At 46.5% G+C, this 42,283-nt stretch carries 34 protein-coding genes and 2 pseudogenes; 16 read left to right on the top strand and 20 right to left on the bottom strand.

Features of this window, described 5'->3' with window-relative positions; genetic code table 11:
* The 5 genes and pseudogenes from NE536_RS19225 to uvrD all read right to left on the bottom strand — a co-directional run.
* Window positions 1-222 (bottom strand): annotated as a pseudogene (locus NE536_RS19225) (hypothetical protein); the annotation flags it as partial.
* A gap of 132 nt (window positions 223-354) precedes the next feature.
* The gene (locus NE536_RS19220; RefSeq protein ID WP_261273700.1) at window positions 355-1,404 is read right to left on the bottom strand and encodes an NAD(P)H-dependent flavin oxidoreductase; all 1,050 of its coding nucleotides are present in this window, start codon (window positions 1,402-1,404) and stop codon (window positions 355-357) included.
* A gap of 34 nt (window positions 1,405-1,438) precedes the next feature.
* The gene (locus tag NE536_RS19215) at window positions 1,439-1,834 is read right to left on the bottom strand and encodes a VOC family protein (protein WP_261273699.1); all 396 of its coding nucleotides are present in this window, start codon (window positions 1,832-1,834) and stop codon (window positions 1,439-1,441) included.
* A gap of 240 nt (window positions 1,835-2,074) precedes the next feature.
* A complete protein-coding gene (gene ubiA, locus NE536_RS19210; protein WP_012197690.1) occupies window positions 2,075-2,935 on the bottom strand; it encodes a 4-hydroxybenzoate octaprenyltransferase in 861 nt (286 codons plus the stop codon).
* A 138-nt stretch (window positions 2,936-3,073) separates the two neighbouring features.
* The gene (uvrD, locus tag NE536_RS19205; RefSeq protein ID WP_006084318.1) at window positions 3,074-5,242 is read right to left on the bottom strand and encodes a DNA helicase II; all 2,169 of its coding nucleotides are present in this window, start codon (window positions 5,240-5,242) and stop codon (window positions 3,074-3,076) included.
* Window positions 5,243-5,813: 571 nt separating this feature from the next.
* Between uvrD and NE536_RS19200 the strand changes: the two genes are divergently transcribed.
* The 4 genes from NE536_RS19200 to NE536_RS19185 all read left to right on the top strand — a co-directional run bounded on the left by NE536_RS19200 (window position 5,814) and on the right by NE536_RS19185 (window position 12,574).
* Window positions 5,814-7,076, top strand: coding sequence for a DUF6161 domain-containing protein (locus tag NE536_RS19200; protein WP_261273698.1), 1,263 nt, complete (start codon window positions 5,814-5,816; stop codon window positions 7,074-7,076).
* A gap of 776 nt (window positions 7,077-7,852) precedes the next feature.
* Complete coding sequence (locus NE536_RS19195; RefSeq protein WP_261273697.1) at window positions 7,853-8,803, top strand: response regulator; 951 nt, start codon at window positions 7,853-7,855, stop codon at window positions 8,801-8,803.
* 254 nt (window positions 8,804-9,057) lie between these two features.
* Entirely contained in the window at window positions 9,058-11,034 is a 1,977-nt protein-coding gene (locus NE536_RS19190; protein ID WP_261273696.1) for a hypothetical protein, read from the top strand.
* Between the two features lie 340 nt (window positions 11,035-11,374).
* Entirely contained in the window at window positions 11,375-12,574 is a 1,200-nt protein-coding gene (locus NE536_RS19185) for a class I SAM-dependent methyltransferase (protein WP_261273695.1), read from the top strand.
* Between the two features lie 25 nt (window positions 12,575-12,599).
* Here NE536_RS19185 and NE536_RS19180 read toward each other — a convergent pair whose 3' ends face one another.
* The 4 genes from NE536_RS19180 to NE536_RS19165 all read right to left on the bottom strand — a co-directional run bounded on the left by NE536_RS19180 (window position 12,600) and on the right by NE536_RS19165 (window position 14,780).
* The gene (locus tag NE536_RS19180) at window positions 12,600-13,046 is read right to left on the bottom strand and encodes an NUDIX hydrolase (protein WP_261273694.1); all 447 of its coding nucleotides are present in this window, start codon (window positions 13,044-13,046) and stop codon (window positions 12,600-12,602) included.
* Window positions 13,047-13,097: 51 nt separating this feature from the next.
* Complete coding sequence (gene ypfJ, locus NE536_RS19175; RefSeq protein ID WP_261273693.1) at window positions 13,098-13,976, bottom strand: KPN_02809 family neutral zinc metallopeptidase; 879 nt, start codon at window positions 13,974-13,976, stop codon at window positions 13,098-13,100.
* Window positions 13,977-14,106: 130 nt separating this feature from the next.
* Window positions 14,107-14,532, bottom strand: coding sequence for a hypothetical protein (locus NE536_RS19170; RefSeq protein ID WP_261273692.1), 426 nt, complete (start codon window positions 14,530-14,532; stop codon window positions 14,107-14,109).
* 11 nt (window positions 14,533-14,543) lie between these two features.
* Window positions 14,544-14,780 (bottom strand): hypothetical protein, encoded by a 237-nt coding sequence (locus NE536_RS19165; protein ID WP_261273691.1) that lies wholly within the window; start codon window positions 14,778-14,780, stop codon window positions 14,544-14,546.
* Between the two features lie 217 nt (window positions 14,781-14,997).
* Here NE536_RS19165 and NE536_RS19160 point away from each other — a divergent pair, with 217 nt between their 5' ends.
* The 5 genes from NE536_RS19160 to NE536_RS19140 all read left to right on the top strand — a co-directional run bounded on the left by NE536_RS19160 (window position 14,998) and on the right by NE536_RS19140 (window position 20,952).
* Window positions 14,998-16,506, top strand: coding sequence for a helicase HerA-like domain-containing protein (locus tag NE536_RS19160; RefSeq protein ID WP_261273690.1), 1,509 nt, complete (start codon window positions 14,998-15,000; stop codon window positions 16,504-16,506).
* Window positions 16,507-16,884: 378 nt separating this feature from the next.
* Window positions 16,885-17,007 (top strand): hypothetical protein, encoded by a 123-nt coding sequence (locus NE536_RS19155; protein WP_006079924.1) that lies wholly within the window; start codon window positions 16,885-16,887, stop codon window positions 17,005-17,007.
* A gap of 280 nt (window positions 17,008-17,287) precedes the next feature.
* Window positions 17,288-18,244 carry a TAXI family TRAP transporter solute-binding subunit gene (locus tag NE536_RS19150; RefSeq protein WP_106648291.1) on the top strand — a complete coding sequence of 319 codons (957 nt, stop codon included), beginning with the start codon at window positions 17,288-17,290 and terminating at the stop codon, window positions 18,242-18,244.
* A 203-nt stretch (window positions 18,245-18,447) separates the two neighbouring features.
* Complete coding sequence (locus tag NE536_RS19145; RefSeq protein ID WP_261273689.1) at window positions 18,448-20,481, top strand: TRAP transporter permease; 2,034 nt, start codon at window positions 18,448-18,450, stop codon at window positions 20,479-20,481.
* A 45-nt stretch (window positions 20,482-20,526) separates the two neighbouring features.
* The gene (locus NE536_RS19140; protein ID WP_261273688.1) at window positions 20,527-20,952 is read left to right on the top strand and encodes a DUF1850 domain-containing protein; all 426 of its coding nucleotides are present in this window, start codon (window positions 20,527-20,529) and stop codon (window positions 20,950-20,952) included.
* Between the two features lie 27 nt (window positions 20,953-20,979).
* Here NE536_RS19140 and NE536_RS19135 read toward each other — a convergent pair whose 3' ends face one another.
* Together NE536_RS19135 and NE536_RS19130 are read right to left on the bottom strand one after the other, a co-directional pair.
* Complete coding sequence (locus NE536_RS19135; RefSeq protein ID WP_261273687.1) at window positions 20,980-21,930, bottom strand: diguanylate cyclase domain-containing protein; 951 nt, start codon at window positions 21,928-21,930, stop codon at window positions 20,980-20,982.
* A 19-nt stretch (window positions 21,931-21,949) separates the two neighbouring features.
* On the bottom strand, window positions 21,950-22,285 hold the full coding sequence (locus tag NE536_RS19130; RefSeq protein ID WP_011845636.1) for an FKBP-type peptidyl-prolyl cis-trans isomerase: 336 nt from the start codon (window positions 22,283-22,285) through the stop codon (window positions 21,950-21,952).
* Window positions 22,286-22,516: 231 nt separating this feature from the next.
* Here NE536_RS19130 and trxC point away from each other — a divergent pair, with 231 nt between their 5' ends.
* Window positions 22,517-22,939, top strand: coding sequence for a thioredoxin TrxC (trxC, locus tag NE536_RS19125; protein WP_261273686.1), 423 nt, complete (start codon window positions 22,517-22,519; stop codon window positions 22,937-22,939).
* Window positions 22,940-23,019: 80 nt separating this feature from the next.
* On the opposite strand, the gene NE536_RS19120 is transcribed toward trxC, so the two are convergent.
* A complete protein-coding gene (locus tag NE536_RS19120; RefSeq protein ID WP_261273685.1) occupies window positions 23,020-24,420 on the bottom strand; it encodes a DASS family sodium-coupled anion symporter in 1,401 nt (466 codons plus the stop codon).
* A gap of 931 nt (window positions 24,421-25,351) precedes the next feature.
* Between NE536_RS19120 and NE536_RS19115 the strand changes: the two genes are divergently transcribed.
* A complete protein-coding gene (locus tag NE536_RS19115; RefSeq protein WP_261273684.1) occupies window positions 25,352-26,515 on the top strand; it encodes an MFS transporter in 1,164 nt (387 codons plus the stop codon).
* 72 nt (window positions 26,516-26,587) lie between these two features.
* Here NE536_RS19115 and NE536_RS19110 read toward each other — a convergent pair whose 3' ends face one another.
* From NE536_RS19110 to NE536_RS19100, 3 genes are read right to left on the bottom strand one after another with little or no spacing between them, the layout of a single operon-like run.
* Window positions 26,588-28,207 carry a PepSY-associated TM helix domain-containing protein gene (locus NE536_RS19110; RefSeq protein WP_261273683.1) on the bottom strand — a complete coding sequence of 540 codons (1,620 nt, stop codon included), beginning with the start codon at window positions 28,205-28,207 and terminating at the stop codon, window positions 26,588-26,590.
* A 5-nt stretch (window positions 28,208-28,212) separates the two neighbouring features.
* Window positions 28,213-28,503 carry a hypothetical protein gene (locus tag NE536_RS19105; RefSeq protein ID WP_047535138.1) on the bottom strand — a complete coding sequence of 97 codons (291 nt, stop codon included), beginning with the start codon at window positions 28,501-28,503 and terminating at the stop codon, window positions 28,213-28,215.
* Window positions 28,504-28,506: 3 nt separating this feature from the next.
* On the bottom strand, window positions 28,507-28,761 hold the full coding sequence (locus NE536_RS19100) for a hypothetical protein (protein ID WP_106648299.1): 255 nt from the start codon (window positions 28,759-28,761) through the stop codon (window positions 28,507-28,509).
* Between the two features lie 322 nt (window positions 28,762-29,083).
* Here NE536_RS19100 and NE536_RS19095 point away from each other — a divergent pair, with 322 nt between their 5' ends.
* Window positions 29,084-29,971, top strand: coding sequence for a prohibitin family protein (locus tag NE536_RS19095; RefSeq protein WP_063884205.1), 888 nt, complete (start codon window positions 29,084-29,086; stop codon window positions 29,969-29,971).
* 115 nt (window positions 29,972-30,086) lie between these two features.
* Here NE536_RS19095 and NE536_RS19090 read toward each other — a convergent pair whose 3' ends face one another.
* Complete coding sequence (locus tag NE536_RS19090; RefSeq protein ID WP_261273682.1) at window positions 30,087-31,583, bottom strand: SO_0444 family Cu/Zn efflux transporter; 1,497 nt, start codon at window positions 31,581-31,583, stop codon at window positions 30,087-30,089.
* Between the two features lie 2 nt (window positions 31,584-31,585).
* Window positions 31,586-32,116: a Zn(2+)-responsive transcriptional regulator gene (gene zntR / locus NE536_RS19085; RefSeq protein ID WP_261273681.1), complete on the bottom strand. Its 531-nt coding sequence runs from the start codon at window positions 32,114-32,116 to the stop codon at window positions 31,586-31,588.
* A gap of 352 nt (window positions 32,117-32,468) precedes the next feature.
* On the opposite strand from zntR, the gene purH reads away from it, so the two are divergent.
* The 3 genes and pseudogenes from purH (at window position 32,469) to NE536_RS19070 (ending at window position 36,011) form a co-directional block, all read left to right on the top strand.
* Window positions 32,469-34,100: a bifunctional phosphoribosylaminoimidazolecarboxamide formyltransferase/IMP cyclohydrolase gene (gene purH / locus NE536_RS19080; RefSeq protein WP_261273680.1), complete on the top strand. Its 1,632-nt coding sequence runs from the start codon at window positions 32,469-32,471 to the stop codon at window positions 34,098-34,100.
* A gap of 130 nt (window positions 34,101-34,230) precedes the next feature.
* On the top strand, window positions 34,231-35,529 hold the full coding sequence (gene purD, locus NE536_RS19075; RefSeq protein ID WP_261273679.1) for a phosphoribosylamine--glycine ligase: 1,299 nt from the start codon (window positions 34,231-34,233) through the stop codon (window positions 35,527-35,529).
* Between the two features lie 254 nt (window positions 35,530-35,783).
* Window positions 35,784-36,011: pseudogene (locus NE536_RS19070) on the top strand (hypothetical protein).
* Between the two features lie 18 nt (window positions 36,012-36,029).
* Here the strand turns inward: NE536_RS19070 and NE536_RS19065 are convergent.
* From NE536_RS19065 to hemE, 3 genes are all read right to left on the bottom strand, one after another.
* Window positions 36,030-36,833 (bottom strand): SDR family oxidoreductase, encoded by an 804-nt coding sequence (locus NE536_RS19065; protein ID WP_220591272.1) that lies wholly within the window; start codon window positions 36,831-36,833, stop codon window positions 36,030-36,032.
* Between the two features lie 75 nt (window positions 36,834-36,908).
* Window positions 36,909-39,488, bottom strand: a complete 2,580-nt coding sequence (locus NE536_RS19060) for a putative bifunctional diguanylate cyclase/phosphodiesterase (RefSeq protein ID WP_261273678.1) — start codon at window positions 39,486-39,488, stop codon at window positions 36,909-36,911.
* A gap of 417 nt (window positions 39,489-39,905) precedes the next feature.
* Complete coding sequence (gene hemE / locus NE536_RS19055; protein WP_261273677.1) at window positions 39,906-40,970, bottom strand: uroporphyrinogen decarboxylase; 1,065 nt, start codon at window positions 40,968-40,970, stop codon at window positions 39,906-39,908.
* A 457-nt stretch (window positions 40,971-41,427) separates the two neighbouring features.
* On the opposite strand from hemE, the gene rsd reads away from it, so the two are divergent.
* Window positions 41,428-41,907: a sigma D regulator gene (gene rsd / locus NE536_RS19050; RefSeq protein ID WP_106648308.1), complete on the top strand. Its 480-nt coding sequence runs from the start codon at window positions 41,428-41,430 to the stop codon at window positions 41,905-41,907.
* Window positions 41,908-42,283 lie beyond the last annotated feature (376 nt).

Raw genomic sequence — 42,283 nt, 5'->3', positions numbered from 1 at the left:
TATTTTCCAGCTTTTTTGCGCACCAATTTTGATAATCCAATACCAATAAAGCAGAGGTAACAACACAAAATATAGTGCACTGACGACAGCCAAAGACAACTGCTCACTTGTTTGCGTTAACTGTTCTGGCAGTAAATTAAACCCAAGCCAATACACAATAATCATCAAAATGAGAAAATAAATTCGATATTTAGCTGGGCGTCTTAGTCGAATTTTTAGCATTTAACATCCTTGTCAGTTGATCTAGCCAAGCCTATGCGATAGTAAAAACCCAAAAAAGTAGCTTGGCTTATCAATAACATGATGGATAAAACCATGAATACAATGCTGGCTTAAAAACGCTCAAACTGATCATTAGACCATCAAACCTAACGCCAATTGCCTCGTCAGCTCTGCGGCGGGAATAGCCTGACAGCCTGTTACATTTTGGCCACACCAAAGTGGGCTAAAATCACCAAATCCTTGTCGCTCCGCCGCAGCTCTTAAGCCTGCAACTGCCGAGGATGCCAAGGGGAAATCTGGCACAGCCTCATTTATCGGCCCCATCTCGGCCATAAAACGGTTCACTATGCCACGGGCGGGGCGACCGGAAAATAAGTTAGTCAGAGCCGTATGTTGCGCCGCCTCACTCTGCAGGGCGGCACGGTGAATATCACTGGTGGTGCATTCAGGACAAAGTAAATAGGCCGTCCCCACTTGCACCGCCGAAGCGCCCATCGCCATAGCGGCACGCACGGTTTTGGCATCGACTATGCCACCCGCTGCAATAACAGGAATATCCACGGCGGCGATGATTTGCGGCAATAAACTAAAAGTGCCGAGCTGCTCGGTTAAATCATCGGATAAAAAATGTCCCCTATGGCCGCCCGCTTCTAAACCCTGCGCAATAATGGCATCTACGCCACGCGCTTCTAACCAGAGCGCTTCTTCCACTGTGGTCGCCGTCGAGATGATCTTAGATCCCCAAGACTTTATCTCCAGCAACAAGTCTTCATTGGGTAAACCAAAGTGAAAACTCACCACCTCAGGTTTGAATTTGGCTAACACTTCAGCCTGAGCACTCGTGTAAGGCGCGCGTTGTACTCCCGCAGCTTGGGTATCAGGATGGATACCCAGCTCAGCAAAATAAGGCACGAGTTGCTTGAGCCACATGGCTTGTTTCGCCGCTTGCGGTTCGGGCTCGTGATGACAAAAGAAGTTTACATTGATGGGCTTAGTCGTCTGGGCGCGGATCAGTGTCAACGCGGCATCTAATGCTTCAAGGGATAACATGGCGCAGGGCAAAGATCCCAACGCACCGGCTTGAGACACGGCTATCGTTAAGGCACTGCCCTGAACACCCGCCATAGGCGCTTGAATAATTGGCAATTCGATTCCAAATAATCGGGTTAACTGGCACGGCATACATCACCTCCTTTGGCTGGTTATCACTTGACGATCAATCCTGATATGGCCCTGCGGCTAAACGTTGGGAGATCCACCACAAATTGCCCACGGGATCCCGCACTCCACCTTGGCGATCGCCATAGGGTTTATCCGCCACTGCCATGATTAACTCGCCCGCAGCAGCAAGCGCCTGAGCCACCGATTTATCGGCATCTGCCACATACAAATAGTAGGATGCTGGCATTGACGGAAACGCTTCACTCGCCTCGCTTAACATAAATAGGCAGTCGCCGATTTGCATCTGCGCATTGGCTATTTTGCCATCCAATCGATGGGAAATATGTAGCGCTTTAGCATCAAAGGCTTTTTGCATAAAGGCTACTAAACTATCGGCATTGTTGATAATCATATACGGGCTAACCCGTGCAAATCCTGGCGGAATAAACATAACGACTCCTTGTTACTTAAGCATGATGTTAGTAATAGATGCCAATATAAACTTAACACTTAGGACTCAGCACTATAGGCTAAACACGGCAGCAAAAACCAGTAAGCTCTAGTCAATTATCGGACTTAAAATGTAAACCTACGTATTCAGGGGGATAGAGATTGGAGTCTATATGAAGGCCTCTCAGAGCGAGAGGCCAAAAAGCAAAGTCGATGTTCAAACTAACGGATCAATCCCCCCTTAAATCAAATAATCCGCGCCCAGCCCAACAAATAAGGCTAAACCTGCCCAGTTATTATTGAGGAAGGCTTTAAAACAAGGGGCTCGTTCACGATCAAAAATCAGCATTTGCTGGTAAGTACTAAAACCGACAAAAGTCAGTATGCCTAAACCATAAAGCAAACCACGATCGGCGCTCCAACCGGCGGCGATAAAACAAGCCAACGCGGCAAGCTGAAATAACCCTATGATTTGGCGATCATATTTACCAAACAAAATCGCAGTAGATTTAATACCCACTTTTAGATCATCGTCCCTATCGACCATGGCATACATAGTGTCGTAGGCGACAGTCCAACACCAATTGGCGGCAAATAACCACCAAGCCTCCATCGGCACTTCACCCGTTTGTGCGGCGTAAGCCATAGGGATAGACCAACTCCACACTATGCCTAAAAACATCTGCGGCATGTTGGTGATACGTTTAGTGAAGGGGTAAATAATCGTGAGGATAATGCCAACAACGGATAGTTTAACGACTAATCCATTGAGTAATAAGACTAAACCAAAAGCGGATAAACCTAAAATGACGAACAGTATCAGCGCTTCTTTGGTGCTGATTTCGCCACTGGCTAGCGGGCGTGATCGAGTGCGTTCAACAAAAGAATCGAGATCGCGATCGGCATAGTCGTTAATAATGCAGCCACAGGCACGCATGATCACTACGCCAATAATGAAGATAACCAAGACCTTAAGATCCGGCATGCCACCCGCAGCTAACATTAGCGCCATCAAACATGGCCACAGCAATAATAGCGTACCTATGGGGCGGTCGATTCGAGTAAGACGGGAATACACATCCCACTTTTGCTTTAAATTCATTAACTAGGTACTCCCAATACCCTCAAGTTTCCACTCGTTTTCAGGCTTAGCATCATATACCCATGCTTCTCCCGATGCGAATTCATCCCCTAAAAGCGTGTCACAAAAAGCTGACATTTATCGCGATGATGGCAGTAATCACAGCGCTTCTAAACGAGCGTAAGCCACGACTAACCACTTGCTGCCAAAGTCAGTAAAGCTGACTTGCACGCGCCCTTGGGCACCGCTGCCCTCAAAGTTGGTCACCTTGCCTTCACCAAATTTAGGGTGATTGACTCGTTGGCCGACGTTAAAACCGGTATCGTTTGTGGCAGCTGATTTTTGGGTGCTAAAACGATTATTCGCCATTGGGGTTGAAACCTGCGCCTTGAGGCGGATTTCATCCACATATTGCGGTGGGATCTCTTTGATAAAACGCGATGGCCGGGCATAATCTTCTCGGCCATAAATACGGCGCGATTCCGCATAGGTAATGTAGAGTTTTTCCATCGCGCGGGTCATGCCCACATAGCAGAGGCGGCGTTCTTCATCGAGTCTATCGCCCTCTTCGAGTGCCATTTTACTCGGGAAGATCCCTTCTTCGACCCCCGCCATGAACACCATAGTGAACTCTAGCCCTTTGGCAGAATGCAGCGTCATTAGCTGCACCGCATCGGTAAAGGCATCGGCTTGGCCTTCGCCTGCTTCGAGCGCCGCGTGGGAGAGAAAACCATTAAGTTCGCCCATGTCCTCCAGCTCTTCTGGCATTTCGAAGGTACGCGCCGCTGTAACTAATTCTTCTAAGTTTTCGATTCTAGCGTGGGCTTTTTCACCCTTTTCGGCTTCATACATGGCCTTAAGACCCGAAGCTTGGATCACTGTATCGGCCATGCGATACAGCACCATATCTTGGGTGTCTTCACGCATCGTCATGATTAAGTCCATGAAACCACGCACAGAATTCGCCGCGCGGCCCGCGAGCACTTTCTCGTCGAGCAAACGCACACTCGCCTGCCACAGGGTTAACTCATGCTGGCGCGCCGTGGAGCGCAAAATATCCAAAGTGCGATCGCCAATGCCACGGGGCGGCGTGTTCACCACACGCTCGAATGCCGCATCGTCGTCTTTGTTATTGATCAACCGCAGGTAACCCATGGCATCTTTAATTTCTTGGCGTTCGAAGAAGCGTAAACCGCCGTAGATTCGATAAGCTAAGCCTTTGTGTAATAAGGCTTCTTCCAATACTCGCGACTGAGCGTTAGAACGATATAAAATCGCACAATCACTGAGGTTGCCGCCCTTTTCGTGCCAATCATTTATCCGGCCGACAATAAAGCGCGCCTCGTCCATTTCATTAAAGGCGCAATAGAGCGAAATCGGATCGCCATCGGCTTCATCCGTCCACAACTCTTTGCCCATACGTTCTGGGTTATTGGCGATTAAGGCGTTGGACGCTTTAAGAATATTGCCCTTCGAGCGATAGTTTTGTTCGAGACGAATCGTGGTCGCCGTCGGGAAATCTTTTAAGAATCTATGTAGGTTTTCAACCTGAGCACCGCGCCAACCGTAAATCGATTGGTCGTCATCACCGACTATCATTACATTGGCAGTTTGACCGGCAAGCACGCGGATCCACGCGTATTGAATGGCGTTGGTATCTTGGAACTCGTCCACCAAAATATGCTTGAATCTGTCTTGATAATGGGCCAACAAGTGCGGCTTATTGAGCCATAACTCATGGGCACGTAATAGGATTTCGGCAAAATCGACTAAACCAGCGCGGTCGCAAGACTCTTGATAAACCTGATAGATTTTTAACAGATTTTGCTCAAGCGGAAAACCGCCCGCATCGATATGTTTAGGGCGTAATCCTTGGTCTTTTTTACCATTGATATAACCCTGAGCTTGGCGTGGAGGATATTGTTTTTCATCCAAATTCAGGCTTTTTAGAATACGTTTGATCAAGCGTACTTGGTCGTCAGAATCGAGGATTTGGAAGCTTTGCGGTAAACCCGCATCTTGGAAGTGAGTGCGCAACAAGCGATGCGCCAAGCCGTGGAACGTGCCAATCCACATGCGGCCCATATTGGTGCCAGCGACTTTTTCAACTCGCTCGCGCATCTCAGCAGCAGCTTTATTGGTAAACGTCACCGCAAGAATCGAGTAAGGACTCTGCTGTTCAACCTGCATCAACCACGCAATGCGGTGGGTCAACACCCGAGTTTTACCACTGCCCGCGCCCGCCAACACTAACATGCTAGATTGCGGTGCCGCGACAGCCTCGCGCTGCTTATCATTCAGGCCGTCTAGTAAAGAAGATACGTCCATTCTCGCCTCCAAAAAATCGAGGGGGCATTATAACAGAAGAAAACCCGCCTGCGCGCTTGATCCACAAGACAAGAGCCACGAGACGAGAGCCATAAGGTGAATGACAAGTTGCCACACCTTGGTTTGCGCTTATATCGTAATGACTAAATTGATTAAGCACTGTCATTCCAGCAATGCTTGTGAGCGGGAATCCAGCTTGTATTTGTTTTGGGTAGGAATTAAACAAAGACACAGCGGTGCTAATTACTCATAGAAACGGGGTTCATCATTCTGTTTCAACAATTAAGCACTGTCATTCCAGTGACACGCCATTAACTCATCCCTGAGGGCTCGACGACGGCATCCATGCCGTCAACGGTCACTTCCATGACAGTGCTTAATCTTGCCAACCTCTACAGTAATTTGCACAACTTTTTACAAGCATGCACTCTGTAAATTTAAAGATGGTGGCTCGTTAATTTAGGTGCAGCACTCTCATGCTTATCCGTATGATTTGTAGAAACTTATTGAACTATACTGAATAAAAGAACACAGTATAAACGGCATTTTGAATGAAATAGATAGAGGCGATATGAGTCTGAATAGAGCAATTATGCGGCTGCAATTTACCGATCGGATGGGAACTAATTTTGAGTTTAATAATTTAAAGCAGCTTAAGGAGTTTATTGATAGGGAAATGGCATATTGGCAGGAAGTCAAAGGATTAACAGAACAAAACAAAAAAATTAACATTGGGACAGGTAATCTTAGAAATATTCAAAATGTTGTTGCAGATGCTCTAGTAAATACATGGGAAGATAATGAACTGAATGAGCGTTTACGAGATATCTTTCAAAGTCAGAGACAATATTTAAGCGCGTATTGGCTATATAGTGGTCATGAATACGCAGACAAAGTGGTCACTATAATGCTTGAGAGAGGATATGGTGTAGCGGGAGCATTTTTAGAGTATTTGAATAATAAAGTACAACCTTTTAATTCAAAAGATGCCTTCGATGGCGCGCTGCTTGCCTACGAATATCAATACCAAAACAGTGATTTGGTTAAACGTCGAGGGTCAGAAAGAGCAACATTAACACGATTGAAAGAGCAGTTTGCCGCTAAAAGTGCCGAAATAACCAAAAAAATCGATGAAAATCAGCAGCAATATGATAAAAATCAAGAGCAATTTACTGAATGGTTTGACCAATCTGTTCATAACGTGGATGAACAGTTAGAACGAGCAAGGTTAAAATTTTTGGGCCGCAATGCTGCTTTTGGACGATTAGCTAAAAAAGAAAGCAAAAAATATCATATAGAAATGGATGAACATATCAGTAGTTGGCAAAATCGAATTAATGAGCTCGAACAAACGTATCAAGATAAGCTTCGATTAGCTAAACCTGCTGAGTACTGGAAGCAATCAGCTAATAAATATAGAGTGCAAGGTTTCGCTTTTGTCATTGCGATAGGCATACTCGTGCTGGTTGCGATAACGACAGGTCTTGACCTATTCCAAGCCTGGTTATTAGGTGGAGAAACGGCGCTTTCAGTGAAAACTGTACCTGGTATGGTTCTGTTTGGTTCGCTTGTTGCAGTGTTTGGTTTTGCACTACGAGCATTGAATAGATTAGCTTTTAGTACCTTCCATTTAATGCGTGATGCAGAAGAACGCGAGCAATTAACATACCTATATTTATCACTCAGTAACGAATCGGCAATCGATAAAGAATCCCGCGATATTATCCTACAGGCACTTTTCTGCCGCACTGAAACGGGATTACTCTCCCAGGATAGTGGCCCAACAATGCCCGGTTTCGGTGATGCCATAAAAGAAATGACAAAGGCTAAGTAATATATATGAAACTGTAATAACACTAACTTTTATTGAGGGCATAATCGGGTGAAACAGGACATCCACAACTTTTTAATGCTTTAAGTGACCAATCAGACAACTCAAAAATCGACGGAATACGCATCCCCTCGGAGTTGCCGCAGGGCGAATAGAGCTCTTGATTTAATAAAGAGCGCGTGAGTCTCGGCATGGTCGTTCTAGTGCATTCATGCACTTCACGACATTCAGGCATCCTGCCTATCAGATGCCGAGATAGCGTCAGTCGAATCAGGGACGAGCGTCTGACGCGATAGCATAAGAACGCTAATTGCCCAAGGGGCTTTCAACTCCGTTGGGGGCGTCATGGCTGAGTGGTTATAAATAGGAAGGAGGATAGGACGAGCAGTCCTCCTTGGTCGACACTTGATTAAAAAATCAGGGGGTAAAGCCCCACGACTTTGACTTTGCTTTTAAAAGCAATCAAACCAAGTAACAGCTCACGCTCGCTGACAAAGCATTAAAACTTCGCAATCATCACAACCCCAGTTTATCAAGACACCCACCGTTAAATTTTGCTACCTAAAGAACAAATGAGCTGCGGTTTCAGACCGTCAAAATGCGGTTGAGCTCGCGAAATTAAGCTGGGTAGCCAGATTTTTATTCGAGCTTTCCCCACCCCATGAGCACAAATCAAGTTGACTAAACAGCTAAGTTTCGCTTGAATTAGGATCTAACAAATAATTAACATTTAAAACAACTCTAAGCTGACTTAGACTTTGAAACGCAAAAGGACATGAATGCATTACACTTTTCGAACGTTTATGCTGGATGTTCAAAACCGCACTCTGCACTGCAATAGTGAACGCATTAACTGTGATGAACGCGTTATCCTACTGATTAGTCTCTTGATTGAAGCCTATCCGGCACATTGTGACCAAGCATTTTTACTCGAAAAAATTTGGCCTAACACAGTCGTGAGCAGTTGGTCAGTAGCTAGGCTAATTTCAGATACTCGTAAATTGTTCGCTTCAGCAGGATTAGAAATTCCGATAATCCAAACACTCCACGGAAGAGGTTACCGCTTATCCCATGATATTGCCGCCATCCTCAATTCACAGAACGATAATGCACAAACAACAACGCCCCTGAATACCTACACCCCGACAGTCAATCTCGACTCGAGTAAAACACCGCAATCCGATAGTGATCGGCAACAAAGCCCAAATCAAACCCAGCCAAGCTACAAACGAGTTAACTTGCGTTATCTGTGGCTATTTATCGCGTCTGTTGCGATAACACTTGCAGTAGCAAGCCACCAGCAAACTCAGCGTGCCAATCCCTTAGTGTTAGCAGAACCCAATAATGTCAAAGCAAGGATCCTTTGGGTGGATGACCATCCTGAGAATAATCAAACTGAACGGCAATACCTCGAAGAAAGGCAGATTGGGGTGTACACCACACAAACAACCCAAGATGCCCTCACGCTACTAGGTCTCTATCGCTACGATGCCATTATTACCGATATGGGACGGGAAGCCGATCCTTTGGCGGGCCTAAAAATGATACGGATGATCAGGGAACTTGGCATACCAACCCCCATTTACTTATATACCATTATGCCCTCTGAAGCGTTAAGGCAAAAAGCCCGCGATCATGGCGCTAATGACATTGCCGTCGAAGCAGAAGATTTATACCAACACCTGACCCCGCTTATTGATTCCTTTGATTTAGAGTCTTCCCCACACTAGCCCTGCACTCAGCAGATTAGCCATCATCTAAAGCTATCAAGTAACTAATTGATAAGTTTAGCATTCAAATTTAATCAATAGATTTCAAAGACAGATTTAAGATAGCCGTTATATACCTTTTCTATCGATAACTGTTCTATGCCTTCGGTATATCGATTGCTCAGCATAAACCGCAGTAAAGCAATGAAAGCGCCTGTGGATTTAGCTACGTAACTCAATACGTCTACCTAAGTTTCATAAAAGGAATTGATATAATGAAGCCGACCTACCTCCTTGCTATTCCGCTATTCGCAGGACTAATACTTACAGCCTGTGGTGGTGACGACAATGACGACGATGAAGTCACACCGCCCCCAACTCCAACACCCCAGCTCGCTATCAAAGGCAATGTGAAAGGACTTTCCGACACAATTAAACTCGAATTACAGAAAAATGGTCAAGCAGTAGAAACACTTTCAATTCAAAGTGATGGCACAGATAAAGCCTTTACATTTCCCACAATGCAAGACGAAGGCATTAACTTTGCGATTACTGTTAACACTCAACCTGCGGCACAAACTTGCAGCGTAACTAATGGCAGTGGCACCTTAAATGCGACGACAGCGGTCGCCACTTTAGTCACTTGCGAAGATAACCCCAATGCTGAGCTAACTGGAATACTGAGGGACAGCCCAGTCGCGGGCATTAACTACCAAACCGAGACCAAAGAATCAGGAATCACCAGTGATATCGGTGAATATCAATATCTTAAAGGTGAGCATGTCACCTTCTCCGTTGGCGCGATTATGTTTCCAGCAACGGCAGCGGCCAACTTGATCACACCCACCGAAATTGCAGCAGGTAACGAAATCACCAAAGTTAATATTCTGCAGCTATTGCAAACCTTAGATAAGGATTGTGATGTGGAAAATGGTATTCAAGTGAAGGCTACAAGCCACGAACTCTTAGCCGATACCGTACTCGATATCACCAGTGCCGATTTCGATGCCAACATCAATGCAGCCTTTACGACCAAGAACTCAGGCTTAACTTTAATTAGTGAAACTCAAGCATTAACACACTTTGACAGTTCAAATCGTAACTTACTTTTAGGCAGCTGGTTATTCACCGAAGGTGAAGAGCAACGGACTGTGCTGACATTTAAAGACCATTCTAGCTACATCATGATCCACGAGCATGAAAGTGATGGCGGTCAAAGCGCTGCATCAGTGGAATATGGCCATTACACTTGGGATTCACAAACAGGCAGTTTTAGTGTCAGCATAATTGCACAATCCGATGGTTCAGGAGGGTTTTATGACGAAGGAAGCACAGTCAATAACGCGACCGTGAATTTAGATAAACTGACGGTGAGTTTTATCGACAATTCTGAAGGAGACATTACACTCACACGTATCGAAGATAAAAAAGATCCGCTGATTGGTACTTGGCACGTACTTGATACTGAAGCTGATAATGACAGTTTTGTCACCTTCCTGCCCAATCAAAACTATGTGATTGCCCATACAGCGAATACAGATAGCTACGAAGGTAAATCACCACAGGCGCAGTCTGGCGAGTTTGGTCGTTATATCAAAGATGCTAGCGGCTATAAATTTACCGCCACAGTCGAATCTGATGGACCTAATGGACTCTACAGTACTGATTCACCAGATGACTATCTATTCTCATCAATCAAAATCACCGCTTGGGGAGAAATGATCGCCGTTCAAAATGGTGCAGAGGGCGGTACTTTCTCACTCGATTATATTGGTGGCTTTGTCTCAGAACTCGTTGATAAACCTAGCTCTGCTGCGGGTACGAGTCTTGGGAGAATTACCTCAGTACGAGATATTTCAGGCTTTATTAGCGCTGACATAGTCAATAAGCCACTGCAATTTGATTTGGAATACGCGAGCGACACAGATAACCGCTGTGTAACGAGTTTTGGTAATAATCGCTGCGGTGTTCGTTACACTATGCTGGTTCAAAATCTTACAGAGAACGATATTGGTGACACAATAGGTGATGTGAACTTAACTGAAGTGACTAGTAATACTCAAATCAACACGAGTTTCTCTGTGACGACCGCAGGCACAGCAGCTTTTAGTTATAACAATACCCAAACCATGACCATTAGCCCTCTGCTCGGCAAATCCTGTCAAGGAAATCAAAGGGCATTAATCGGTATCACTGACAACGCCAATAACCTTTCCCTATGGCAAGTAGAGCTCACACCAACTCAACCTTAACTAGATAAATCTTCCACTTTGTCGGACTGTGCTAGTGCATGCAGTCCGACGCTTTTTTTAGCTTTATCTCACCTATTGTTCAGTCGTTTATTTTCTTAAAACTGGCACTCGCTCAGCGGGCATCTTAGTTCAATATCCATAGCACCTTTATCCTTAGCGCCTTTATCCTTAGCGCCTTAGCGCCTTAGCATTCAGCTTGATAATTTGGGGCAAATGACATAGCCAAACATGGTAATGGTTAAGCCCCAAACCCCTTCTCGATGAGAATAACTTTAGGTAGCGGCAGATCGCGGTTAGAATACTCACCCTGTTTTTCTTGGTTACTTTTTCGGAAACAATAATGTCCCATTCAGCGCTTAATTCTTTTGATGATTTTTACCAGCTTTTGGCTGACAGCTTGGCGAAGAATAGTCTGATCAAACTATTGTTGAGTAAGTACCGAGGGGCAGATAAAAGCCTGCAGCGCATTACGATTCGGCCGATCAGTTTGCAGAATGAACCTATGCTGTCGTTTGTGTATCAACACCAGACGAATCACATCACTAAAAACCTGAGTTATGACGAAGGCTTAGCCAGCATAAAACTGTTACTCGGTAGCGATTTTAAGAGCGCCCACTTAGCCACGGCGCAGGCAGAAGTTCAGCTTGAGATCAGCAAAAAAGGCAAAGTCCAAATCAGCACACATAATGTTAAACAAACCGTCGCTGCGCCGTTAGAACATGACCGTGAGAAAAAGCGTTTTGTGGATATCGAACGTCCCTTCCTCACTCAGCTCGGTGTGACTGACAGCCAGCATAATCTTATCCCTGCGATGTCGCGTAAATGGAAGCAAATCAATAAATTTATTGAGGTTTTCAGCCAAGCGCTCGAAGCGTCGCCCCACAAGAATGACCAGCCAATCAATGTGGTCGATTTTGGTTCAGGCAAAGGCTATCTCACCTTTGCAATCCATGACTACCTGCGCCATAGCCTACACAATGATGCGCAGGTGACTGGGGTAGAATTGCGCCAAGCCTTGGCCGATTTATGTAATGAAACAGCGGCAACGCTAGATCATCAAGGCTTGTCGTTTGTCTGCGGCGATGTGAGAACCCATGCGCCTAAGCAAACCGATGTGATGATCGCGCTGCACGCCTGCGATATCGCCACTGACTATGCGATTCATTATGGCATTCGCGCCAATGCCGACATCATCATGTGTTCGCCTTGCTGCCATAAACAAATTCGGCCGCAGATGCACAGCCCCGAATTGTTTAAACCTATGCTGCAATATGGGGTGCACATGGGCCAACAGGCTGAAATGGTGACGGATTCATTACGTGCGCTATTTTTGGAAGCCAACGGTTATGCGACTAAGGTGTTTGAATTTATCAGCCTAGAACATACCAATAAAAATAAGATGATTTTGGCCGTTAAAAAGCCACAAAATAATCAGAAAGACAGCGCCGCAATCCTCGCGCAAATTGCTGACATTAAAGCCTATTACGGTATCAAGGAACACTGCTTAGAAACCTTGCTCGCGCAAACCCAAGCCGATTAACGGCCGGCGGGTTGCCAGTAAAGCATTAAAACTTTGCGCTCATGACAACCCCGTTGAAATTGAGGCAATCTTTAATTCTTTGCTGCTGAACCGCGCTGAGGGTATCGATATCGTGGAAGGCAAACTCTGAATGTTCGTGGCTTAAGTGGATCGGCAGTAGCTCACCTTCTGCCCCATTTTTTGCCACCTCAGGCCCCTCAGGCAACACCAGTTCACAACGAAAGATAAAGGCTTGGGATTGATAGGCGCTGTGATAATACACGCCGCTCAAATAGTTAACCTGCACACCTAAGCCTAATTCCTCTTGGCATTCGCGTACTAAGGCCTCGTGAATCGTCTCACCAGGCTCGAGTGCGCCGCCGGGCAAACCCCAAGCAAAGTTACCGTAATTGGCCTTAAGCAACAGCACTTGCCCCTGCGCATTAGTAATAACCGCGTGGCTGCTCAATCTAAAGGTATCGTTAAAGGCCACTCAGTTATCCTTGCATTTATGTTCGGTACGTATTTGAGATATCAAACAAAATCACTTCGCCGCAAAGGTATTACAACTGGCGAGATTACCCGAATCAAACCCTGTCTTAAACCATTTCACCCGCTGCGCCGAACTACCGTGGGTAAAGGCATCGGGCTGTACGGCGCGACCCGCCATCTGTTGCAAGCGATCGTCACCCACAGCACTGGCGGCGGCAATGCCTTCCGCTAAATCTCCCGCTTCAAGTAAGTTAAGTTGTTGATTGGCATAATGCCCCCAAATCCCCGCGTAACAATCTGCCTGTAATTCAAGTGCAACACTCAATTGATTAGCCTGTACTTTACTGCCAGATTGCTGGGCTTGGCGCACCTTAGTGCTAGTGCCCAGCAGGTTTTGCACATGGTGACCTACCTCGTGGGCAATCACATAGGCAAAGGCAAAATCACCGGGCGCACCTAAGGTTTTAAGCTCATCGAGAAAGCTAAGGTCGATATATACTTTGCTATCGGCGGGGCAATAGAAAGGCCCAGACTGCGCCTGTCCCATACCGCAGCCAGTGGAGGTCATATTGCGATAAAGCACTAACTTAGGCTCTCTATATTGCCCCTTGAGTAACTGGCCCCAAACGGTTTCTGTGGTGCCTAAAATGGCCGCCACAAACTGGGCATTTTCATCCTGTACCGCGGTCGTTGCGCTAGATTGGGATTGGCTAAGATTAGCTTGAGTGCTGGGGTCAAGTGACAGGCCACCAGTAAAATACTGAAAAGCGAAATAAATGCCGCCGATGAGCAACACCACGCGGCCAAGTTTAGTTCTCAGCAAAAAGGGCAAGAACCTGAGTAACAAAGCACTCGGCACGCCCGCAGATGCCATTTGCTGGCCGCGTCTGTCTTCGATATTGGAGCTTATGTCAGTATCACGCCAACGCATCGCATTCCTTCACTCTGTAGTTAAAAACACTCGTTAACCCGCTATTAAAATCGCTTAGATGCACAGATCTATTTCGTATTTGCACTCTAGCGCCTAGTGGTTAAGAATCTAGTGATTAAGAGTCTAGTGGTTATTTCGCTTGTGTATCGCTTGTGGGCGCGTCTTTCAGTGAGCGTAAAAACAATCCCAAACCACCAAAGGCCAAAACGAGGATCACGATCAGTTCAAAGGCCGACATAGATTTAAAGTGGAATTGAATCGAGCTAATAACCCCCACAATCAAGGCCGTTAGCGAACCTAAACTCAGCAGCCACGCTAACTTACTCTTAGCGTCAAAAAACACCATCACAATGCCGATAATAAACGGTAGCATCACCATGCCTGTGGTGATCGACACGCCTTGCCCAAAGGCGTTAACTCGATATAAACCATAGCCCAGCCCAAAGCTAGAGCTCACTTGTATTGCATTGAACAATAAATAAAATCCGCCACACATCATGGCTAGACCTATAAAAAATTGTCCCGTCCCGCCCTGTGTTCCGCCCGCACCTTTCATAGATATCCTTTCTAAATTAACGATTTTTGAGTGGCTTGTTCTATGGCCGTTTTCAGCCGTTGTTTTTCTTCCGCTGCTTTTTCCTTTTGGTACTCGTCGAGATTTTTATCCGCCTCGGCGACACAGCGCTGTTTATCTCGCATGGGCTCATAGGGATCGACATCAGTTCTGGCAGAACACGCTAATTCGGCGCAGGCAGACGTCAACAGTGAAGATAATAAGGCTAACATAATCAATAATATTTTCATCTTTAAAGCGCTCTAATTAGTACAACAATAATGACACGTTTAAGCACAATGACATTAACAAGCTTGCTCTTTGCTGTATAACACTAACATTGACAGAAATAATACCAAGGCCAACACTCAATGGTGGATTTTCATACTGTTAAACGACGCGCTACAGCGACTTAAATATGGAGCTGCAATCCATGTACAGGCGCTAAAGTTAATATAAGGAATGACCTTGAATACTCTATTGATTGGGAAAGGTGATCAGCAGGTTCACTTAAATCTTAAGTATGCTAATCGTCATGGATTAATTGCCGGCGCCACAGGGACAGGCAAAACCGTGTCGCTAATGAGCCTAGCCGAAGGTTTTTCGCGCCAAGGCGTGCCGGTTTTCATCACGGATGTTAAAGGTGATATCTCAGGCCTAGCGATGGCGGGCACCTCAAGTGAAAAGCTGCTACAAAGGGCGGCGCAAATTGGCATTGAGGACTATCACAACGAAGCCAACCCACTGGTGTTATGGGATTTAGCGGGTATTCAAGGCCATCCACTGCGTACCACCATCAGCGAAATGGGCCCGACCTTACTCAGCCGAATTTTAGAATTAAATGACACCCAAAGCGGTATCTTAGACATAGTGTTTCAACTGGCGGACGACCAAGGGTTATTGCTGCTCGACTTAGATGATCTGCGAGCCATGCTGGCTTTAGTTGCTGAGGAGCGCAAAGACGTCTCCGCCAAATATGGTTTGATCAGCGCCCAATCCCTCGCGGCGATTCAGCGCTCGGTGTTAGGACTTGAGCGCGATGGCGGCAAAGACTTTTTTGGCGAACCCGCGTTGCAGCTTGACGATCTTATGCGCACCAATTTACAGGGGCGCGGCATCATCAATTTGTTAGCGGCGAATAAGCTGATTTTAACGCCACGTTTATACTCGAGTTTTTTACTCTGGCTACTGTCAGAATTATTTGAGAATTTGCCCGAAGTCGGCGATCCCGAAAAACCTAAACTCGTGTTCTTTATCGACGAAGCACATTTACTCTTTGAGGGTTGCCCACCTAGTTTATTAAAACGCGTCGAACAGATCATGCGCCTTATTCGCTCAAAAGGCGTAGGCGTTTATTTTTGCTCGCAATTTCCTGATGATGTGCCGGGCGAAATTCTCGGGCAATTAGGCAATCGCATTCAACATGCCCTGCGAGCTTACACGCCAAGGGATCAAAAGGCAGTCAAAACTGCCGCAGAAACCTTTGTGCCTAACCCCAAACTAGTAGTCAGTGAGGTTATTTCCCAGCTCGGCGTGGGCGAAGCCTTAGTGTCTATGCTGGCGGACAAGGGCGTGCCAACTATGGTAGAGCGCGCACTCATAGCACCGCCGCGTTGTCGCATGGGACCCGCCACGAGTGAGGAATTACACCAAGTCCGCGCCCAAAGCCCGATTGGTGGCAAATACGATCATGCCATCAACCGCGAATCGGCCTACGAACTGCTTAACCAAAGACGTACCGGCGTTGCCACCAGCAACCCCACATCCACAGCAAGTGATACAGCAAATGATGGCCAAACAGGTCAAAAAGCCGAAGAACAAGGTTGGTTTAGTGAACTCATTTTTGGCAATAAACGCCGCCAAGGTTTAGCAGAGACCTTGTCAAAGCAAGCGGCACGCACTGTCGGCAGCCAATTAGGCAAACAAATTTTGCGCGGCATATTAGGCGGGATTTTAGGTAAATCGAGTCGACGCTAGGCATATAGTGCTAAGTGAAGTTTTGGTTCGAGCCCACTCATTCGATCGCACAAAATGACAAACTCGAATGAAAATAGGAGTACAGTGTTATAGATCGCATATTTCTTATACAGGTTAACGCTAGCATTAGCGTTAATTATTCTAAGTGATCGATGGATCATGGTACGGAATTCGGTGATAAGATTATTTTGCTGTAATCGCTCATTGAGGCAAATAAATTCACAGATAATTATCAATGATTTTAAATATTTGTAATTTTAAAATGTTGTAATTCGAGATCAAAATTTCGCTTCAATCAGGACATCATGGAACAGGTTCAATTGAGTACGGCTTACATGATTAGCCTGATGAATAACCAAAGAGTACATGGAGTTTTATATGAGTAAAGAGCAAAAAAACCGTAAAGAATCGAAGAAACAACCGCTGTTGTCTGCTAAAGAAAAGAAAGCAGCAAAACACGCGAAAAATGCCACTAAAGGTTTCTTAGATAACACTAAATAGTGTCTTATTATTCAAAGGTTCATCCTCAAATAACACAAATAGGGTTAACTCAGGTTAGCCCTTTTTATTGTCCGTTTTTCCTTAAACCGACCTCGTTAAGCCCCATGATACCGCCGCCGCAAAACCGCCTAAAATCTTCGTTTTGTGATGCAAAAGTAGCAGCTATCGACTATAGCCTAATTGACCTTTTTCAGGTTTTATGTAGTTATATTAGGCTAACTCAAGCATATCCAGCTCAAAAGACCCTACATAACAATATAAAAAATAAGGATATTTCATCATGAAAATCAAAAAACGTTTTGTTGCCGTCGGCGCTGCAGTAACATTAACTCTCAGCGCTGCCGCTATGGCTGCAGCTCCCGCTTTTATCAATATTCTCACTGGCGGTACCAGTGGCGTGTATTACCCTATTGGTGTTGCCCTATCGCAACTCTATGGCACTGGAATCGAAGGCTCTAAAACTTCAGTTCAAGCGACCAAAGCCTCGGTAGAAAACCTCAATCTACTGCAAGCGGGTCGTGGCGAATTAGCGCTCGCGCTAGGTGACTCAGTCGCAGCCGCTTACCAAGGCGATATTGATGCGGGCTTTAAAACGCCATTGGATAAAATCCGTGTGCTCGCCTCTGCTTACCCTAACTACATTCAAATAGTTGCCAATAAAGAGTCTGGCATTAAAACCTTGGCCGATTTAAAAGGGAAACGTATCTCTGTCGGTGCACCTAAATCGGGTACCGAACTCAATGCTAGAGCGATTTTCAAAGCCGCGGGTTTAAGCTACGAAGACATGGGTAAAGTCGAGTTTTTACCTTATGCGGAATCCGTAGAACTCATCAAAAATCGTCAGTTAGACGCGACCTTGCAATCGTCTGGTCTGGGCATGGCCGCGATCCGCGACTTAGCGGCAACTATGGCGATTAACTTTGTTGAAATTCCAGAAGATGTGATCGCTAAGATTAACAATCCTGCCTATCAACACGGTGTGATCCCAGCATCGACCTATGAAGGCCAAACTACAGACGTTTCTACCGTTGCCATTCAAAATCTGCTGGTGACGCAAAGCGGCGTGTCGGACGATTTAGCCTATCAAATGACTAAGCTAATGTTCGAGCACTTAGACCGTCTCGGTAACGCGCATTCGGCCGCTAAAGCTATCAGTTTAGAGAAAGCGACGAAAAATCTGCCGATACCGCTACATCCAGGTGCAGAACGTTATTACAAAGAAGTTGGCGCACTCTAAGTTTTGCTGATATCTGTGCACCCTATTCCAAACTAAGCGATCGCGATGCCGTTGAATAACGGCATCTTTTTATATCCAAACAGCCTCAAACGGTAGAATTCAGTCATTGATGCGCCTTGAATTGAAGCGGATCTGAAACTCGTATATTGAGGTAGCTTGGGTATATATATCGCCCTCTGTAGTCTAATGCTGTGAGGCATAATATGAGTGATCCCCAACAAGGTCTCAGCGCTAATACAGGCGATTGGCCCAAGGCGCTGTTCTATACCGCCTTAATTTTTTCTATTTTTCAAATCATCACTGCCGCTTTTCATCCCGTGTCGACGCAAGTTCTGCGCGCCACCCATATTGGCTTTTTGCTGCTCGTAGTTTTTTTGAGTTATCCCGCCAGAGGTAAATCACAACCTTGGCAACCGCTCGCTTGGCTACTCGGTTTAGCAGGCATGGCAACGGCGGCTTATCAGTGGTATTTCGAAGCCGACTTAATTCAACGTTCTGGCGAGCTGATCGATGCGGACATGGTGATAGGTATCACTTTGATCGTACTAGTATTTGAAGCGGCGCGCCGAGTTATGGGCTGGGCACTGCCTATCATCTGCGGCATCTTTTTGGCCTATGGCTTATTGGGTCAATACCTACCCGGCGATTTGATGCACCGCGGCTATGGCTTCGATCAAATCATCAACCAACTCGCCTTCGGCACCGAAGGCTTATACGGCACACCAACCTATGTGTCGGCGACGTATATCTTCCTGTTTATTCTTTTCGGCTCTTTTCTAGAACAAGCCGGGATGATCCGTTTATTTACCGACTTTGCCATGGGATTGTTCGGCCACAAGCTCGGCGGCCCTGCTAAAGTCGCAGTGGTGTCATCGGCGCTGATGGGAACGATTACGGGCTCAGGAGTGGCGAACGTCGTCACCACAGGCCAATTTACCATTCCATTGATGAAGCGATTTGGCTATCGCTCTGCCTTCGCCGGTGGCGTAGAAGCGACATCGAGTATGGGCAGTCAGATCATGCCGCCTATCATGGGCGCCGTGGCCTTTATCATGGCCGAAACCATTAACGTGCCCTTTATCGAAATCGCTAAAGCGGCATTGATCCCCGCACTACTTTATTTTTGCTCAGTATTTTGGATGGTGCACTTAGAAGCCAAACGGGCCAATCTTTGTGGCCTACCCAAAGATCAGTGTCCCGATCCTTGGGCGGCGATTAAAGAACGCTGGTATCTGCTTATCCCCTTGTTTATTTTGGTCTACTTGCTGTTTTCAGGCAGAACGCCGCTGTTCTCTGGCATGGTTGGTTTAGCCCTCACCTCGATAGTGATCTTAGGCTCGGCCATCGTCCTGCGGTTGTCTTCAATGGCGATGCGGATTGCCTTTTGGATTGCTCTTGGGGTGTTGTGCGCTGGCTTCTTCCAACTCGGAATTGGAGTCGTGTTTGGGGTTATCGCCCTGCTAGTCGCCATTTGTTGGTTTATTAAGGGCGGCAAAGAGACCCTCACAGTTTGCTTGCACGCATTGGTTGAAGGCGCGCGTCATGCTGTGCCTGTGGGTATTGCCTGCGCCTTAGTGGGCGTGATTATCGGCATAGTGTCACTCACAGGGATTGCTTCAACTTTCGCAAGCTACATTCTCGCCGTTGGCCAAGACAACCTGTTCTTGTCACTCGTGTTGACTATGATCACTTGCCTAGTCCTCGGCATGGGGATCCCGACGATTCCTAACTACATTATTACCAGCTCAATAGCCGCACCCGCATTACTCGACTTAGGTGTGCCGCTAATTGTGTCGCACATGTTTGTGTTCTATTTCGGCATCATGGCCGATCTCACCCCGCCCGTTGCCTTGGCCTGCTTTGCCGCAGCGCCGATTGCGAAGGAATCCGGGCTTAAGATCAGTCTCTGGGCGATTAGGATCGCCATTGCTGGTTTTGTGATCCCCTTTATGGCGGTTTACGATCCAGCCTTGATGCTCCAAGGTGATAGCTTATTAGCGACGGCCTTTGTGGTGCTGAAGGCAACGGTCGGTATTGGTATTTGGGGCGTGATCTTTACCGGATATCTACTACAAAAACTCTATTGGTGGGAACGCGTTATCGGCTTCCTTGCGGGTGCGAGCTTGATCCTTGCTACGCCATTGAGCGATGAAATCGGCTTCGGACTCGCGCTGTTGTTTATCGTGCAGCACAGTTGGCGCGCGCGCAAACTCAAACGTCTGGCAGAGCAAGGATAATCCCTTGAAATTCAACGTCGTTAATAAGTCTTTGAAGGTAAACAGATGCTAGGCCTGTGTTTAGGCCTAGCAGGTACCCTGTGGGCGCAAGTGCCCACAGAGCACTTCACCTTGGCATGGAACCACACCATAGAGAAAATCCGCTGGGAGGAGGACTATAACATTACGCCCCAAGGCTTAGTGTTAACCGAGGCGAGAGTGAAAGGCACGGGCGCGGGCATGGACATCCCAGATGATGCCTATCTTAAAAATGGCAGTTGGCATTATCGGCCCAAGCTCCCAATTCTGCCTAAATTACGTTTAGGCCGGACACCCGAAGCGGGAGATTTTGATGTTTGTTTTGCGCAGGTCTCTGGCAAGGTACAATGCCAAGCCATGAGTCATTGGATTGGTCAGCCGAACAAGCAAGATGCCGCCGTTGAGGTGTGGGGTTGTGAACAGGCAAATGTCGCGCCTATTGATGTTCGCTAGACGAGTAAATGACTGGCGGGTTAAGGGTTAACAATCATCAGCTTGCTGGTAAAAGCGATAACCATTTTTCCCTTGGTGTTTCACGCGATACATAGCAGCATCCGCGCGATCGCAGCTTTCGGTAAAACTATCACCGGAGCTAAAAATATCGATACCGATACTCAGGCCTATCTCCACGTCACAACCTTCAAGCACAAAGCCCTGCCGATAAACATCGAGTAAGGACTGTGCGAGCATAGCTAAAGATTCTGTCTCGGATAACGGCAGTAAGATCACGAATTCATCACCACCTAGCCGAGCGATCTGCGCCACATGCATCAACAAACTGTCGCCAAACTTATGGCCGTGACGGTCATTTAAGGCTTTAAAACCATCCAGATCGATAAAGAATAATGCCCCGCGCATGCCCGGTTGCAAACACTCATCGAATGCCATGGCTATGGCTTGGCGATTCATTAAGTTGGTGAGGGGATCGCTGTGCGCTAACAGTGCCAAATCCAGTTCATAGCGTTTTTCTTGGGTGATATCGATATGGCTGCCCATCATCCGCAGCGGTGTACCATCGGCAAGACGCTCAACAATACGGCCACGGTCTGACACCCAAGTGACGCTGCCATCTTTATGCAGCATTCTGTGTACTGCCTGATAGTAATCGGACTTGCCACTGACATGATCATCAAAGGCTTTTATCACCCATGCTTTATCTTCTGGGTGTAATTTACTTTTCCAGATATCAACGTGGGCGGCTAATTCTTCAGGACTAAAACCGAGCATTTCGCCCCAGCGCATATTGAAAATGGTTAAATTCCCGCTTGGAATATGCTGTTCCCACAGACACAAACCATTGCCATCGAGGGCGGCAAACAGTTTTTCTTCGGCACGACGATTCAACGCCGTTAACTGGGCGTTTTCGCGTTTGAGTTGAGCAATTTCAGCCTGAAGCTGTTTGATGTGTTCTGCTGCCGTATCCGATGCCACGAAAAATATTTTTCCTTAATTAGTCTCGGGTCAGCACTTCTAATAGCTCAATTTCGAAGGTCAGATCAGAATTTGGTTTAATATGCGCACCGACTTGGCGCTCGCCATAGGCTAAATGAGCTGGCACTAACAACTTACGTTTGCCACCGACTTTCATCCCCATAATGCCTTGGTCCCAGCCTTTAATCACACGGCCAGTGCCAATCACACATTGAAATGCCTGACCGCGATCATAGGATGAATCAAATTGGGTACCATCCTGCAAAAAACCACGGTATTGGGTAGTGATCAGCGCGCCTTTTACCGCCTCTTTTCCTTCGCCCACTTGCAGATCGATTACTTCTAATTCGGTCATTTCTTCACTCTCTTTTCTTTTCGCACTAGGGCGTGATATGTAACTTATGCCAGATTTTATCACCGACGACCACGCTTGTCGGCGCTATTGCAATATTTCTGCCGCTCGGTGCACTGCTTTATCCTTGAGAATAAGGTCATCATGGGCGATAACATTATCACTCCCCCTTTAAATAACCGTCCTTTAGCCCAATATATTAATAATATCGACGTTTTATTTTGGAGCTTAGCCATGATTATTGCCTGCCCCCATTGCGATACGTTAAACCGTGTTCCCGATGAGCGTTTAACCCAGCAACCTACTTGCGGTAAATGTAAGCTCAGTGTCTTTACGGCTGCGCCGATTGAACTCACAAGCGCGAACTTTGCCAACCATGCCAATAAATCTGATCTCCCCCTAGTCGTTGATTTTTGGGCTAGTTGGTGTGGCCCATGCAAAAGCTTTGCTCCGGTGTTTTCCGCGGCGGCTAAGACGTGGGAGCCGCAATTTCGCTTCGGTAAAATCAACACTGAAGAACAGCAAGCCCTCGCAGCGCAGTTTAATATTCGCTCTATTCCCACTCTTATGATTTTCAAGCAAGGAAAAATACTCGCGCAGCAAGCGGGCGCTTTACCTCAGTCAGCCTTAAATCTATGGTTAAAAAGCCATAGTTAACCGCAGGTAACTATTTCACGCCCATAAAAATACCCAGACTCGCTGGGTATTTTGTTTACTTAAATCTCAATCTACCGATATCAGACATCCCAAAAAACATGGGCGATAATGCCTAGCACTATCATGCTGATAAAGTTGATGATCATACCTACTCGCACCATTTCCGATTGCTTGATATGGCCAGAACCATAAACGATCGCATTGGGCGGCGTCGCCACTGGCAGCATAAAGGCGCAGGATGCGGCAATACCAATCAGCACAGATAACATCACAGGCGATACGCCTAATGCCTCGGCAATTGCAGCAAATACAGGCACTAACAGTGCGGCGCTGGCGGTATTACTGGCAAACTCGGTCAGCATCACCACAAAGGCAATCACTGCAAAGACGAACAACGACATGTGCGTACTGCCGAAAATATCTGTCATCCAGTGGGCTAAAAACACGCTAGTGCCTGTGGTTTTAAACACTGCGCTTAGCGTTAAACCGCCGCCAAACAGTATTAGTACGCCCCAATCTGTGGTCGATTCAATCTTCTTCCAACCGACTAAGCCTAAGCCCGCGAGCAAAACAACCGCGCCTAACGCTACTATGGTATCGAACTGAGTGATGCCACCTAATGCCTTGGCTAATGGCACACTGAAAATCCAGCAACATACTGTCGCGAGGAAGATAAGCAGGGTGAATTTACCTTGGAACGTCAGCTTCTGCGCTTCAACTCGCACATCAAACTTGGCAGAAAGATCCGGCTTAAAATACCAATACAAGGCAATCAACATTAACGGCAACATGAGGATAACGGTTGGAATACCAAACTTGAGCCAATCACTAAAACTTAACCCCACCTGCGCTGCGGCAATCGCGTTTGGCGGGCTACCGACTAAAGTACCAATACCGCCAATGTTGGCAGAATAGGCAATGCCTAGCAGTAAAAAGACATAGGTGCTGTGGTAGGTTTTACGGTCCAACTGCTGCAAAATTCCCTGTGCTAAGGGCAACATCATCGCCGTGGTCGCGGTATTACTGATCCACATGGACAGCAGCGCCGTTACCCCAAACAACATTAAGCAGGCAATGCTCAATTTACCTTTAGAGGCCAGCAGCAATTTTTGGGCGATCAAGGTATCAATCTTTTGATGATGCAATGCAGCGGCAAGCACAAAACCGCCGAAAAACAGATAGATAATTGGATTAGCAAAGTTACTCATGGCCTCCTTGGTTTCAAATACCCCAAAGAACACGGCCAAAATAGGCACTAAAATCGCGGTAATACTGATATGAATCGCTTCGGTTAACCACAGAATGGCCGCAAATACTAAGATCGCAAGACCCGTATTGACGCCTTGATCGAAGGGTAATCCGTAATACAAGGCGAATAGCAGCAAAATATCTGCGATTAAGATCAGCATTTTCTTTTTATCGAGCCCCTCGCTGACGGGCGCTTTTTGAGGTGGAACAGTGCTTGAATCTGTTGATGACATGGTTACAACCTTAATACCATTTTATTTTGACGCAAATTTAGGGCATAGATCACACTTGGCAAAGCGGTTTATTTTGTAATTTTGCCACTTAGCAACCACACATTCTGCCGACTAAAAACCCAGAAAAACCTTAAGTGAGATAAAAATCACCCATTTCTGATCTAAAGCCATGTGCAAAACTTTCAAACGAGCAAAAATCACGCAAAAGCTTGATAAAGCTGTAATTGAATAAGTGTTTAAAACTGTGACGTGGATCATGCTTCACTTTAATACTAAGTGACAAACACTGAATTTAACCTTAAATAAAGTGGTTAACGCTAATTCAATCCTGTAACCACAGTTTTTGCCTATAAAACACCCATGAATGTATTTACCACTCTTTGCCCCCCCCTCAAGCTGACTGCAATTTAAAGCGATAACGTAAACGAACATCCCAATGACAGAATTGCAGCTGGCATCAACTCAGTTTTATATTTCACGAATAACTTTCATTTTTCGCATTTAAGATTTTGGTTTACATACTTAAAAACTTAAATGGCATGGTGACGGAAAGAAGATTTAACCTTTTAAATCTATCTGATAATGCGAAAGGACATCTGATTAGCTTCCCTGTAGAATTTGTGCAGGCGCTTGCCACTTCACTCCAGCAAGTGCTCGATAACGTCTCCTAGTGGTTCCATCATTTGTTTGATGCAAAACTGTGTAGAAATTAAAAATGTTTCAAACCATCAAAGCCGAAAACAACCCTAGAATCCTACTCAAATAAATAACATTTACAACTCAATATCCCTATGAATAATAAACACAAATATTATTCACCATCTCAGTCAATCTAACTCACTTTACCCCGCGAGCAATCCAACCTAGAGTCGCGCCCGTATTCTCGTCTCCTGTTCATTTTTTACCTATTTTGGTACCGCTTGTGGAAAATATGCTGTCAGCTCAACCCAATCAAAAGCCAGGGCTGTTTGTGCCTGTGGCAGGACTCAGTCTATTTGCTTTAGCGTCAGGCTACTTGATGAGTTTGATCCCACTCTCGCTCACTTACTTTGATTTGAGCCTTGATCTTGCGCCTTGGCTGGCGAGTATTTTCTACCTTGGCTTATTACTAGGTGCACCTTGTATTGCACCGATTGTCAGCCGCATAGGTCACAGTAAGGCCTTTATTTTGTTCTTAAATATCTTACTGTGTAGCGTTGTGGTAATGGTATTACTGCCACAGAGCAGTGTTTGGCTAGTATCACGCCTGATTGCAGGCTTGGCTGTTGCAGGGATTTTTGTGGTGGTCGAATCTTGGTTACTTATGGCCGACACCCAAAAACAACGGGCAAAACGTTTAGGCTTATATATGACCGCCCTCTACGGTGGCACTGCCATTGGGCAACTTGCCGTAGATTATTTAGGCACCACGGGTAATTTACCCTACTTGGTAGTAATAGGTTTGTTGGCAGCGGCCAGTTTACCTGCACTGTTAGTTAAACGCGGCCAACCGCAGTCCAGTGAACAACACGCTATTGCCCTTTCCGACCTAAAAACCTTAAGTAAACCTGCCATTGTTGGCTGTTTAGTCTCAGGATTATTACTTGGTCCCATCTACGGTTTATTGCCTGTGTATGTGTCGCAAGACATGGGTTTTGCCCAGCAGACGGGGCAATTTATGGCGCTGATCATTATGGGCGGCATGATAGTTCAACCCTTAGTGAGCTATTTATCCCCGCGTGTTGAAAAGAGTGTGTTGATGACCGCTTTTTGCTTAGTGGGTGCGGCGGCGTTGTTGTTACTGATACAAACATCGCTTGTGGGATTATGGTTAGGTTTTGTGTTACTAGGTGCCTGCGCCTTTGCTCTCTATCCCATCGCCATCAGTCTGGCGTGCGATCATTTACCCAGCAGCCAAATCGTCTCCGCCACTCAGATTATGTTGCTCAGTTATTCCGTAGGTTCGGTTATTGGTCCGGTTGCCGCCAGTCGTTTTGATGATGTAGAACATGGCTTACCGCTCTACTTAGCAGCAAGCTTTTTAGTCACGGTTTGCTATCTAAGCGCGCACTTACTCGCCCGAAGCAAAGCCCGCCTACCCACAGCGAAGGCTTAGTCCTGAGCCGTTAATGCTAAGTCTCTACACCCTGTGAATAACAATGGGCGCCGATAACGGCGCCCATTGTTATTATGATGTTTGCTGGGTTAATTCTGCCACTGGCACTGTGGTGGGAATGGCCCAGACACTGTCCTGCGGCCCATTAAGCACCCGATGGCGAGTCAGTCTGTAACCATAAAAGAACACTCCACTAAAGGCTAACGCCACCAGATCGACGCCTAACGTTGCCGCAGAATAAGGCGCCCATAAGCCTAAACTTGGCACGATTAACGCAACTAAAGACGTGATTGGCATCGCCAATGTAGCCAAGGCGCACAAAGGCAAAATCAGCAGCGCCGCCTTAGCAGCACCACGCCAAAAGGCGTAAACCACCAGCAAGCCAAACACCAGATAATACAGCCACAAATAGACGTGGTTAATATTGCTCACATGCACATATAACCATTTACCCAACAACATACTTATCGTTAAAGCGGCAACCGAGCCTAAGCAAATCCCCACCGTGGCGCTCGCCATTAATCGGCAAGCACGGGTTTGCTCGCTCGCCTGCTTTTTACGGCGTTTTTCCAGCCACAGCAAATTACCACTATAAAATAAAAAAGCACCGCTTAAACCTAGGAAAAAATACACCCAACGCCCGAGATCGCCCCCATAACTACCAAAATGTAATCCAAAGAATACCGCAACGGTTCTGGCCCAAATCCCCTTGTCGCTTTGGTCAATCGTGCTATTGGTCACCTTAAGACTATAAGGATGCAGGTATAAGAAATCGGTAACGGGTCCACGCATAAAACCATTGGGGTTATATAACCCCAAGCGCAGAGTCGCACGGGGATTATTCAAGTTCATAAAGGTCATTTCATTCACTTGATAATCGGGGGCGATTTGCTGCACCTTGGCTAACACAGTGGTGACCTTTGGCAAATCGGCTAGTGTATAGGGCGTTTTGTCCGGTGCCGATTGAGCAAATAATGGTTTTTCACCATAAACCATATGCTTAAGCCCATCGTAAAGCTGATCATGGAAAGCAAACACAATCACAGTTACACATATCACTAGATGAAATGGCAGGCTGGTAATGCCCACTAAATTATGGGCATCGAGCCAGAAACGACTCTCACCTTTATCTTTACGGAGGGCGAAAAAGCTTTTGGTTAAAGTTGGCAGTAAAAAAATCACCCCAGAAACCAATGCCAAAAAGTATAAAACGGCGGCAATCCCCAGCACATAGGAACCCGCTTGATCGTGACCGACTTCGCCGGCAATCCCCGCGGTACGATGTAATTGGTCAATCAACTCAGCCAACTCGCTTGGTGTACTTAGTTGGGTGACTAATTGCCCCTGCTCGTCAAGGCTGGCATGCCAAAGCTGGTGACTCATGCTGAGTTCACGTTCCGAGCCCTGCTGATACCAAGTCATCGGCGATTGATGCTCATCATTTAAGTGCAAACTAAAACCGGTTTTGGCCTTATCATCCTGCGCTAACACTTGCGCGACTAAGTCATCCAGCTTCTCGGTGGGCACTTGAGGCAAGGTCAGGGCTGGCGGCATTGACCAAGCGTCAATCGCCCCCTTAAACATAGTGAGCGAGCCGGCATAAAAGCCGATAAACAATACGATTCCGGCGATGATACCAGTCCAAATATGGATAGACTGATACACACGTAACACATCACTGCGAACTTTCATCCTTGTCACCTAAAGGTATATAAAACTATATAAGTCAAAACGTTAAACAAGCCCAAGTAGCCGATTGCCCTGAGTCCGGTTTTAAACATAAAGCTAAAACTTAAGATCAATAACCAGATAGGCGTAATCAGCCACATGTTGAACTGCACTTTAGTATCGGCATCGATGCCGCCTGGGCCAAACCAGGCAAATAACCCCACCAATCCAAGTGCTAAAGTAAATCCTAAAATCAATCCAGCCAGTGATTTAGTCCACCAGTCAGGTTGCAATTTATCCTGTTCAGCTAAACGTGCCATGAGTTATTTCCGACCGAAAAGTGAGATAAAAGGCACTAACCCCATCAATAACATCAACAGGGCTAACCAAATAAAAATTGCGGCGCTAAGGGTAAAGAGGCTAAGCCAACCGATAAGACTGACAAAGGCAACACCGTAAGCGAGTAACCGCCAAGGCCGCTTAGGAAGGGAGCTTGCAAATAGTTTTTGCTGCTTATTCGTTAAATAAAATAACAAGCAGGCCAGAAGCGTCGACAACAGGAATATAAGTTGCAACACGGGATGTTATCCTCTCACTACAAAGCGTTAGCATTCGAGTCCATTTTCCTATGCTTGCTGTATATCATGTAAAAAGATAAGCACATGAAAGCAATGGAAGAATTTTAATTTCGGGACTCTAGCCTTGATGATAATAATTCGCAATAAGATTTACACTGTAAGGATGGTTTATGGTATTCAAATCACAAATAGGCAACACTTCTGCCTTGTCATTGCCAGTTGTTAACCATTAAGATACATTTCGCGTTAATAGTCTTGTCCCAAGATAAACAATCCGATTCACCCTCAAGCTCATTACTATGACATCAGCAAAGGAAGCTAAATGATTAAAAATGAATTCAATCTGCCGAGCTCAATTGGCCTCAGCAAAATTATCCCCATTGTTATTCTATTAATCCTCTTTATTTCCTTATTTGGCAGTTGGTATACAGTTGACCAAGGTGAACGTGGCGTACTGCTGCGCAACGGTAAAGTTATCGGTACAGCAGAACCTGGGCTTGGTTTTAAAATCCCACTGATAGACACTGTGGTGAAGATTTCGACCCAAACACACACCACCAGTTATACCTCGCTGCAAGCCTATAGCCGCGATCAACAACCCGCGACACTTAACGCATCGGTGACATTTAGCGTACCGCCAGACCGCGTCGAAGAAGTGTATGCTAACTTCAAGAGTATCGATGCCATGGTCACGCGTTTGCTCGACAGACAAGTGCCGACTCAGGTCGAAAACATCTTCGGTAAATACACGGCGATTTCTGTGGTACAAGAGCGGATCAAGTTCGGTATCGATGTGACCAGCGCGATCACTAACTCGATCAAAGGTCCGGTGGAAATCAACTCAGTGCAGATTGAGAATATCGACTTTTCCAACGCCTATGAAAAATCCGTCGAAGACAGAATGCGCGCCGAAGTAGAAGTGCAAACTCAACTGCAGAATCTAGAAAAAGAACGCGTCAGCGCGCAAATCGCCGTCACCCAAGCGCAAGCACAGGCCGACTCGCAATTAGCCCGCGCCAAGGCTGAAGCCGAAAGTATTCGCATTAAAGGTGATGCAGAAGCCTCTGCAATTAAAAGCCGCGCCGAAGCACTGGCACAAAATCAAAACTTAGTTGAATTAACTAAAGCGGAAAAGTGGGACGGTAAACTACCGACAACCATGCTACCGACAGGCACTCTGCCCTTTATCGATGTGAAAAAAGGCAACTAAGCTTGGGTTTAGCTCGAGCAAAAGCATAAATCGACAATAAAAAATCCCACTGTTAGCCCTAACACTGGGATTTTTCGTTATTCGCTCGATAATTACTGAGCGGAATATGAGCTGATTAAGAACAGCAATCGTTGCGGCGAATCCAGCTTCGAGGGATCTTTTCAAACACCACTTTTGCCATGAGTAACGCCAGCACTATGCCAGAGGTTGCCACTAACCACTGAGGTAACATTTGGTGCTGCTCACCAATCTGTGGCATCACCACAAAGCCAAAGCTATCCACCAGATAATTGACCAATATACCCGCGACTAAGGCCACGCCGATCACGCCGCCCAAGTATCCCCACAACGCACGTTTGCCTAACTCTTTAGCCACCACACCTAATGTCGCGATATTGGTCGCAGGGCCCGCCATCATAAACACTAAAACGGCTCCCGGTGACACGCCAGCCAATAATAGTCCGGCTGCAATCGGTGTCGATGCCGTGGCGCAGATATACATAGGCACAGAGACCAACACCATGACTAACATAGCTAAGATACCGTTGCCCCATTGTGCTAAAAAGTCTGCGGGGACATAGGTTTGCACCAGCGCGGCGAAGAATAAACCCACCAGCAACCACAAGGTAGTGTCACGCACTAAATCCGTTGCCGCATATTTAAGACCAATACCGACGCGGCTTAATACAGATTGTGATTTTAACTCAGTCGCCATATCTTGAGTCGAAGCGCAGCAGCTATCCGCTTCACCTTGTGCTTGAGGAGCATGAGCACTGTGATCATGTGTTCCAGACTCGGCTTTATTTGAAGTACCGCAACAGGCACCTTTTTTCACCACAAGGATTTTCTCAGGGGTGACAGATTCAGCTGTTTTACTAGCGCAGCAGGAAGCTGTTTTCTCAGCTTTCATCACGCCGACGTTCGCAACACTACCGCCATGAGCCGTCATGAAGCTAGACGTTGCAGCCATTGGCGTCATTTTGATCGCACTCTTAGGCTCAGTCTTCTGCTCACAATCAGTATGACTTTCAGTGCCGCAGCAGGATGCAGCCGCTTTAACAGGCGCTAAAGGCTGATCCTTAGTCGGTGAGCAACAGCTTTTAACCGGTTCAGCTTTAATAGCTTGGGACTGACTCGCCGATTTCGACGCACAGCAGGCCGCCACGGCTGCGTCGCTAGCTGACTTGAACTCTGATTTAACCGCAGGCTTGCCATCGTCGTCATCGCGGCCAACGAGTAAGCCAGCCACAATCGCACTGGTAATCGCTGCAATCGGTCTGACGATCGCCATAAAGGGGCCGAGTAACACGTAGGAAACGGCGATTGAATCGACGCCCGTTTCTGGCGTCGACACTAAAAAAGAGGTGGTTGCCGCTTTCGAGGCACCTGAACGGCGCAGCCCTACCGCCGCAGGAATCACGCCACAAGAACACAAAGGTAATGGTGCACCGAGCAGCGCCGCCTTCACCACAGTTTTAAAACCGTGACCGCCGAGCTGCTTTTGCATCCACACCATTGGTACGAATACTTTTAATAGCCCAGCCAGGATCAGGCCCAATAACAACCAAGGCGCCGAGTCTAAAAACAGATCAATAAAATTCTTCAGTAACATAATTAATTCCCTGACTCATCATGGATTATTTTGCCGTGAGTATGCTGGTGCGACTCATGTTGATGTGCTGTGTGCTGATGCGTTTCGTGCTGATTGACGTCATGAGAATGATGCTCCACACGTACCCGCTCAGTACTGGATTCCAACGCCTCTAAAATCGAGCAATGTTCGGCGCTACGCGGCCCGCCACAACAGGCATCGGACAGACTCTGCAAACTGGTTTGAAAATGATTCAGCTCGGCGATTTTGGCCTGTACTTGGGCCAATTTAATATCGACCATACCCTTCACATCGGCGCAGACGCGATTAGATTTATCAAGCTCAATTGAAAGCAATTCACTGATTTCATTAAGGGTAAAACCCACGGCCTTCGCCCGTAAGATAAAACGCAGTCGCGCGGCATCGGCCTCGGTATACACTCGATAGCCAGACTCGGTACGGCTCGACGGCGCGAGCAGACCGTGCTTCTCGTAGAATCTCAACGTGTCGGCTTTCACCTCACACAAATCCGCCAGTTCACCAATACGATACATGTCTTCATCCTTTGCGAAATCGCGCCCAACTCAGGGGGAGTTTCCAGCATACAACTCAATAATGCGAGTATAAACCTTGGAGCCTACTCCAAGGTCAAGGGGTAATTCATACTTTACATAAAGTCGGCCGAGTCACGTCACTTTGTTCTGATATGAATATTGTGAAATCACGCAGAAAAAACACCCGTAAATGCAGTTTTACGTTAGAATACGCGCGCCGTGATGAAGGGATAAAAAGTTAGCTAATAAAGTAAAAATAGGACCAAGGGACTTTTGGAAAGCGGTGCAGCGCTAAGGCTGTTCTGTTTTCCGAAAGATCCTTGAAACTAAAATAACTGGACCCTGTACCCAAATGACTGCTGCAAATAATGCCAGACCCATTCGTCGCGCGCTGTTAAGCGTTTCAGATAAAACCGGAATTCTCGAGTTCGCCAAAGCACTTCACGCCCAAGGTGTGGAACTGTTATCAACTGGCGGCACCGCTCGCCTGTTAGCGGATAACGGCGTGCCTGTTATCGAAGTATCTGATTACACAGGACACCCTGAGATCATGGACGGTCGTGTTAAGACGCTGCACCCAAAAGTGCACGGCGGCATTTTGGCGCGCCGTGGGCTTGATGAAAGCGTTATGGCCGACAACAATATCAATGCAATCGATCTGGTTGCGGTTAACCTTTATCCTTTCGCTGAAACCGTAGCTAAAGCCGGTTGTACCTTAGAAGACGCTATCGAAAATATCGATATTGGCGGCCCCACTATGGTGCGCGCAGCGGCAAAAAACCACAAAGACGTCACCATAGTCGTTAATGCGGCCGATTACTCACGCGTACTGGCAGAAATGACGGCTAACAATGGCAGCACGACCCATGCGACGCGTTTCGACTTAGCGATTGCAGCCTTTGAGCACACTGCGGGTTACGATGGCATGATCGCCAACTACTTCGGCACTATGGTTCCAATGCATAAGGTTCCTGCGCACAGCACGGACGAATGCTTCGAAGACTCCCTATCCGTTGAGGGCTCCAAGTTCCCACGCACCTTCAATACCCAATTAGTGAAGAAACAAGACTTACGCTATGGCGAAAACAGCCATCAAGCAGCGGCTTTCTATGTTGACACTAAAATTGATGAAGCTTCTGTGGCTACCGCGATTCAGTTGCAAGGCAAAGCCTTGTCTTACAACAACATTGCCGATACCGACGCAGCACTTGAATGCGTTAAAGAATTTAGCGAACCCGCTTGCGTTATCGTTAAACACGCTAACCCATGTGGTGTGGCGTTAGGTAAAGACTTACTCGATGCCTATAACCGCGCTTATCAAACTGACCCAACCTCAGCCTTCGGCGGCATTATCGCCTTCAACGGCGAGTTAGATGCCGCGACGGCGAGTGCTATCGTTGAGCGTCAATTCGTTGAAGTGATTATCGCCCCAAGCGTCAGCCAAGCGGCGCGCGATGTGGTGGCGAAAAAGACCAACGTGCGTTTATTAGAATGTGGTCAGTGGAATACTAAGACCCAAACCTTAGACTACAAACGCGTTAACGGCGGCTTGTTAGTGCAAGATCGCGACCAAGGTATGGTCGGTTTAGAAGACATCAAAGTAGTCTCTAAACGTCAACCCACTGCAAGCGAACTGAAAGACTTAATGTTCTGCTGGAAAGTAGCGAAGTTCGTTAAATCTAACGCCATCGTTTATGCCAAAGACGGCATGACTATCGGTGTCGGCGCAGGCCAAATGAGCCGCGTTTACAGCGCGAAAATCGCTGGCATCAAGGCCGCCGATGAAGGCTTAGAAGTAGTGAACTCTGTGATGGCATCCGATGCTTTCTTCCCTTTCCGTGACGGTATCGATGCCGCAGCGGCTGCGGGCATTAGCTGCATCATCCAACCGGGCGGCTCAATGCGCGATGCTGAAATCATCGCTGCTGCGGATGAGCACGGCATGGCCATGGTGATGACAGGCATGCGCCACTTCCGTCACTAATCGCCACTCAGCAGCCAGCACTCAATCAGTACTGGCTGCTTTTTTGTTTTACCACTCTTTGTTTTACCGCACTCTGGTTTCGACCACAGTGTGCCTACACAGAACATAAAACTCTAAGGGATGACTTAACATGAAAGTATTAGTTATTGGTGGCGGCGGTCGCGAACATGCCCTAGCGTGGAAAGCGGCTCAATCGGCTCAAGTTGAAGCTGTCTATGTTGCGCCAGGCAATGCGGGCACAGCCCTAGAACCTAATGTTGAAAATCTGGCGATCAGCGCCACCGACATTCCTGCTCTGCTCGATTTTGCGAAAACCCATAAAATTGAACTGACTATAGTCGGCCCAGAAGCGCCATTAGTGATGGGTGTAGTTGATGCATTCAATGCCGCAGGTTTAGCGATTTTTGGCCCAACAAAGGCGGCTGCTCAGCTTGAAGGTTCAAAAGCCTTCACTAAGGACTTTTTAGCCCGCCACAATATTCCGACTGCAGGTTACAAAAACTGCACTGAAATCAGCGACGCTAAAGCCTTCGTGCGTGAATTAACTGCCACAACAGGTTATCCAGTAGTGATCAAGGCCGACGGTTTAGCCGCAGGTAAAGGTGTGATCATCGCCCAAGACCAAGCGCAGGCCGATGCGGCGATTGATGACATGCTCGCGGGTAACAAGTTTGGCGATGCGGGTTCACGCGTGGTCATTGAAGAATTCCTGAAAGGCGAAGAAGCCAGCTTCATCGTCATGGTCGATGGCAAAAACATTCTGCCAATGGCGACCAGCCAAGATCATAAAGCCCGCGATAACGGCGACTATGGTCCAAACACGGGCGGCATGGGCGCTTACTCGCCAGCACCTGTCGTGACTCAAGCGGTACACGATTGGACTGTGGCAAACGTGATTCGTCCAACGGTTGATGGCATGGCCGCAGAAGGTAATGTCTACACAGGCTTTTTATATGCTGGCTTGATGATTTCTCCAGACGGCAGTGCCAAAGTGCTTGAGTACAACTGCCGCTTCGGCGATCCAGAAACTCAGCCAATCATGATGCGGTTAAAGTCAGACTTAGTGGAACTGTGTTTAGCCGCCACCCGTGGCGAGTTAGATAAAGTGACAGCGGAATACGACGAGCGCGCAGCCGTGGGTGTAGTATTAGCCGCTGGCGGTTATCCAGATGAGTATCGCAAGTTTGATGTGATTGACGGTCTCAGCCTTGGTGATAACGACGGTAAAGTGTTCCATGCTGGCACAGAGATGAAAGACAGCCACGTAGTCACCAACGGCGGGCGCGTACTCTGCGCCACTGCACTGGGTAACACAGTCACCGAAGCGCAAAAAGCCGCTTATAAATTGGTTGATGAAATCCACTGGGATGATGTGTATTTCCGTACCGATATTGGCTACCGCGCGATTGCACGTGAACAGCAAAACTAATTGCTAGACGCGTTAAAAAACCGGCCAGACGCCGGTTTTTTTGTGCCTGAATTTCTGCGGAATTGAAATGTAATCCTTATTATCTTAGCGATTGATTACTTACTATAACAACTATCGTCAACCAATAGGCCTAGCTCGATAAAGGTTAATTTTTACCATAAGAATGTGACCTAAAGCACATACCTAGGCTCAGATGACGTGCACCATCAAGCTTCTTATATTTTTAACAATCAAAAAATTAATGGAGTAAATATATGGGTTATTCGATAAAAGATCTTATTTATCAAGGTGAAAAATCAGGCGTACATAACTGGTAAACCCTAGAAGGATCCAGCTTTTACTGGCATCCAGATTGGTTTCATATTGCAGAGGATATGACGGGCCATATGGCCACGGCAACTATCGAAAAGCAAGGGGAAAAAGCAACGCAAAGCGAGGCTGAAAAGTCAATCATTACGCATCTGAATAAGAGTGGCAAATAGCTTGTAATGACAAAGATATTAGTGCCCGGAGGCGATCGCCCTGCGGGCAATTTTATCGATTAAACCTGGCGCGATCAGCTTAAGCCAACGCCCCAAACGGCCACGAAGTGAAGTGATAAGTTGTCGGCCCCGAGTCGCAATCACAGGTAGCATCATATTGGCGCATTGCTCGGCCGTCAGTATCTTAGCTTCTTGCATCGGTGACTTGCCTAAAGGATTACCTGCACCATCTAGGGCACGTTTGTGAATTTGTGACACCACAAAATCAGGGCAAATTACCGTCACCGCCACATTATCGTCCGCGAGCTCAATCCGCAACGAATCGAAAAAGCCAATCACAGCATGTTTAGAAGCGGCATAACCGCTACGAGTTGGAACGCCCGTTAATCCAGCGACGGAGGCCACTACCACCACTTGGCCCTTACTGGCCTTTAAATGAGGTAACGCGGCATGGGTCAAATACGCGGGTCCAAGATAATTCACCCGCATAATGTCTTCGAGTACAGACAGCTGAGTCAGCTCGTCGAAACGTGACCACATAGTCATGCCAGCATTGTTAATCAAAATATCAAGATGGCCATAATGCGCGACCGTGGCTTCTATCAAGGCTTCGCACTGCTCAGGACGAGAGACATCGGCAGCAAATACAAAAGGAGGCGGACCATAATTAGCGATTTCTAAGGCGAGTGAAGCGAGACGTGTTTCATTGCGTGCACTGATCACGAGCTGGCAGCCCATTCGCGCCATTGCCACAGCGAGTGCTCGACCAATACCTTCTGAAGCACCCGTGATGATCACGACCTTGCCAGTGAGTCCATCCATAGTCATTCCTTTGTTATCGCTATGTTAATTACGTCTTTGGCTAAATTGGCATAATCACACTAAAAGCGCAATCCTTCACGCGCGTTGTGCAAGCCTCATCTCATATTGTTCACGATAATTCGCTAAGGGTTGTGGGCGCCCTATCGCATAACCTTGCGCGTAGTTAATGCCAATGCTCAATAATCTGTCGATAATATCCTGATTTTCAACAAATTCGGCCACGGTCTCGATCCCCATGACCCGACAAACATCCTGAATCGATTTAACGATGGCATAGTCTTTAGCGTTCACTGCAAGGTTCTTGATAAAACAGCCATCGATTTTGACATAATCCACGGGCAGCTCACGCAGATAGCCATAAGAGGCGAAACCACTGCCAAAATCATCCAGTGCAAACGAGAAGCCGAGTTTACGTAACTGCTTCAACATTTCCATACCACGATTGCGATTTTGGATCGCGGTGGTTTCAGTAATTTCAAAGCAAATACATTGACTTGGGATATCAAAAATATGTTGTTGCTGGGCGATATATTCCACCATACCTTCAGCGCCTAAACTATTGCCCGAAAGGTTGATCGAAATACAATGATCAGGCCAAAGTACAGGATGCAAAGACAGCCATAAAAATGCTTTGCGGATCACTTCTTTATCTATGTCAGGCATCAGCTTAAAGCGCTCAGCCGCGGCAATAAACTGCGCAGGTGCCAAAATACGGCCGCAGGGTTCTTGAATTCGCAGCAGGATCTCCATGCGTTGTCGCTGTGGACCGCTGCCTAACCCACGGATCGGTTGGTAATACAGAATTAGCTCGTTTTCTTCAATCGCCTGCGCGATACGTACCGCCCACTTAGGCGCGTTTCTTTGGTAAGTGAGCTCTTTATCTTTATCATCGTAAAAATGAATTTGATTGGCGCCCTTAGCCTTAGCGGCAATACAGGCAATATCAGCGTCTTTCAATAATTCTTGGGCATCAATATAGGGCGCACGACCAAAAGCAACACCTATGCTAAGGCCGACTTTATAGTTACAGTTTTTGTCATTCAGCACTTGCAGCGAGACTTGTGCGATCATTTGTTTGAGTAATTGCGCCACAGATAAAGCACTGCGATTACACACCACTAAACCAAACTCATCACCGCCAAGCCGCGCCAACAACTCCTGTGGCCCGAGACAAGCCTGCATAGCCTTAGCCACCATGGCGAGCATACGATCGCCTGCTGTATGGCCACAGCTATCGTTAATCAACTTGAATTGCTCTAAATCGAGATAACAAACGGCGATGGTTTTAGCTGAGGCAGCAAATTGAGGGAGCTGTTCATCAAACGCCTGACGATTTAGCAGCCCAGTAATGCTGTCGAAATTGGCTCTTTTTTGGAGTTGGCGCTTAAGTAACTCTTCTTGAGTGATATCTCGCAATACCACGACGGTGCCGACAATAACTTTATCGTGGTTACGCAAATTACTAATGCTACGTTCCATAATCCGCGGTGTAGCGGTCAATAACTTGATTTTCTCGACCTGTGGTGATGACTCGCCAAGGCGAATACAAGTGAACACCGCCTGATTCAACTGGTCGCCAGCCTTTAACAGGCTGGCAAGGCTCTGATCTATGGCATAACAACTGGCAACATCCAAAAGCGACTCGGCCCGCGGATTCATATAAATCACTCTGGCATCGACGTCGGTTAAAATCACCGCCTCTGCAATAGATTCTAAGGTGATTTTCGCGCGTTCTTTCTGCTGATAAATTCTGGCCAGCAGGCTATTAACGCGGCTGGCAAGCACTTCTAATTCCTCATTGCCCTCACTGGTAACAGGCTGATAGACACTGGACATAGGATCGACCAACGCCAATTGCTGCATCAAGTTTTTAAAGGGTTTGAGTAAACCAGAGCGCAACCAAATATAGCCAAGGCCAACAATAAACACGCCAAATAGAATGAAACCGAGCGATACCCAATCAAGCTTAAATTTAACCTCTTGGAAGGGCCCCTCGGAGAACTGCACTTGCAGATAAACAGGTTTGTCTTTTAACAGGCTGGGAATTTCAATGATGTCACTATGAGTGCCATCAACACTTGCCGTAACAAGGTTAGAGTGACTCATAGTCACTTTAGTCACCAATAAGGCCTGCGCATATTCAAGTAAGTCGTTATCGGTCAACTGACGTACCAGCAGTACAGATTCATTAGGTGCAGAAGCCACGGCGGTAATGACATAAGCCTGTCCACCAATCAAATATGCACCAGCAACACTGGGCTTATTAGCGCTAATAATGGCGCTGGCAATTTCCCGCAGCTCATTTGACGCAAAAGTATATTCATTGGGGAAAAAAGTCTGCAGTTCGCCTTGGCGTAAAATATACCAACTAAGGTTGGCCGACATAGAACTATCGTGCCACGAGGCCTCTAGCTTTTTTAGTTGCACTTCATCTAACTGCGACAAAGGTAAAGCGTAGATATTCGTGAGAAAGGTTAATCGGTCAACATCAATTTGAAACTGCTGCTGGATATTAGCAAGTTCACGATTAGCACTGTCTTGGCGCAATAGCTCGACGCGATGGTCGTACCAACACCCCAGACAATAGGAGACAATAACCACCGCGGGGAGACAAAAGCCCGCAATAAATACCAATATTTTCTTGCCAATGTGCATCTCTTACCACGGCTTGTTATGACTAAATTGATTGACGGCCTTGCATAATCCTTCACTGCGCCATGCAACATATCTCATTTGCGAATAGTATTAAACATCACTTCGCTTTAGTCGTTGCTAAAGTAGACATTTTCATGCAATCAAATCAATCTTATACCTTTGATTTAAAAATAAAAATTTATAAAATAAACGATTATGAATTTTACTTTTTATCAAGAAAATTCACACATAATCAGAATGTGAATATAGGGTGCTTAAGTCGTTATCTAAATGTAAGACCCATTAAGCTCGCAGACGATAGAAATCACCACATACGCTCATCCATAAAGATACCTTCGCCAGAAGCTCCAACGCTATCAAACCCAAATGTCAGAAATAAAACAGGCCCGCAAGCGGGCCTGTATCGCAAACCAAAAATTACTTATGGTATTGCTTTGATTGCGCATGAACCGCCTTGATAAAGGCGCCGGCATGCTCTGGATCGACATGCTGATGGATGCCATGACCTAAGTTAAAGACATGGCCAGTACCCTCACCATAACCCGCTAGGATATGGCCCACTTCTTCTTCAATACGTGGAATAGGTGCATATAACATTGAAGGGTCCATGTTGCCTTGCAATGCAACTCTATGGCCTACACGGCGACGGGCATCGGCAATGTCTACCGTCCAATCCAAACCTAACGCATCACAGCCAGTTTCTGCCATCGCTTCTAACCACAAACCACCACCTTTAGTGAACAGCGTCACTGGCACTTTGCGGCCATCGGCAAAACGTGTTAGACCATCGACAATCTTCTGCATATAACGCAAAGAAAACTCACGGTAAGCAGAGTGCGATAACGCGCCGCCCCATGAGTCAAAAATCATTAGTGATTGTGCGCCATTAGCCACTTGAGCATTCAGGTATAAGATCACTGAATCGGCTAATTTATCTAACAGCATGTGTAATGCCATTGGCTCAGCGTAAGCCATCTTCTTAATTTTTTCGAAAGTTTTGCTCGAGCCGCCTTCAACCATATAAGTCGCTAGGGTCCAAGGTGAACCAGAAAAGCCAATTAACGGCACTGCGCCATTCAGTTCACGGCGAATAGTGCTAACGGCTTTCATCACATAACCCAGCTCATCTTCTGGATCTGGAATTGAGAGCTTTTTGATCGCATCGATAGTGTCTGTAGGGCGCTCGAAACGTGGGCCTTCACCCGCCTCAAAATACAAACCTAACCCCATAGCATCGGGCACTGTTAAAATATCGGAAAACAAAATCGCCGCATCGAGATCATAACGACGTAAAGGTTGCAGCGTGACTTCACAGGCAAGCTCATGATTTTTACACAAAGACATGAAGTCACCCGCTTGAGCGCGAGTAGCTTTATATTCAGGAAGATAACGGCCAGCTTGACGCATCATCCACACAGGGGTCACATCGACAGGCTCTTTTAGTAGGGCGCGTAAATAACGATCATTCTTTAATTCTGCCATTGGGCTTGGTTCCTAGTCTTATTGAGATCCGCTGGGTCGGTAGTTTAGCATTTACGCGAATAATGTAACCTTTATGTGCAAATATATGTGAGCTATTCCCCATCGTTGGCGTCGATTTGACCATATAAATTGGAAATTGTTATCCAGATAACATACTGCTGATTTATTCGTAACGAAGTCACACTCAGACAGAAAAAAGTTGCGCTGGTTCCCTGCCTTTGGTATAAAAAGTCTGCGCTAGCAAGAACAATCAAGAAGCTCGTCGCATCGAGCCTGCTATAAACTTTACTCACCCAACGATAGGTTTCTATCGTTGGTTTTTTTATTTGTATTTTTTGATGCAAAACAGCTGGTTTGTCCATTTCATCATTCACGCAAAATCGCATGAAAAGAGTTGATCGATTAGCGACTTGTCCCTACATTAGAGTTATGTGCTGGCACTTAAATGGAATGCATCATGCTGAGAGAACTTGAAAAAGCGGAACAGAAGTGGGGCGGCTCAAATAAGCTTATTGATCAATGGCTAAAAAATCGTCGCAAACTGTTAGTGCATTACTGCCAAATTGCTGGGCTTCCTCCTTACAGTAAATCAGAAAAATCACTTCCCTCGTTCGAACATGTTAAATCTTTCTGTGACTTATTAGTGGACTATGTCTCTGAAGGCCATTTCGAAGTCTACGATAGAGTCGTTAATGCCTGTAGTGAATATGGTGAATCAAGCAAAACACTCGCGCAACAAGTATTGCCAAAAATAACGCCAACCACGAATGCGGCATTAGACTTCAACGATAAATATGCGGAAACTCAAGACGATCTCGTGTTGTATCAACTCGATAAAGATTTATCTGAACTTGCCCATAACATGGAAACTCGCTTCGAACTCGAAGATGAACTACTCGAAGTACTCCACCGTAAGCATTCAGAACACACCCAGTAAGCCTCAATCAATTTAAGCGCACTTTGTGTGTTCGGTGCGCTTATCTTGACCAATCCAACGACTACCGAAATATATGGGCTCACTAACAAGTAATGGCTCATTAGAAACGTCGGTTAAAACCTATCTCTAGCAATGTAACTAAATATGAAATGCTCTTTACGCACCTCACCCATCAAAGAGATACACTTTAACGCCTCAGTTAAGTGTTAACTAACCTAGCCAGTGAACGCCAAGAGCAGTCTGTAATTACTTTATGAGCGGCGCAAACATATGCGTATTTCTCTGATTTAACTAAGGCAGCGATGTTGGGATTATGCATGTTCTTCATGATTATAACGTGATAATCAATTAGACATATAATTAATGTAAATGGTAT

The organism is Shewanella septentrionalis, assembly GCF_025370265.1.
Classification (GTDB): domain Bacteria; phylum Pseudomonadota; class Gammaproteobacteria; order Enterobacterales; family Shewanellaceae; genus Shewanella; species Shewanella hafniensis.
This window is presented reverse-complemented; position numbering and strand designations above follow the sequence as displayed.

Coding starts and splice junctions, on each gene's coding strand:
- NE536_RS19220 (WP_261273700.1), bottom strand. CDS start 1,404: ATGCCGTGCCAGTTAACCCGATTATTTGGAATCGAATTGCCAATTATT.
- NE536_RS19215 (WP_261273699.1), bottom strand. CDS start 1,834: ATGTTTATTCCGCCAGGATTTGCACGGGTTAGCCCGTATATGATTATC.
- ubiA (WP_012197690.1), bottom strand. CDS start 2,935: ATGAATTTAAAGCAAAAGTGGGATGTGTATTCCCGTCTTACTCGAATC.
- uvrD (WP_006084318.1), bottom strand. CDS start 5,242: ATGGACGTATCTTCTTTACTAGACGGCCTGAATGATAAGCAGCGCGAG.
- NE536_RS19200 (WP_261273698.1), top strand. CDS start 5,814: ATGAGTCTGAATAGAGCAATTATGCGGCTGCAATTTACCGATCGGATG.
- NE536_RS19195 (WP_261273697.1), top strand. CDS start 7,853: ATGCATTACACTTTTCGAACGTTTATGCTGGATGTTCAAAACCGCACT.
- NE536_RS19190 (WP_261273696.1), top strand. CDS start 9,058: ATGAAGCCGACCTACCTCCTTGCTATTCCGCTATTCGCAGGACTAATA.
- NE536_RS19185 (WP_261273695.1), top strand. CDS start 11,375: ATGTCCCATTCAGCGCTTAATTCTTTTGATGATTTTTACCAGCTTTTG.
- ypfJ (WP_261273693.1), bottom strand. CDS start 13,976: ATGCGTTGGCGTGATACTGACATAAGCTCCAATATCGAAGACAGACGC.
- NE536_RS19170 (WP_261273692.1), bottom strand. CDS start 14,532: ATGAAAGGTGCGGGCGGAACACAGGGCGGGACGGGACAATTTTTTATA.
- NE536_RS19165 (WP_261273691.1), bottom strand. CDS start 14,780: ATGAAAATATTATTGATTATGTTAGCCTTATTATCTTCACTGTTGACG.
- NE536_RS19155 (WP_006079924.1), top strand. CDS start 16,885: ATGAGTAAAGAGCAAAAAAACCGTAAAGAATCGAAGAAACAACCGCTG.
- NE536_RS19150 (WP_106648291.1), top strand. CDS start 17,288: ATGAAAATCAAAAAACGTTTTGTTGCCGTCGGCGCTGCAGTAACATTA.
- NE536_RS19145 (WP_261273689.1), top strand. CDS start 18,448: ATGAGTGATCCCCAACAAGGTCTCAGCGCTAATACAGGCGATTGGCCC.
- NE536_RS19140 (WP_261273688.1), top strand. CDS start 20,527: ATGCTAGGCCTGTGTTTAGGCCTAGCAGGTACCCTGTGGGCGCAAGTG.
- NE536_RS19130 (WP_011845636.1), bottom strand. CDS start 22,285: ATGACCGAATTAGAAGTAATCGATCTGCAAGTGGGCGAAGGAAAAGAG.
- trxC (WP_261273686.1), top strand. CDS start 22,517: ATGATTATTGCCTGCCCCCATTGCGATACGTTAAACCGTGTTCCCGAT.
- NE536_RS19120 (WP_261273685.1), bottom strand. CDS start 24,420: ATGTCATCAACAGATTCAAGCACTGTTCCACCTCAAAAAGCGCCCGTC.
- NE536_RS19115 (WP_261273684.1), top strand. CDS start 25,352: ATGCTGTCAGCTCAACCCAATCAAAAGCCAGGGCTGTTTGTGCCTGTG.
- NE536_RS19110 (WP_261273683.1), bottom strand. CDS start 28,207: ATGAAAGTTCGCAGTGATGTGTTACGTGTGTATCAGTCTATCCATATT.
- NE536_RS19105 (WP_047535138.1), bottom strand. CDS start 28,503: ATGGCACGTTTAGCTGAACAGGATAAATTGCAACCTGACTGGTGGACT.
- NE536_RS19095 (WP_063884205.1), top strand. CDS start 29,084: ATGATTAAAAATGAATTCAATCTGCCGAGCTCAATTGGCCTCAGCAAA.
- NE536_RS19090 (WP_261273682.1), bottom strand. CDS start 31,583: ATGTTACTGAAGAATTTTATTGATCTGTTTTTAGACTCGGCGCCTTGG.
- zntR (WP_261273681.1), bottom strand. CDS start 32,116: ATGTATCGTATTGGTGAACTGGCGGATTTGTGTGAGGTGAAAGCCGAC.
- purH (WP_261273680.1), top strand. CDS start 32,469: ATGACTGCTGCAAATAATGCCAGACCCATTCGTCGCGCGCTGTTAAGC.
- purD (WP_261273679.1), top strand. CDS start 34,231: ATGAAAGTATTAGTTATTGGTGGCGGCGGTCGCGAACATGCCCTAGCG.
- NE536_RS19065 (WP_220591272.1), bottom strand. CDS start 36,833: ATGGATGGACTCACTGGCAAGGTCGTGATCATCACGGGTGCTTCAGAA.
- NE536_RS19060 (WP_261273678.1), bottom strand. CDS start 39,488: ATGCACATTGGCAAGAAAATATTGGTATTTATTGCGGGCTTTTGTCTC.
- hemE (WP_261273677.1), bottom strand. CDS start 40,970: ATGGCAGAATTAAAGAATGATCGTTATTTACGCGCCCTACTAAAAGAG.
- rsd (WP_106648308.1), top strand. CDS start 41,428: ATGCTGAGAGAACTTGAAAAAGCGGAACAGAAGTGGGGCGGCTCAAAT.